A 57,007-nucleotide genomic window follows, 5' to 3' on the forward strand; every position below is an offset into this window, starting at 1 on the left:
GGGCAGGCGTTCTGGGACGCCGAGGTCGCCAAGATGATCAAGGTCTACCGCGCGCCGATCGCGGAGGAGCAGGCCCGGGCCATCGCCGCCTATCTCGGCGCGACCTACTGAGCGCCGAGACCGGGCAGGAGGCCGCGCGATGATCGCCAGAACCGCCGAGCCAGGCCCGTCCGGGGCGGCGCCGTCGCAGCCGCGGCGCGCGGCCGCCTGGGCCGGGACGGCCGGCACCCTGGTCCCGGGCCTGCTCCTGTGCCTGGGCATCACCGTGGTGGCGCAGGGCCTCCAGGCCGGCGAGGAGCATCTGACCGGCCATCCCTACGTCGAGGCCCTGGTGCTCGCCATCCTGCTGGGGACGGCCGTGCGGACCGCCTGGGTGCCGGGCGCGCGCTTCAAGGCCGGGATCGCCTTCTCGGCCAAGCAGGTGCTTGAGGTGGCCGTCACGCTGCTCGGCGCCGCGGTGAGCCTCGGGGCCATCGTCGCCTCGGGCTCGGCGCTGCTGGCCGGCATCGTCGGGGCGGTGGCGCTGACCATCCTGGCGAGCTGCGCCCTGTGCCGCGCGCTGGGCCTGCCGGTGCGCATGGCCCTGCTGATCGCCTGCGGCAACGCGATCTGCGGCAACTCGGCGATCGCGGCCGTGGCGCCGGTGATCGGGGCTGACAGCCGGGACGTGGCGGCCGCCATCGCCTTCACGGCGGTGCTGGGCGTGCTGATGGTGCTGGGCCTGCCCCTGTTCGTGCCGCTCGTCGGCTTCAGCGAGCATCAGTACGGCGTGCTGGCGGGCCTGACCGTCTACGCGGTGCCGCAGGTGCTGGCCGCGACCGTCCCGGTGGGCCCGCTGGCCACGCAGGTGGGCACGCTGGTCAAGCTGGTCCGGGTGCTGATGCTCGGGCCCGTGGTGCTGGCCCTCTCGCTCTACGCTTCGCGCCTGCCGGCTTCGAGGGCGACCGGCAAGGCCACCCCAGGGAGCGCCCAGGGGAGCGCCAAGGGGAGCACCAAGGGGAGCGCAGCGAGCCGGCCCGGCTTCTTCAAGCTGGTGCCGTGGTTCATCCTGGGCTTCCTGGCCCTGGCGAGCCTGCGCTCGCTCGGGCTGATCCCGGACGCCTGGATCGCGCCGATCTCCCGCCTCGCCGGGTTCCTCACAATCGTGTCGATGGCCGCGCTCGGCCTCGGCGTGGACGTGCGCGTGCTGGCCCAGGTCGGCGGCCGGGTCACGGTGGCGGTCACCGCCTCGCTCCTCGTGCTGCTGGCCATCGCGATCCTTCTGATCCGCGGCCTCGGGCTCGGCTGAGCCGGTCGCCGGATACGCCGTGTCGCCGGCCTCGTCCAAGAGGCCTCTGCTCGGGTGTGGGCCGAGACCCGCCCGTCGCGAGCGCCTGTTCCCGGACGCTGCCTGGCTCGTGAGGCGCGCGCCACAGGGGCTGCTGATCGGCCCCCGCTCCTCTCTGGCTGTCCGGATGGAGCACGGTCGTCGGTCGCGCCAGGCAGCGATGTCGGGCGAGTGCAGAGCCCGCCATCAGAGAGGAAAAAGCTCTGGACGGGCCACATCATCGGGTCATCATCGATGCACACATCGAGCGCGAGACCGGACGGTCGCAGTCGCGCTGAGGCTCGAGCAGGTTCACGCGATCGCCCTGCTATTCGCCGAAATGGCCGAGGTCTTTGGATCAGGTCCGGCCGGGCGAGGCGTCAGATCTGGACGTCGACTGTCATCAGCTTAGTGCCCGATGGGCGTGCATGAACCCCTCGCCTCAACCCCGTCCTTACACGCGCGGAACTGAGTTCGAAACGCCCCGATATTCAATTCGTCGAACGACGGGAAGTTCGAGATCTACCCGGACGCGACCCAAATATTCGACGCATGGATACGGGCGTCGAATGTCGTTAACCATGCCCCTCAATATCTCTGAAATCTGAGGGCGTTAATGTGCGGAGATCATCCCGGACCGAACCGTCTCCATGATTACAGCTGCAACAAAAGCGAAGTAGCGAGACGCCGCGTTGGGACTGTATGCCAATCTGCGGACCGCACTCGCTGAAGATGCCCTGCTCGCGCGCGACGTGAAGCGGTCTCTCGTCGACGGCCTGTATCAGCCCTTCGCATCGCTCGCGGTGGGTGCCGTCTCCGGAACGATCGTCGCTACGGCAGCGGCATTCTGGTCCGACGATTGGACGATCACCGCGACCGCGTTCGCGGTCGGCCTGATCGGGCTCACCCGCATCGCGCTCGCCCGGATCTACCTGACGCAGGGGCCGAAGAAGTACGACCGCTACGAAATCTGGGAACGATATTTCTCCCTCGGCGCGTTCGCCTATGCCGCGTCACTCGGCATCCTCTCGTTCCTCATCACGACCCGGTCTTCCAATCTAGCCCTTCAGGTCATCACCCCCACCTTCACGATCGGCTACGCCGCGGGCATCTCGGGCCGCAACGCGGGCCGCCCCTTGCTGGCCATCGCGCAAGTCCTCCTGTCGGCGATGCCGCTGTCGGCGGGGCTGCTCGTGTCCGGTGACGGCGAGAGGGCCTCGCTCGGCATCCTCTCACTGCTTTTCGCCTACGGCATGATCGATATTACGCTCAGCACGCGCGAAATCATCGTGTCGGCGCTGGTGACAACGCGAGAGAAGGAGGCGCTCGCGGAGAAATTCCAGGCGCAGGCCAATCTCTTCGATATCGCGCTCCGCAACATGTCGCATGGCCTGTGCATGTTCGACGCGCGCGGCAGGCTTCAAGTCTGGAACGACCAGTTCGTTACGCTGTCGGGAATTCCGGCAAGTCGGATCCACACGAATTCGACCGCTAAGTCGCTGTACAAACTGAGCCGCGCCATCATCGATGAGAGAACCGCGCGACGCGATTCGGTATTTTCCACCTTCTCGGCGGCATCGAACGCGCTGAGATCGGGAAACTTGGTCTTGATTCTCCCCGACAACCGCGCGGTCTCATTGATGCAGCGGCGGACCGCCGAGCGGGGCTATGTCATCATCTTCGAGGACATCACCGAGCGGCGTCGAAACGAAGCCCGCATTCAGCAGATGGCGAGTTACGACGATCTAACCGGCCTGCTGAATCGGAGCAGCTTCAAAACCAAGGTCTCCCAGGCGCTGAAGGCCAGCGCCAACAACAAGGGGGAATTCGCGGTCCATTTGCTCGATCTGGACCACTTCAAAGTCATCAACGACACGATGGGTCACCCGGCTGGGGACAGATTGCTGCAGCTGGTCGCGGATCGGCTGCGCGGGATCGGGCCGATATCCGGATCGGTCGCCCGCCTTGGCGGCGATGAATTTGTCATCGTCCAGCAATCCGTCACGTCGCCGGCCGTCGCGGAGGATCTTGCGCAGCGCGTGCTGCAGGAACTGGAGCGGCCTTTCGATATCGATGGGCATCAAGTCACCGTCGGCGCCTCGATCGGGATCGCAATCGCTCCGTCCCACGCCAACGACGAAGACAGACTACTCAAATGTGCGGATATCGCGCTCTACGCCATCAAGGGAGCCGGAAGGAGCGGCTACAAGATATTCCAGCATGAGATGGAAGCGGCCACGCGCGCGCGGCACGCCCTCGAATCGGACCTCCGAGCCGCTCTGGCCAACGGCGAACTGGAACTGCACTACCAGCCCATCGTCGACTCGAATTCCGGGACGGTGGTGAGCTGCGAGGCCCTGCTTCGGTGGCGGCATCCCGTCTCCGGATACATTCCTCCTTCGGAATTCATCCCCGTGGCCGAGGACACGGGGCTGATCGTCCAACTCGGTAATTGGGTTCTGAATGAAGCGTGCCGTGAGGCGCGGAGGTGGCCGCAGAGCGTGAGCGTCGCCGTCAACATGTCACCGCGTCAATTCAGCGATCCGCAGCTCGCATTTCACGTCATCGGCGCCCTGACCCGCTCCGGCTTACCGGCGCATCGTCTGGAGCTCGAGATTACCGAGAGCGTGACGCTGGGCGCGACGCACAAAATCGTCGAGACGATCGACAATCTCCGTCAACTGGGGATACGCCTGTCAATCGACGATTTTGGAACAGGTTATTCGTCTCTAAGTTCTTTGAGAAATTTTGCCTTCGATAAATTGAAGATCGACCGATCGTTCGTGTCCGACCTGGACAAGAAGGCCGAGTCGACCGCGATCATCCGGGCGATCGTCGGAATGGGCAGAAGCATCGGAATGGCCATCGTCGTTGAGGGCGTCGAGACCGAGACGCAACTCACCATCCTCAGAGCAGAGGGCTGTGACCTGATCCAGGGCTATATCTTCAGTCGTCCGATCGCCGCACCGCAGATCCGTGCCATGCTGGCAGCCGCCGAGCCTCTGACGAAGCTAGCGAGTTGACGCCGCAAGACCGCGCGCGGGCGTTTTTCCGGGTTGGGCGGCCTGAGCTCTGCCCCTGAGCTTGTCCTGAGCCAGAACGAGCCGCTCCATGATACTCAGATCCCTGTCCGTGAGGTTCATCGCGGCGGCCGCCCAGACCGCGACGATCTTTCTCAATTCTTCCAGGGATATACGGTTCACCTCGCGGGCGGCTTGATAGATGGCCTGCTGCCCGTTGCGGCGGCGATGGTTACCGGCAATGTAGGAGCGTACGGCAGCCTCGCCCTGACCGGGCTCGGCGAGGATATGAACGATCCCGAGCGCGTGCATCTCCTGCGCGGTGTAGGTTCTTCCGTCAAGGATCATTTCCTGAGCCTTGATGGTCCCCAGCCGCCGGGCGAGGAAGCTGTACGCCCCCATCCCGGGGAACAGCCCGAAGAGTATTTCCGGAAAACCGAATTTGGTGCCCTTCTCGGCAACGATGATATCGAACGAGAGCAGGCCCTCGAACCCGCCGCCCAGCGCGTCACCCTCCACGAGGCCGATCGTGATGATGGGCAGGTTGAGCGCGTTCATGTTGCGGTGAAGGACATCGACGCACGCGTTGCCGTAGCTGACCAGCGCGGCCTCGTCGCCCGCGCGGATCTTGCTCGCAAACAGATGCAGATCACCACCGAGACTGAAAACGCCGGGAAATCGCGACCCGAACACGAAGTAGTTCAGGTCAGGGCCGCCGGCACCGAACACTCTCCCGATGTCATCCTGCAGCCGGCTGAAGTCGGCCAGCATTTCGGGATTCTGGCACGGGCGCCCGTGGGGGCGCATGAAGGCCCACAGGGTGTTGTTGTGCGCTTCGAAGTTGACTTCGATCTGAGCGAGCTCGGAGATGCCGTGACCGGGAGGCGAGACGGCCGGAGCAATCCGCTTCTCGCTCGTGCGCCGCGCCGCCGTCGGCCGACGGCGCATCGGCAAGGGACCAGAGTATGGTGCCAAATCCTTGGCGAGGCCTGTAAAAGACGCCATGTCATCTGGATCCGTTAAGTGGTCCTTAACCCTATCGCGGCCGGCGTCGCGGAGCTAGGCAGCCGAAGCCGCCCTCCTCAGATAATTAAGCTTTGGTTAATTTCGGGCCGATTAGCCGCTTTTGCTTGCAGAGCGCCGCTATCGGTTTGAGGCCGGCATCGCCCTCCGGCCGATCGTTCAGCGAATGCGGCGCTGCCGCTGATCCGATGCGTTCAATCCTTCCATTCGCCCGTGGCGGGCTGTTCGCGCCTCGCGATCGGTCTCAGCGTCGGTCGCGCCGGCAGCGGCTCCGCCCGTGCGGACATCCGCGAGGGTCGTCCTGTCGCGGCCGAAGATGACGCTCTCGCGATCCGGTTCTGTGACCGTCTCGCCGCGAGCACGACTGGCGGCCCTGGCCGAGATGCCCGCACCGCCTGCAGATCTTCTCGGAGTCTAGGTGTTTGATCCCGCGATGTGGTGGTACGGTTGACCACAAGGATGCCACGGTCGAGCGCTGCCACTACGAGACCCACGAACAGCTCCGGGCACACTTCAGCTGTTCGTCGACGCCTACAACCATGCCCGTCGGCCGAAGACCCTGCGCGGCCTCACACCCTACGAGCATGTCCTCCAAGTCTGGACCAAAGAGCCCGAACGCTTCAGGCTCAATCCGTCACACCACATCCCGGGACCATACACCTCCTGCTCAGAGGGCTAACGACGCCGCGGTTCAACCGTGACAACCGTTATGGGTTCGCGACCTAATAGGTATTGGCTCTGCGCGGCTCGTCTTATGCGGCCACACGCACATGCCCCGAGTTGTCCGAGTCGGCGGGGTGATCGTGGTAAATCCCGGCAGCATTGGGATGCCCACCTATACGGATAAAAGCCCGGTCCCGCACGCGATTGAGACTGGAACACCGCACGCGCGCTACGCAGTGATAACGCGCGAGCCGAACGGCGGGTGGTCGGCGGACCTGCGCGCTGTCGCCTACGACTGGGATCAGGCAGCATAGCAGGCAGGAGCGAATGGCCAGGCGGTTCTGGCCCGCTGGATAGCGACTGGGCGGGTTTAAAGACACCTCGCCTCGACCGATGCTCGTCGGCATGTACGGGTTGGCGGCGGAGTGGCTGCTCGGGGTGGTTTCCTGTCGATCCGCTTTCGAGCGGCGTAAGCCCTGAAGCGGACATGGCCAAAGGACGGGCCGCGACCCGTTGCAGACGAATGGCCCGTTTGCCGGTAGATCGTCCCTCATGACGGAACACACGGGCATCCGCGTACGGCGCGCCGATCATGTCGGCTTCTCGGTCGCCTTCCTCGACGACGCCCTTCGGTTCTGGGTCGATGGGCTCGGCGCGCGGCTTGTGCGGACGGGCGAGATGAGGGGAGAGTTCATCGGTCAGGTGACCGGGGCACATGGGGCGAAGGTGCGCATGGCAATTGTTTCACTGGCGGACCAGACGGTCGAACTCCTGGAGTATCAGGGTCCGGACCGACCAAGCGCGCCAGCCAGACCGTTCGACCCTGGGTTCGCGCATCTAGCCCTTGTCGTCGATGACATCGACGCACTTCTGGTGCGGATCGCCGCCTACGGCTGGAAGGCACAAGGCATTCCGCAGTCAATCGTAAGCGGCGCGCGGGTTGGAACGCGGGTGATCTACGCCGTTGGCCCTGACGGCGCGACCATTGAGTTCATGCAGCCGCCCGCCACCGCCCAAGATCACTGATTCGGCCGGGCGGCAGACCGCTTGCGAGCCCCAGCCGAAGTTGACAAAGGCCCGGCGAATGACCGCTCCGGAGAAGCCTCGACGGCAGTGCTGGCGACTGTGTTGGGTCGGTAGCAGAATGGCCGCTTGGGGTGGTTTGCGGTCGGTCCGCTGCTGGTCGTAGGGAGGTTCGAAGCGGACAATGCGAATGTCCGGCTGAGGAGCATCCCATGCCGATCGAGCAAGTCACGATCCGGACTCGCGACGGCGATTGCCCTTCACACGTCGTGACCCCCGCAAGCGGCGGACCGTGGCCCGCGGTGGTCTTCTACATGGACGCAGGTGGCATCAGGCCGGCGATGCTCGACATGGCTCAGCAGCTGGCTGAGGCTGGCTACATCGTCCTGCTGCCGGATCTCTTCTACCGCTACGGACCTTACGGGCCATTCGTGCCGAAGGAAGTGTTCGCGGGTGACTTTCGCGCAGTCCTCGGGCCGCTGATGGCCACAACAAGCCCCTTGAAGGCCACTGAAGATGCAGAGGCCATGCTGGCTTACCTCGACACGCGTGACGACGTTGAAGGCCGCAAGATCGGGGTGGTGGGCTTCTGCATGGGTGGCGGCATGGCCTTGGCCACAGCGGGAACCTATCCCGAGCGGTTCGTCGCGGCTGCAAGCTTTCACGGGGGCAATCTTGCGACCGATGCGCCGACGAGCCCCCACCTGTTCGCTGCCAAGCTGAAGGCGGAAGTCTACATCGGCGCAGCGGAGAACGATGGCAGCTACCCGCCTGCAATGGCCGAGCGGCTAGAGGGGGCTCTGACGCAGGCTGGCGTGCGGTTCACAACGCGAACGTATCCGGCCGCGCATGGCTGGATGATGCCGGACTTCCCTGTCTTCGCGCCTGCTGCGGCCGAGCAGGGGTGGAGCGCAATGCTTGCGCTCTTCGGCCGGACCCTGCACGGCGGCGAGTGGCGACGTGAGCGCTGATCCAGCGTCCGCTTACGCGGCAGGCCGTGAAATGGCCTCAACGGCGAGGTCGGGTCGCTACCGCGAGGACCGCTTGGGGTGGAAAACGGCCTGTCCGCTTCTGAGCAGCGAAGGCACGGAAACGGACAGCCTTCGCTGCGGCATTCTACCTCTTCTGATAGAGCATGAGCGCGCTCCGATCGCTGGCCAAGATGCGTTTGGCTTTGTGGCGCCTAGCAAGCCTTCAGGACACCCAGCGCATGCTCGAGACGCATCGTCGAGGTTTCTAGGGCCTCAACCGATACCTTAGAAGCGCGCTGCCATTCTTAGATGGTCGAGGTGCGGTTGATCTACATCTCGCATCCGACCCGGCGGCGACTCACATGGCTGATGGGGGCCGAGGAGAGGCGACCTCGGCCGATCCAGTCCGGGTTAGAGAGGCGCCCTACATCGCACTCATAATCCACATTCGAACGTTCTATGTTTCTACTCAGAAACATTCATGCTCGAGCATATCGTCTTAATATGGATTAGTATGCTACATCGCAGCATAATCAAGCATCTAAACTGTAATGGTTTTTTTATGTGCGCCACTGCGTGCAACCGACCGAGCTAACAATCACACCTCCGGTATAGCCGGCAAACCTAGTGTTGCGAAAATGACCCTGCGTTCGGGTGTGATATATTTCGGGATTAAATGGTATTGCTGTTCGAAACCTTTCCGGCATGATCCGACAGCAGCGGGCCTCACCAGTTTGAGCGCTCGTCGGAGCCAGCCACCAAGACGCGGGCCCAACCAAAAAATCAGCAGGCGTGATCCGGGAAACGGACGTCGCCACGAGATGGGTCTCGATGTTTTGGGGATTTCGATGAGGTTCTTGAAAAGCTCGCTGCTCGGATCTGCTGCTGCGTTCGCGGCGGTAGGCGCAGCCCACGCCGCCGACCTGCCGGTCAAGAAGGCTGTCCCGATCGAGTACGTCCGCGTCTGCGGCGCGTACGGCGCCGGGTTCTTCTACATCCCCGGCACCGACACCTGCCTGCGTCTCTCCGGCCGCGCCCGGTTCGAGGGCGGCTACATGACCAGCTACTCGCGTCAGAACGGCTCGAACGTCGGCGACACGTCGGGCTACCAGGGCCGGATGCGCATCAACCTCGATGCCCGCACCCAGACCGCCTACGGCACGCTGCGCGCCTTCGTGCGCCTCGATGCCGGTGCCCGCACCGGATACTCTGGCGTCGGCCAGTCCGGCACCCAGCAGCGCATCGGCCAGGCCTTCCCGGGACTTGGCATCGACAGCTTCGGCCGTGACTCTCAGTTCGTGAACGTCGACAAGGCGTTCATCCAGTTCGCCGGCATGACCGCCGGTCGCGCCTCGTCGTTCTTCGACTTCTACGCCCACGACTTCGAATTCGCCGGCGCCACCGCCGGTTCGGACCTCGCCTCGACCAACCTGCTCGCCTATACGGCGACCCTCGGCAACGGCCTGTCCGCCACGATCTCGGCCGAAGACCCGGTCTTCCGCCGCAGCCCGATCTTCTCGCAGACCAACAACCCGGCGGGCATCACTAATAACTCGAACATCCAGAACTTCGCTCAAACGAACGCGCCGGCCGAGGTGTTCATCGGCTATACTGGCGGCGTGCCGACCCGCTACAGCTTCGTCGACGTGATCCAGCGCACGCGCATGCCCGACTTCGTCGGCGCTCTGCGCCTCGACCAGGCCTGGGGCTCGGCCCAGCTGTCGGCGGCCGTGCACGAGCTGAACGTCGGCAATGTCGCCAACGGCGCGGGCACCGGCACCGGCTCGAACATCAGCATCCCGCACACCAGCAACTCGTATGGCTGGGCCGTGCAGGGCGGCTTGAAAATCAACACGCCGTTCATCGCGCCGGGCGACGCCCTCTACCTGCAGGGCGCCTACGGTTCCGGCGCGCAGCTCTACACCGGCTACTCTCAGTTCAGCGGTTCCTACGCGCAGAACCCGACGACGATCCAGGGTCAGAAGTTCGCGCAGTACTTCAACGACGCGACGGTCAACCCGTTCACGGGTCAGATGGAGCAGTCGACGAGCTTCTCGGTCGTCGCCTCCTACCTGCACTACTGGACGCCGGAGTGGCGCTCGGCCTTCTTCGGCTCGTACGGTGAGATGAACTACAGCAGCGGTGCCCGTCTGGCCCAGGGCGCGGCCTTCGCGCTCGCCAACCCGGCCGGTGCCAACTCCTTCGGCGTTAACGGCGTCGGCGTGCCGGGCACCCGGTTCTTCCAGCTCAGCGAGGCGCTGCGCGACACCTACCAGTTCGTGGCGGGCGGCAGCATCATCTGGTCGCCGGTCAAGGACCTCGATATCGGCGTCGAGGGCTTCTACACCCAGATCGGCGTCAAGAACGGCCGCGTGATCGACCGCGACAAGAGCCCGACGGCCTACGCGAACGTCGCCGGCATCAACAACGGCACCTTCGTGCCGCGGACCACGACGGCGGACAGCGTGTCCACCTTCCGCTTCCGCGTCCAGCGCGACTTCTAATCCCAGATCGAGACCAGTTGTTCTCCAAAGCTTCCTGGTCTTGATGTCCCCGTGCAAAGGGACCCTACTAAGCCCGGCCTAGCGGCCGGGCTTTTTTGCATTTCGATGGATGGACAACCACCCCTGCGAACCTTGAGCGGAGCAGACCTTCAAGCCGCCGGAATGCACAGCACCAGATCGAACGTCGGCTTTCGGGAACGGCACGGCTCGTATTGAGCGGCAGAGTTGGGTCGGTAGCGGGCCGTCTGCTTTTCCCGCGGACGTTCTCCGAAGCGGACCGGCAGCTTACGGCCAGACTGCGCCACGCCGGATCGCCTACGCCCGCAAAACCGGACGTTCGGCTTCGCGCCCATTTCGGTCACACGGCTAGTTGCAGCGGCATCCCATGACCGGACCTTTTGTGTCTCGCTAGTTCGGTCAGTCCGCACTGGATCCCTAGCCTCCGATGCATACGGACCAACCGGAATGCGAGGGCGATCTCTCTCGGGCTGGGCCGCGGCCTCGTTCCTGCAAGCCTGCGGATTGCCGGGTTTGGTGATCAGACCGGGTTGCTGCGAGCACATGTACGGTAGCCGCACGAGCGGAGCGGGAGTTGTCTAATGAAGCGGCGTACACTGTTGCAGGGAGCCGGGGCTTTCGTGGCCAGCGCGGTTGCAGCGCCATCCCTGGTCCGCGCGGAGGCCGCCAAGACTCTGCGCTTCATCCCGCAGCAAGATCTCGTCACGCTCGATCCGGTGACGACCTTCGCGTACATCACCCGCAACCACGGCTACATGGTCTTCGACACGCTCTACGGCATGGACGGCGCCTTCCGCGCCACGCCGCAGATGGTCGAGGGTCACCGGATTGAGGCGGACGGGCGCCGCTGGGACCTGACCCTGCGCGAGGGCCTGCGCTTCCACGACTGCACCCCCGTACTGGCCCGCGACTGCGTGGCTTCCCTGCGGCGCTGGGCCAAGCGCGACCCATTCGGCGGCTCCCTCATGGAGGCCACCGACGAGCTGTCGGCGCCCGACGACCGCACGATCCGGTTCCGCCTCAAGCAGCCGTTCCCGCTTCTGCCGGTCGCGTTGGGCAAGGCCTCGGTGCCGGTCTGCGCGATGATGCCGGAGCGCCTCGCCGTCACGGACCCGTTCCAGCAGGTGCCGGAACTCATCGGTTCGGGGCCGTTCCGCTTTAAGGCTGACGAGCGCGTGCCGGGCGACCGCACGGTCTACACCCGCTTCGAGGGCTACGTGCCCCGCAGGGACAGCACGCCCACCTGGACCTCGGGTCCGAAGGTTGTCCACTACGACCGGGTCGAGTGGCGCGTCATCGGCGACACCTCGACGGCGACCTCCGCGCTGGTCGCCGGCGAGGCGGACTGGCAGGAATACGCCTCGCACGACCAGCTCGGCCTGCTGAAGGCCGCCAAGGGCGTGACCACCCGCACCCTCGACCCGACGGGTTTCGTGACGATGCTGAGGGTCAATCACCTCCAGCCGCCCTTCAACAACCCGGCGATCCGGCGGGCGCTCTGGGGCGCGATCGACCAGACGTCCTGCATGCAGGGCGTGGTGGGCGCCGACGATCCGAGCCTGTTCCATGTGCCCCTCGGCTTCTTCTGTCCGGGCACGCCGATGGCCTCGACGGACGGACTCGGGCCGCTCACGACGCCACGGGATCCGACGAAGGTGCGTGCCGACCTGAAGGCGGCTGGCTACGCCGGCGAGACCGTGCTGCTGATGGTGCCGTCGAACTCGGCCCCCCTCCTGGCGCTCGGCCAGGTCGCCGCCGACCTGCTCCAGCGCGTCGGCATGAATGTCGAGGTCTACGCGGTCGAGTTCAACGCGATGCTGCAGCGGCGCAACCGCAAGAGCCCGGTCTCGGAGGGCGGCTGGAGCGCCTTCGTCACCAACTGGTCCGGCATGGATTGGCTGAACCCCGCGGGCTACATCGCCCTGCGCGGCACCGGCGAGACCGGCTATGCCGGCTGGGCCACGACCCCGCGGATCGAGTCCTTACGCGACGCGTGGTTCACCGCCCCGGATGAGGTGGCCCGCGCCGCGCTCTGCCAGGACATCCAGCTTCAGGCGATGCAGGACGTCCCGTACTATCCCCTCGGGCAGTACCTGCAGCCGACCGCCTACCGCACCGGCCTCACCGGCATCCTCGACGGGTTCCCGACCTTCTGGAACGTCCGGCCCGCCTGAGGATCACGGCGCCGGGGCCTCACAGCCCTGGGAAGGTCGGCGGCGCGATGGCGTCGGGGCCGCGGCCGGCCCAGTCGAGCTGCCGGATCTGGGCCAGCGCGCGGCCCTGCGCCTCCTCCAGGGCCGCGGCGGCCGCCGCGTAGTCGACCGTCAGGGCGCGGCCGTCGCGCACGATCTCGTTGCCACCGACGAAGACCTGCCGGACCGCGCGGTCGCCGGCCGAGTAGATCAGCGACTGCACGGGATCGCGGCACGGCCGCATGGCCGGATGCGCGCAGTCGACGAGGACGAAGTCAGCCTTGCAGCCCGGCGCGAGCCGGCCGATGTCGGTGCGCCCGAGCGCCTTGGCGCCCCCCACCGTGGCCGCGTGGAACACGTCCGCCGCGCGGGTGTCGCGCGGGTTCTCGGCGACGACCCGGGCGAGATATGAGACGAGGCGCATCTCGTCGAGCATGTTGTGCGGGTAGACGTCGGTGCCGATGCCCATGTTGACCCCGGCCTGGACGTAGCGGCCGAAATGGTGGAGCGCGATGCCGCGGCGGGCGAACACCGTCGGGCAATGGGCGACCGTGGCGCCGCGCTCGGCGAGGCGCCGCATGTCCGAGCCCGGGCTGTGCCAGTGGGTCCAGGGATGGTCGTCGAGGAAGATCCCGTGGCCCACGATCGTGCGCTCGGTGAGCACACCGAGATCGTCGAGCCACTCGATCGGCGTCATCCCGGTGCGGCGGGTGATCTCGTGGAATTCCGACAGGGACTGCGCCGCATGAGTGTGGAAGCGCAGGTCGCGCGCGACCGCCTCGGCGTGGGAGTCCCGCAGCAGCTCCGTCGTGCAGGTGTCGACCTGCGCGGGGCACAGCATGCCGAACAGCCGACCGCTCGGATGGCGCTGCGCCGCCTCGATCTCGGCGAGCGCCTGCTCCAGGCCGCGCTGGCCCGCCTCCGCGTCCCACTCGTACTCGACGCTGTGGCCATTCCGGGTCAGCCAACGCCCGGAACGGAACATCGGGGCGATGCAGACTCGCAGGCCCGAGGCGCCCAGGAGGTCGAGCCAGCCTTCGCTGGGCAACGCGAGATCGCAGACGGTGGTGACGCCCGAGAGCGCCAGCTCGGCGAGCGCCACCCCGTAGGCGGCCCGCGTCCCTTCGGCGTCGGGTCGCAGGATCGGGAGATACTCGTAGAGCGAGGTGTTGTAGAGACGTTGGCTGCCGACCTCGTCCCACATGCCCTTGTTCATCGGTTCCGAGAACAGATGGGTGTGGATGTCGACGAGCCCCGGCATAATCAAGCAGCCGGCGGCGTCGATGGTTCGGGCGGGCGGCGGCCCTGCGTAGCACGGACCGACATGGGTGAGAACGCCGTCAGCGAAAACCACGTCCGCGCCGGTCTGGTAGACGTGTCCGCCCTTCTCGGGGTCCCAGGCGACGACCCACCGGGCCCCTGTCACCCGCGTGACGCTCGTCGTCCCGTTCGCAGCTTCGCCGTGCATCGATCACCTCTTCCTTGGGCCGAGTTGGTGGGCAAGATCGGTGCCTCCTGAGTTGCACCGCCGGTTGCGCGGCCCGGGTTTCGCTTCGCGCAGGCCTCTGCCGTGAGCGGCAGGCTATCGCGTTGGCTCCGCAGGAGGCGGCATGCAAGATCCCGGCGCCGTCAGGTCGGCGCGCATCCTGGTCATCAACCCAAACTCCTCTCCGAGCGTGACCGCCGCCATCGACGCGGCACTGGATCCGCTGCGCCTGGCCGGCGGCCCCGTCATCGCGGTGACGGACCTGCCCGAGGGGCCGGCAAGCATCGCGTCGCAGCAGGACGCCGATTCGGTGGTGATACCGCTCGCCCGGCGCATCGCGGCCGATGCGGCAGACGCCTTCGTCATCGCCTGCTTCAGCGACCCCGGCCTGCATGCGGCCCGCGAGGTCGCCGGCGGCAGGCCCGTGATGGGGATCGCCGAGTGTGGCCTCCTCCGGTCGCTCACCCTCGGCGAGCGCTTCGGCATCGTCGCCCTGTCGGAGGGCAGCGTGCGGCGCCAGCGCCGGATGGTCCGCCAGATGGGCCTCGGCGAACGCTATGCCGGCAGCCGGCCGGTGGAGGCCCGGGCCGACGAGACTGCAGGGGAGGCCATTCGCGACCGGCTGATCGCGGCGGCCCGGACCCTGGTCGCGCGCGACGGCGCCGACGTCATCGTGCTCGGCTGCGCCGGCATGGCGCCGCACCGGGCCGCTGTCGAGCGGGCGGCCGGGTGTCCGGTCGTCGAGCCCTGCCAGCAGGCGGTGGCGGCGGCCCTCGGGGCGGTCCTGCTCCGGGCGGACCTGTAGGGAGACACCGGCGATGCACTACGACCTGCTGATCCGCGGCGGCGCCTGCGTGACGCCCTGGGGCACCGAGGCGATCGATCTCGGCATCCGCGACGGGCGCATCGCGGCCCTCGCGACGCCGGCCGGCGCGACCGCGGACGCGGTGATCGACGCCGCGGGCCTGCATGTCCTGCCCGGCCTGATCGACAGCCACGTCCACCTGCGCGACCCCGGCGACCCGGCGGTGGAGACGATCGAGACCGGCACGCGGGCCGCGGTGGTCGGAGGGATCGCCACCCTGTTCGACATGCCCAACACCGTCCCGCCGATCGCCGATACCGAGCGCCTCGCATGGAAGCGCGACTACGTTGCGGGCCGGAGCTGGTGCGATATCGGCCTCTACGTAGCTGGCACGAAGGCCAACATCGACGCGCTCGCCACGCTGGAGCGCGCGCCGGGCGTCTGCGCCGTCAAGGTCTTCGCCGGCAGCTCCACGGCGGCGCTGATGATCGAGGACGACACGAATCTCGAGCTCGCCATGCGCGCCGGCCACCGGCGCATGGCCTTCCACAGCGAGGACGAGGACCGGCTCCAGGCCCGCAAGCCGCTGTTCAGCCGGGGCCAGCCGTACCGGACCCACATGGAATGGCGCGATCCGGAATGCGCCTTCCTGGGCACGCGGCGCCTCATGGCGCTGGCCCGGAAGACCGGCCGGGCGACCCATATCCTGCACGTCTCCACCGCCGAGGAACTCGCCTACCTGCGCGATTTCCGCGACGTCGCCACCGTGGAGGTGCTGGTCAATCACCTCACGCAGGTGGCCCCGGACTGCTACGACACGCTGGGCGGCTTCGGCGTCATGAACCCGCCGATCCGCGACGAGCGCCACCGGGCAGCCGCCTGGGCGGCCGTGCGCGACGGGACCGTCGACACGATCGGCAGCGATCACGCGCCCCATGCGCGGGCCGCCAAGGAACGGCCCTGGCCGGACTGCCCGGCCGGCCTCACTGGGGTCCAGACCCTGGTGCCGATCATGCTCGACCACGTCGCGGCCGGGCGCCTGCCGCTCGCCCGCCTCGTCGACCTGATGGCGGCCGGGCCAGCCCGCGTCTACGGGCTCCGCGGCAAGGGCCGGATCGCCGTCGGATACGACGCCGACTTCACCCTCGTAGACCTGAAGGCGCGCCGCAGGATCGAGGAAGCCTGGATCGTCTCGCCCTGCGGCTGGACGCCCTTCGCCGGCACCGAGGTCACCGGCTGGCCCGTCGCCACGCTCGTGCGCGGCCACCTCGTGATGCGCGACGACACCGTCCTGGGCGCGCCGGTCGGCCGCTGCGCGCGCTTTTCCGCCTGACGGGCGCCCGCCCTCAGCCGGCGCAGGTCTCCGCCACCAGCCAGGCGGTGAGGATCGCGACGGCGTCGAGGAGGTCATCGGTCGCCATGGCCTCATCGGGGTTGTGGCTGCCATTGGCGTTGCGCACGAACAGCATGGCCATCGGCACGCCGGCCTTGGCGAAGGCGGCGGCGTCGTGGGAGGCGGGGCTGCCGAGGGGCCGGGTGGCGATGCCGAGCGCCTCAGCCGCCGCCGCGAGGCCGTCGCGGATCCGGGGCGAGACCGCGCCGACACCGGCCTCGGCGCGGGGCCCGAGCGCCACCGCGACGCCCCGGCGCTCCGACACGTCCCTCACGGCCGCCAGGAACGCGGCCTCCAACGCCGCCAGCACCTCGGCCGCGTAGGCCCGCATGTCGAGGCTGAACCGGAATTCACCCGCGACCGTCGTCAGGCCGTGCGCCGCGGCGTCGGTGTGGAACCGGCCGAAGGTAACGGCCATCGGGCAGCCGGCCGCCTCGCGCTCGGCCCAGACCCGGTCCAGGGCCAGGGCGATCTCGGCCCCGGCCATGGCCGCGTCGCGCCGGAAGCGGCGCGGCGTCCCGACATGGTCGTAGCGGCCGGCGATGCGGACGTCGGGATAGCGGACGTTGCCCGGGATCCCGGTGCACAAGCCGACCGGGATCCCGGCCTCTTCGAGGCTCGGCGCCTGCTCGATATGCACNAACCGGAATTCACCCGCGACCGTCGTCAGGCCGTGCGCCGCGGCGTCGGTGTGGAACCGGCCGAAGGTAACGGCCATCGGGCAGCCGGCCGCCTCGCGCTCGGCCCAGACCCGGTCCAGGGCCAGGGCGATCTCGGCCCCGGCCATGGCCGCGTCGCGCCGGAAGCGGCGCGGCGTCCCGACATGGTCGTAGCGGCCGGCGATGCGGACGTCGGGATAGCGGACGTTGCCCGGGATCCCGGTGCACAAGCCGACCGGGATCCCGGCCTCTTCGAGGCTCGGCGCCTGCTCGATATGCACCTCTAGGAAGGCGTGGATCGCGGCGGCCGCGAGGGCGGGCGGGCCGCTTCGCAGCGCTTCCGGGTCGCCGCCCTCCCGGGCGATGTGGGCGGCGAGGCTGAGGCCGCTGTCGATCCGGGCAGCGTCCAGCGCCCCCTCCGGCAGGGTTCCGAGGGCCGCCCGGCTGCCGATGTAGGAGACCTGGAACCAGACGCTCTCCTCGGCGCGGATGCCCATGACGGTGATGTCGCGCGCCGGGGTCAACCCCATCGCGCGGAGCGCCGCCACGGCGGCGAGGCCGGCCACCACCCCGGCCGCCCCGTCGAAATTGCCGCCGTGGGCGACCGTATCGAGGTGGGAGCCGATCAGGATCGGCGGCAGGCTCCGGTCCCGCCCCGGCAGCGTCATGGTGGTGTTGGCCGCCGCATCCCTCCGGATCGCGAGGCCGAGATCGACGGCGCAGCGCGCCACCACCGCGTGCGCCGCACTCTCCTCCGGGCTGTAGGAGGCCCGGGTGAAACCGGGATCGGTCCGGCCGCACCGGGCGAGGTCGTCGAACAGCGCCTCCACCCGGCCGCGCTGCGCGCGAACCGCCGTCCCGACCGCCGCTACCGTGTCCATCCCGCCGCTCCCGGTGCGCGGGTCCGGGGCGGACCGCGACGGCGCCACCCTGCCACTTCCGTGCCGGCGCGGCATCGGCTGGAGGCGCCCCGGCCGGCGCGGCCGCCCGCGCGGTCCGACACGGCATCCGAAGGAGGCCGCCGCAGGAGGCAGGCCTCCCGTCATCACGCTCCGGGCGGCACAGGTTTGGGCCTCAATACGAGAATTTTGACGTTCTCGGCACGGGGCCGCCCGCGGCGCGCACAAGTGCTGCCAATATGCGCAAGGCCCGCGCCGACCTGCAGCCTCTTTGACCTTCCCGTCTCCCGGCCCCCGGCCGACAATCGGGCGGTCCATCCAGGGGAGCTTCGGGGTCGATGACGCATCTCACGCGACGCGGCGTCTTGGGCACAGGCATCTCGGGCACGGCGGCGCTGCTCGCGGCCCCGGCCCTCATCCGCCCGGCCTCCGCGGCCGACACCGTCAAGCTCGGCTGCCTGTTCTCGTCGTCGGGCACCATGGCCAATCTCGAGGGCCGGCTGAACCACGTGGTCCGCATGGCCGCCGACGCCATCAACGGCCGCGGCGGCGTCAACGGCCGCCAGATCGAGGTGCTGACCTCCGATCCCGCCTCGGACTGGCCGCTCTACGCGCAGATCGGCCGGCAGATGCTCCAGCAGGAGAAGGTTGCGGCCCTGTTCGGCTGCTGGACCTCCGTGTCGCGCAAGTCGGTCCTGCCGGTGGTCGAGCAGAATGACGGGCTGCTGTTCTACCCGCTCCACTTCGAGGGCGACGAGAATTCCAAGAACGTCGTCTACGTGAACTCGCCGCCCGCGAGCTCCGTGCTGCCGGCGGTCGACTACCTGATGGGCCCGGACGGAGTCGGGGCGAAGCGGTTCTTCATGATCGGCTCGGACTACGTCTGGCCGCGCACGATCAACAAGCAGCTCAAGGGCTACTGGACCAGCAAGGGCATCTCAGAGAGCGCGTGGCGCGAGGAATACGTGCCCTTCGGCTTCTCGAACTTCCAGACGCTGGTGAACCAGGTGCGCAGCTTCGCCAGCCAGCCCGGCGGCCAGCCGATCGTGGTGCTCACCGTGGTCGGCTCCTCGATCCCCGACTTCCTGCGCGAATTCGCCAACCAGGGCATCAGCGCCACCGACGTGCCGATCCTCGGCCTCGACATGGTCGAGGCGGATCTCGAAGGGCTCGATACGGCCAAGCTCGTCGGCCACCTGAACTGCTGGGCCTATCTCCAGGCCGCCAAGGGCGCGCGCAACCAGAAATTCCTCGCCGACTGGGCCGCCTACGTGAAGGCCAAGAACGTCCCGTTCAGCGCCGACACGGTGATCGACCCGATGGTGTCGGCCTACGACAGCGTCAACCTCTGGGCGCTCGCCGCCGCCAAGGCCGGGTCCTTCGCGGTGCCGGAGGTGCGCAAGGCCTTCGCGGGGCTCAGCTTCGATGATCCCTCGGGCTACACGCTGACCATGACGGGGGAGAACAACTACGTCTCCCGCGGCGTGTTCATCGGCTCCGTCAACGAGAAGCGCGGCTTCGACGTGCTCTGGCAATCCCCGGACGCCCCGAAGCCGGTCCCGTTCAGCCCCTATGGCTGAGCCGAGGCGGTCCCCGCTCCGCGCCCTCCTGGCGCTCTGGTGCCTCGCCCTCGGGGCACTCCCGGCCTCCGCCGCGCCCCTCGACCGGGCGGCCTTCGCGGCGGACCTGTGCGGTGACGGCGCCGCGCAGGTCCGCGGGGCCGAGGGCCTCGTCCAGGCCGGCGCAGACCTGCCGGCGGACGACCTCGCCTTCGCCGGCGGCCTTCNCGGCTCCGAGGCCGTGGCGATGGAGCCCCTGGTCGCGTCGGGCCCGCGCAGCGGTCTGCCGCACATGACCTGGCGGTGGCGCCGGCTGGAGACGGGCGACGCGGTCTTCCTGGAACTCGCCGGCAGCCACGCCCGCTACCACGCGGCGCTGATGCGCAGCGTCTGGATCGGCCCGCCGCCGGTTGAGGCGCAGCGGATGATGGACTGCGCCCTGCGCGCCCTCGACGCGGCGCTCGCCGCGATCCGGCCCGGCCATCCCTGCGCCGCCCCGCACGCGGCGGCGCAGGCCGTCATCGACGCGGCGGGCTACGGCCCGGCCTTCCGCAAGCGGATCGGCTACTCGATGGGCGTCGCCTTCGCCCCGGACTGGGGGGAGGGCGCTCTGCTCTCGCTCTTCACTGGGGAGAACCGGCCGATCGAGCCCGGCATGGTCTTCCACCTGCCGGCAACCCTGCGCCGCTACGGCGCCTGGACGGTCGGCGCCTCCGAGACCGTCATCGTCACGGCGAACGGGGTCGAGCCCCTGTCCGACCTGCCGCGCAGCCTGACGCTGCGATGAGGCGCCGCGAAACGTCGCGGCCAGCAGGGGCGATCCGAAGGGCGGGACCGTCTTCGGAGACAGCGCTTGCCGGCCCGGAAACCGGGTCCGCCGTCTTCCCGCGCTGCGCGCGAGTCGTCCCGCCGCATACGATCCGAGATCTGCGCCCCGCCCCGCGACGCAAGACCGGTAGGCGGACATGGCGCTGAACGGGGGCGTTGGATGACGCCGGAGGTGACCGGCGCTCCAGCCACGCCTCGCCCTGCGCCGCAGCCACGATCATCCTCTTCAGAGGCCGTCAGGCCGTTCTCGACGCCGGCGATCGATCCGGAGAATGATCGGCTTCCGGGACGCCTTGAGCAGGCGGGTGAGATAGGCGCGTACCGGCCGGTCGTAGAAGCGCAGCGCGAGGTAGCTCAAGATCAACGTCGCCGCGAAGAGCGTTGCGGCCTCGATCCCGGCCGATTTCCCGCCGCTCAGCTTCTGGTACAGGCCGTTGATCCAGGAGAAGATCGGAAAATGCAGGGCGTAGATCGGATACGATAGGTCTCCGACGAGGATCGAGAGGTCCTTCATCGGGGCCGACAGGGTGATGGAAGATCCGCCGACGACGAGCAGGGGGGCCAGCAGCAGCTTCCAGAGCATCCGCTGCGCGTGATCGAGTTCGTACGGCATAGTGAAGATGATCACCATCACGACGAGCAGAACGTAGAAGACCGGCGTCAGGTTGACCCGCCGGGCGAGCAGGTCTTTGATCTGATAGCAGAAGACACCGACGAAGAAGGACGACCCGACGTGGTCGAACCCGCGCATGAAATTATCCGTCTGATCGCCTCCGATTCCCACGGTCAGGACGAGGCAAGCGGACACGATGTAGAGAGTTGCCGACGAGTAAAGCGGGTTGAGGTGCCGAATCGACCACCAGAACGCGTTGGCCACGATCTCGAAGAACAACGAGAACTGTGGGCCGTTCAGTGGAAAGACCTGAGGACCGCCGATCTGCGGCGGCGCATGGAAGTAGGGGATGTTGAGGAGACCGAGAAGGACGGCGGCGGCGATCTGGCTGGCGTAGGTGGCGCCGGACGTCATGGAATTTCGCAGCGCCACATACGGCGCGCTGATGAAGAGCGAGAGCGCGATGACGGGCATCAACCGGACGAGACGCTGCAGCAGAAAGTCCACGTTGGACAGCCGGTCCTTTCGATCCTTGTAAGCGCGGGCCAGGACGAAGCCGCTCAACGTGAAGAACGTATCGACGGAAAGTCCTCCATTGACGGCGAGCCACGGCACATCCAGCCAGTGTCCGGTGTGAAAGAGGAGCACGTAGAGAGCGGACAGGCCGCGTATGCCGTCCAGAGCCGCGTAGTGTCCGACCTTGTCAGTGGGGGATGGCGCGGTCGAGCCCGGAAGCGCATTCTCTGCCGTCGCGCAGGCTCGAAGGCGCAGCCACGGCGGTAGCAATACTTTCCTCATTACTCGATGATACTGATTTTCTTTCCGGGTTGGAAGGGCATCATGCGATACGAGCACGGTATATCGGTCGTCATCGCAACACATAATGGTTCCGCGTTCATCCGTGAGCAGCTGCACAGCCTCGTCGCGCAGACCGTGCGCCCGGTCGAAATCATCGTCTCCGACGACGAATCGACCGATAATACCCTTGAAATCGTTCGGGAGTTTGTGTCCTTAAGCAATATTCCGATTATAATATTCCGGAATTCGCCAGCACTCGGCTTTCGCGACAATTTCTTGCGGGGAGCTCTGCGCGCCCGCGGGCACTTCGTCGCCTTCTGCGATCAGGACGACATCTGGGACCCGAGGAAGATCGAGCTTTGCTCGCGCCACATCGATGATCGCGCCGTGTCCATGATTGCCCATACGGCCGTGAGCGTCGACGCGGGCAACCGCGCGCTCCGGTTATTCTCGCAGGGGATCCAGCGCGATGGCGTGAAGCCGCCGCTGAGCTACGATCCCTGGCTGACGTTCTTCGGCTTCTCGATCGTCTTCCGCCGCGATCTCCTCGACCTATGGGATATCGAGGACCGCTTCACCGATTTCATCGTGCCGAGCGCGATGATCGCGCACGACCGGTGGGTGACGTTCCTCGCGCAAGTCGTCGGGCAAGTCGTGGAGATCGATGTCCCGCTCGTCCGCTATCGCCAACACGGCAACAACCTGTTCGGCGACGGGACGCGCGCGCGACATCCCAGGCCCAGGACCGCGGCCGGCGGATCGGATCCCTACCGGGACGCGACCGCCGCGATGATCCGGATCGTCACACGTCTGCCGGACGCGACCGCGGGGGCCTTCCCGCTCTTCGATCGGGCCCGCGCGGTCGGGTTCCTGCAGCGCGCGCTGCACCAGCTCGACGAGCGGGAAGCCGTCTACCGGTCGGCCTCGCGCCTCGACGCGCTCAAGCGCCTCTGGGCTCTGGTGACCTCCGGGACCTACCGGGCCGTCCACGACGGCAACATCCGTTGGCGGTCGATCGCCAAGGACCTCAAGTTCACGCTCGTTCGACGCTGACGGCGCGCGGCGGCCGCGTGGCAGGCCTGGCGGGCGTCATCGCTGGCCCGGCCAGGCGACCGGGCCCGCATCGGACGGCCCGCCGCGTACAGCGCGGCGCTTCCCGGCGCTCCGCGAACGTCCTGCCGAGCCTCGGAATCGTCCGTGCCGCGGCGGACCGGACGAGCGCTTCGCCGGCCGACGCGGATCCCGTCAGCCGCCGCAGGTCTCGGCGACCAGCCAGACGGTGAGGATCGCCACGGCGTCGAGCAGATCGTCGATCGCCATGGCCTCGTCGGGATTGTGACTGCCGTTGGCGTTGCGCACGAACAGCATCGCCATCGGCACGCCGGCCTTGGCGAAGGCGGCGGCGTCGTGGGAGGCCGGGCTGCCCAGGGGCAGCGTCGCGATGCAGAGCGCGTCCGCTGCAGCCGCGAACCCGTCGCGAATCCGGGGCGAGACGGCGCCNTGCCCAGGGGCAGCGTCGCGATGCCGAGCGCGTCCGCGGCCGCCGCGAACCCGTCGCGAATCCGGGGCGAGACGGCGCCGACGCCCGCCTCGGCGCGGGGGCCCAGCGCCACCGTCACGCCGCGGCGCTCCGACACCTCCGCCACGGCCGCCAGGAACGCCGCCTCCAGCTCCGCCAGCACCCCGGCCGCGTAGGCCCGCATGTCGAGGCTGAACCGGAATTCACCCGCGACCGTCGTCAGGCCGTGCGCCGCGGCGTCGGTGTGGAACCGGCCGAAGGTAACGGCCATCGGGCAGCCGGCCGCCTCGCGCTCGGCCCAGACCCGGTCCAGGGCCAGGGCGATCTCGGCCCCGGCCATGGCCGCGTCGCGCCGGAAGCGGCGCGGCGTCCCGACATGGTCGTAGCGGCCGGCGATGCGGACGTCGGGATAGCGGACGTTGCCCGGGATCCCGGTGCACAAGCCGACCGGGATCCCGGCCTCTTCGAGGCTCGGCGCCTGCTCGATATGCACTTCCAGGAAGGCGTGGATCGCGGCGGCGTCGAGGGCCGGCGGGCCGCGGCGCAGCGCGTCCGGATCGCCGCCCTCCCAGGCGATGTGGGCGGCGAGGCTGAGGCCCGTGTCGATCCGGGCGGCGTCGAGCGCCCCGTCCGGCAGGGCTCCGAGGGCCGCGCGGCTTCCGATATAGGAGACCTGGAACCAGACGCTCTCCTCGGCGCGGATGCCCATGACGGTGATGTCCCGCTCCGGCTCCAGACCGAGCGCGCGGATGGCCGCGACGGCGGCGAGCCCGGCCACCACGCCGGCGGCGCCGTCGAAGTTGCCGCCCTGGGCCACGGTGTCGAGGTGGGAGCCGATCAGGATCGGCGGCAGGGTCCGGTCGCGCCCGGGCAGCGTCATCGCGGTGTTGGCGGCGGCATCCCGGCCATTCGCGAGGCCGAGATCCGACGCGCAGCGCGCCACCACGGCGTGCGCCTCGGTCTCCTCCGGGCTGTAGGAGGGTCGGGTGAACCCGGGCTGCGTCCGGCCGCACTGGGCCAACCCGGTGAACAGGGCCTCGATCCGGCCGCGCTGCGCGCGCACGGCGGCCATGATGGCGGACACGCTGTCCATCGCTACGCCTCCTGGGTTACGGGTCCGGAACAGACCCTGCGGCGCCGCTCTGCCACTTTCGTGCCGGCGTACCGGCCCGCCCCCCTGACCGGTCGGCAGCCGGAGCGCCGAGCCCGTCGCGCCGATCGAGTCTGCCGCATCGCTCGCCGCGCCGCCACCGCGCGGATCAGCCTCGCGGCCCGGGATCGTTGCCCGACCGGACCCCGACGGCTATCGCGGTTTCGGCAGGCGGGCGGGCAGGGGTTCTGTGGATGAAGAAGATCGGGTTCCTGTCCTTCGGGCACTGGTCGCCGGCCGGCGGGTCGGAGACGCGCACCGCGGGCGACACGCTCCTGCAGTCGATCGACCTCGCGGTCGCCGCGGAGGAGCTCGGGGCGGACGGCGCCTATTTCCGGGTCCATCATTTCGCGCGCCAGCTGGCCTCGCCCTTCCCGCTCCTGGCGGCGGTGGGCGCCCGGACGAAGCGCATCGAGATCGGCACCGGCGTCATCGACATGCGCTACGAGAACCCGTTCTACATGGTCGAGGATGCCGGCGCGGCGGACCTCATCGCGGGGGGGCGCCTGCAACTCGGCATCAGCCGAGGCTCACCCGAGCAGGTCATCGATGGCTGGCGCCACTTCGGCTTCGCCCCGGCCGAGGGCGAGACGGATGCCGACATGGGGCGCCGCCACGCCGAGGTCTTCCTCGACCTGCTGAAGGGGACCGGGTTCGCCCAACCCAACCCGCGGCCGATGTTCGCCAACCCGCCGGGGCTCCTGCGCCTGGAGCCGCATTCCGAGGGGCTCCGGGACCGGATCTGGTGGGGATCGGCCTCCGACGCGACCGCCGTCTGGGCGGCGCGACAGGGCATGAACCTGCAGAGCTCGACCCTGAAGGCGGACGAGACCGGGGAGTCGTTCCACGTCCAGCAGGCCAGGCAGATCCGCCGCTACCGGCAGGCGTGGCAGGACGCGGGGCACGCCCGCGCGCCGCGAGTCTCGGTCTCGCGATCGATCTTCGCGCTCGTGAACGACCGCGACCGGGCCTATTTCGGGCGCGGCGCCAGCAGCGATCAGGTCGGCATCATCGACAACATGCGGGCGGTGTTCGGCCGCTCCTACGCGGCGGAGCCCGAGCGGCTGATCGACGAACTCCGCGCCGACGAGGCGATCGCGGAGGCCGACACCCTGCTGCTGACGGTCCCGAACCAGCTGGGCGTGGCCTACAACACCCACCTCATCGAGAGCCTCCTCAAGCACGTGGCACCCGCGCTCGGTTGGCGATGACCGGCCCTGACGGCGGGAACGGGGAGGGCGGCCGCGCGCGGCGATCTGCTGCGGGTGAAGATCCAGGACCGGCGCGCCGCGCGGGCCGCCAGAGGGATCCGGCGGCGGGGCGCGGGCGCTGTCAGGATGTCCAGACATCCCGAGGTCACCGTGACGTTCCTCGACACCCTCTTCGGCACCCTCTTCGGCACCGGCCGCGACCTGACCCTCTGGCAGGAATGTGCCCGGGCCGTGCTCATCTTCACCTACGGGCTGCTGCTGATGCGCCTGTCGGGCCGGCGGACCTTCGGCAAGTGGTCGGCCCTCGACATCGTCGTGTCGATCATGCTCGGCTCCTCCCTCAGCCGGGCTCTGACCGGTAGCGCGCCGCTGTTCGGCACGATGGCGGCGAGCGCCGTCCTCGTGCTGCTCCACTGGCTGCTGGCGCAGGGCGCGGCCCGGTACCCGGGTCTGGCGCGGCTCGTGGAGGGCGCGGCGATCGACCTGGGCCAGGCCGGACGGCTCGACGAGGCCGCGCGGCTGCGCCAGTCGGTGAGCGCGGCGGACCTCGACGAGGCCCTGCGGCAGACAGGAGTCGACAGCGTCGGCGAGACCGCCCGGATCACCCTGGAGCCCAGCGGCAAGATCACGGTGAGGCGGGCGAGCTGAGACGTCGTCAGGTCCGCGTGAGGCGGCTCAGCACGTCGGCAAGGGTCAGCGTGAACAGGATCGCCGACCAGAACAGGCCGCAGGCCGCCGTCAGGCGGATCAGGGCCGGGGCCCGAACGAGGCGCATGAACAGGAGGGCGACGAGGCCAGCCTGCGTGGCGGCGAGGGCGAAGCTCAGCGGGGCGTTCCAGTCGCCCAGCGGCGCGTAGGCGAGCGCGCAGCCGACCGCCAGCAGCGCCATCAGGCCGAGCCAGACCGGCAGCACCCGGCGCCAGACCGCCCCCGCGGAGACCGGGGCGCTCATCCCGCGCGCCCCACGAGGTAGAGGGCCGGGTAGAGGAACAGCCAGACCATGTCGACGAACCCCCAGTAGAGCATCGCGACCTCGACCTGCGGGTTCCCGGGCAGGCGCGCGGGGTCCCGCCAGCCGATCCAGATCAGCCGCGCGACGAGGCCGATGCCGATCATCAGGTGGAGGCCGTGGATGCCGGTCGACAGCCAGTAGAAGCCGAAGAACAGCTGCGTGGCGGGCTCCGGGAGCTTGAAGGCGGCCCCCGGCACGAGGTGCTCGGCGATGTCCTCGCGGTACTCCAGGCCCTTCACGATCAGGAAGGCGAGGCCGAGGAACGCGGTCGCCGCGAGGCACCAGAGGGTCAGGCGGCGCAGGGGCGCGTGCTCGGAGGCGCGCGAGGCGACGGCGGCGGTCAGGCCGCTGGTGAGCAGGATCGCGGTGTTGAGGGTGCCGTAGACGATGTTCGTCTCGCGGGCGGCCCTTGCGAAGGCCTCGGCGTGCTCAAGCCGCACGGCGGCGTAGAACAGGAACAGGGCCCCGAAGAACAGCACCTCGCTGGCGATGAAGATCCAGATGCCGAAGGTCGCGCCGAAGCGCTGGGCGGACAGCGCCGCGTCCTCGGGCAGCTTCAGCCCCTCCCAGGGTTCTCGGAGAAGGGCGTCCGGGGCGATCGCGGGGTCGCTCATGTCAGCGAGCCCTGCGACGGGATGCGCGGCTGGTCCCTCAGCGGGACCGCGCCCTCCGGATGGTAGTTGTACGGCTTGCCGAGCACGGCCGGGCGCCCGACGAAGTTGTCCCGCGGGGGCGGCGAGGTGGTGCGCCACTCGAGTCCCGCAGCGTTCCACGGATCGTTCACCGCCCGCGCGCCGAAGAACAGCGACCAGGTGAGATAGCCGAGCGGCATCAGGTAGGCCGCCGCCAGCACCGCCGCGCCCGAGGAGGAGAGCACGTTCCAGACCTGGAACTCCGGCGGGTAGACATGGTAGCGCCGCGGCATGCCGAGATAGCCCGCGATGAATTGCGGGAAGAAGGTCAGGTTGAAGCCGAAAAACATCAGCACGGCGGCGAATTTCGCCCAGGTCTCCGGGTACATCCGACCGGTGAATTTCGGCCACCAGAAGTGCAGCCCGGCGAAGTAGGCCGAGACGGTCGCGCCGACCATGATGTAGTGGAAATGCGCGACGACGAAGTACGTGTCCTGCACGTGCACATCGATCGGGATCGAGGCAAGGAACAGCCCGGTCAGCCCGCCGACCGTGAACAGGCCGATATACCCCAGCACGTAGAGCATCGGCGACTCGAACCCGATCTGGCCGCGGTAGAGCGTGGCGGTCCAGTTGAACACCTTGATCGCCGAGGGCACGGCGACCACGAAGGACAGGAACGAGAAGATCAGGGCCGCGTAGGGCGACATGCCCGAGGTGAACATGTGATGGCCCCAGGTGAAGAAGCCGATCACCGCGATGGCCACGAGCGCGTAGACCATGAACTCGTAGCCGAAGATCCTCCGCCGCGCGAAGCAGGTGATCACCTCCGAGACGATCCCCATGCCGGGCAGGAGCATGATGTAGACGGCCGGGTGCGAGTAGAACCAGAACAGGTGCTGGAACAGGATCGGGTCTCCGCCCTTGGCGGGGTCGAAGATCGGCAGGCCGAGGCTGCGCTCCGCCACCACGAGGAGGATCGTGAGGGCCAGCACGGGCGTGGCGAGCACGAAGATCAGGCTCGTCGTGTACATGGCCCAGACGAAGAGCGGCAGGCGGAACCACGTCATCCCCGGCGCCCGCAGCAGGTGCGTGGTCGCGATGAAGTTCACCCCCGTGGCGATGGTCGAGAAGCCGGAGACGAACACGCCGAGCACGCCGACCGTGACGGCTGTGTTGGAGAAGGTGGTGGAATAGGGGACGTAGAAGGTCCAGCCGGTGTCGATGCCTCCCGCCAGGACGGCGGTGGCGGTGATCAGCCCGCCGATGACGTTGAGGTACCAGCTCACGAGGTTGAGCTTGGGGAAGGCGAGATCCCGCGCGCCGATCATGAGGGGCAGCAGGAAGTTGCCGAACGTGGTGGGGATCGACGGGATCAGGAAGAACCACACCATGATCACGCCGTGGAGCGTGAACAGCTTGTTGTAGGTGTCGGCGCCGACGAGGTCGGCCTGGGGCGTGAACAGCTCCAGCCGCACCATCGTGGCGGCCGCGCCCCCGATGAAGAAGAACAGGGTCACCGACAGCGCGTAGAGGATCGCGATCCGCTTGTGGTCGGTGGTGGTGAGCCACGATCCGAGCGTGCTCCCGGCCGCGAGGTAGCTCTCGGGCAGGCCGAGGGCCAGCTCGTCCGGGTCGGCGAGGCTGAGGGGGCTCTGCGCGACGCGGCTGCTCATGCGCGCTCTCCTGGTCGCTGGGGCGGGGTCACGGCCGAACCGCCGGTCCGGCGGGGGCCGGGGTGTCGGAGACGGGGGCGCCCGGCACCATGGCGGGGCTGCGCTCCGTCGCGTTGCCGGGCACCCGAGAGGACAGGGGCGGCACGCCGGGCGTCCGGATCACCCGCGGGCCCGCGCCCAGCGAGCGGATATAGGCGGTGAGTTCCTGGATCTCCCCGTCCGAGAGCAGGCCGGCGTAGCTCGGCATGATCGGCGCGTAGCCCGCCACGATGTCCCGGGCGGGCTGGAGGATCGAGTCGCGGATATAGGCCGCGTCGACCGTGGCGCGCTTGTCCCCGTCGAGCTGCACCGCCTGCCCCCAGATGCCGGCGAGGCTCGGGGCATGGACCGACGAGCCCGGCGCGTGGCAGCCGGAGCAGCCCCGGGCCGAGAACAGCCGCTCGCCCTGATGGGCGAGGTCGTCGCCCTCCGGCTGGGCCGCGAGCCAGGACGCGTAATCCTGCGGTTCCATCACGATCACCCGGCCGAGCATCCGGGCGTGGTCGGTGCCGCAATACTCCGTGCACATCAGCTGGAACGTGCCGGTCTTGGTGGCCTGGAACCACGTCTCGGTCGTCTGATCGGGCACCGCGTCCCGCTTCAGCCGCAAGGCCGGGATGTAGAAGGCGTGGATCACGTCCTGCGAGGTCAGGACGAGGCGCACCGGCGCGTTGACCGGCACGTGCAGCTCGTTGATCTCGCGGGCGCCGTTGGAGCTCTGAGCCTTCCACATCCACTGCTTGCCGACGATATGAACCTCGAGGGCGTCCTTGGGCGGCGAGAAGGCGGTGATCTCGGCCGACGCCGCCCACCAGAAGATGAAGACGAACACGAACAGGGTGGCGGCGGTCCAGCCGATCTCGAACTCGCGGGAGACCACCTCCGGCAGCGGCCCCCGGTCGGCCTTCGAGCCGCGCCGGTAGCGGATCGAGAAGGTCACCACGAGGCCGACCACGAGGAGCACGATCAGCGCGGAGATGATCGTGAGGCCGATGAAGATCCGGTCGACCTTGGCGGCCTGCACCGAGGCGGCGACGGGCATCAACCAGGCGGGCAGGAGCGATTCCATCAGCGATCCCCCCCGGAGGCGGCGCGCTGCGCGCTGCCGGGCTGCCCGTCGGGGGACGGCAGGGCGCTCGAGGCGCCGCCCCGGCTGCCGAGCGGGGGCACCTCCCCGGCTGCCGAGCGGGGGCACCTGCTCGGGCTGGAGGGGCGCGGCGAAGCCGGCATCGCCCTGCGCCGCGAGGCGGGCCATCGCCGCGTCGATCGGCATGCGGGCGATGCCCTTCTCCCGGTCGACCCAGGCATAGCCCGTGAGCCGCGCCTTCTGCTCCCTCAGGAAGGCGTCGAGGTCGCGCGCCGGGGCCCGCTGGAGGCGGGGTTCGGGGACATCGCGCGGCGGCCGCATCAGCGGCAGGCTCACGGTGCGCGTGTAGTAGACGCGCAGGCCCGCCAACGTCGCGCCCACGAACACCACGATGAACAGGCCGGTCAGCAGGACCGGGCGCAGGGCCAGGACCGGCGCCTCCGTACCGGGGCGGGCATGGCCGACCACGTCGTCGTGGACGCCCGTATGCAGCTGGCCCTCGGCCGGAGGCGCCGGTCGGTCGCGCGCTTGGTCGGGCGCCCGGTCAGACATGGCGCGGCCTCCCGGCGCGGCGGATCCGGGCGAGGCGGCGGCCGACCGGCCGCGAGGGGAGGGCGAGCAGGGCGAGACCCGGCAGGGCGGAGAGGGCGGCAGGCCCCGCATCCGCGCCGTAGGCCGGCAGCACGTACCACGCGAGGTGCAGGGCGATCCCGACCAGCACGAGGAGCCCGACGACCCGCAGGGCGGCGGCGCTCCTGCGCAGCTTCGCGAAGAGCAGGGCCGCGAAGGGAAGGATCCCGCCGACCGCGACGGCGGTGCCGAGCACCGCGACCCAGGCCTCGGTGCCGCGCTTCAGGTACCAATCCGCCTTGGCGGGCAGGTCGCCGTACCACGCGACGATGTAGGACATCAGGCCGATGTAGAGGACGCCGAGCAGGGTCGCGAGGATCAGCCCGGCGAGGTCGGCGGCGCGGGCCTCGTCGAGGCCCGGCGGGCTCGCGACGGCGGCCCAGGCGAGGGCCGCCAGGATCTGGTGCAGGGCGATCCCCGCCGCGAAGGCGGAGGAGGTGAAATGCGGCTCGACCGAGAGGATCCAGTCCACGGCCACGAGGCTGATCGTGAGCCCGTAGAAGCACAGGCCCAGAGCCGCCGTCAGCGGCCCGCAGCGCCCGGCGAGGCAGAGGAGGGCGAGAACCGACCAGCCGCCGAGCGCGAGCCCCGCCCGCAGGTCGAACAGGGCCGGGTCGAGATAGAGCGCGGCGACGTCCGGCTTCACCGCGCGCGCGTCGGCCGCCCAGGGGTAGAGGGCGGGCAGGGTCAGCGCCACGCCGAGGAAGGCCAGGGTGGCGAGCGGGACCAGGGCGGCGGCCGGGCGCAGGGCAGGGGCCAGGGCCTCGCCCCAGCGCCCGCCGGTCACGCGGTGGATCAGCATCAGGACGAGGCTGCCCACCGGCACCGCGCTCCAGACGAGCCACGCGACGAGCCAGCCTCGGGCGAGGGCGTCGATCATGGCAAGTGCTCCGCGAGGCCCGGCACCTCCGCGACGCGGGCCCCCTGGGAGAGCTGCAGCGCGCGGATATAGGCGGCGATCGCCCAGCGGTCGCGGGGCTCCACGCGGTTGGCGTAGGGGTACATCACCCCGTAGCCCCTGGTGATCACGTCCACGAAGTAGCGGGCGGGGGCCGCGCGCAGGCGGTCCTCCTGGTAGGAGGGCGGCGGCGGAAAGCCCCGTTGCACGACCATGCCGTCGCCCGCGCCGGTATAGCCGTGGCAGGGGGTGCAGATCGCCTCGTAGCGCGCCTTGCCCCGGGCCAGCAGGGCCGCGTCGAGACGCGGCGGCGTGGCGAGGTCCTCCGCCCCGGCAAGGTCGCCCTGGGCCACCGTGCCGTCGGGCGGCGCCTGCGCCTCGGCGCCCCCGGGAAAGAGCGGCGCCTTGCCGTAGACCTCGTAGCGGTTCTGCACCCGCATCGACTGGTCGTCGCAGGCCGCGAGGCACAGGGCCGGCAGGGCGGCGAGGAAGAGGGCGCGCCTCATGCCCGCAACTCGGACACGAGAAGCGCGCCGGCCTCTTCCAGCCGCCGCCGGAGCGGAGCGGGCTCGGCCTTCGGCGCGACGAGGAGCAGGAAGCGGTCCTGGCTCGCCCGCTCGAACTGCGGCATGTCGTGGACCGGGTGGTTGAGCCGCGGCAGGCCGCAGGCCCAGAGCATCGCGGCGAAGCCCGCGACCGCGGCCGCCAGCACCCCGAACTCGAACGGCACCAGGGTGAAGACCGGCCAGGAATGGAGCGGCCGGCCGCCGGAATTCAGCGGGTAATCGACGACCGCGCTGTACCATTGCAGCCCGTACATCGCGGCGGCCGCGCCGAAGCCCGCCGCGGCCATCGCAAGTCGCACCGGGTTGCGCGCGGGTGGAAACGCGCCGGACAGCGCCTCCAGCGGGAATGGCGTGTAGGCGTCCAGCGGCCGGTGACCGTCGCCGCGCACGAGGCGCAGCGCCCGCACCAGGGCGTCGGGGGTCTCGAACTCGGCAAGGAGCGGCGCGCGGGTGGGTGCGCTCATACGGCGGCCCCCGCGTCGTGGCTGAGCTGCCGGACCTCGTGCATCGAGACCACGGGGAAGACCCGCACCAGCACCAGGAAACCGAGCACGAACAGGCCGAGCGGCGCGAACAGGATCGCGAGGTCGTAGAGGCTAGTATGGTAGGTCCGCCACAGGCTCATCGCGTGGCCGTGCGAGAGCGTGTTCCAGACGATCAGGATGCGCTCGAGCCACATCCCGATATTGATGATCACCGAGATCCCGGCGAGCACCCAGAGGTTGCGCCGGGCGAACGGGAACCACAGGGCCTGCGGAACGACGCAGTTGCAGGCGATCAGGGCGTAGTACAGCCAGCGATAGTCGCCCGCGAAGAAGTAGCGCACGACGTCCCGGTCGGGATGCTCGCCGCCGTACCAGGCGGTGAACCATTCGGTGGCGTACGACAGGGTCATCACCACACTCGCGAAGAGCATGACCTTGCCCATGACGTCGAAATGCGCCGGCGTGATCACCGCCTGGAGGTTCAGGCCCCAGCGGATGAAGATCGCGATCATCACGACCATCGCGAAGCCGGAATACATCGCGCCGACGACGAAGTAGGGCGGGAAGATGCTCTCCTGCCAGCCGGGCATGAGGCTCGCGGCGAAGTCGAGGCCGACGATCGAGTGCACCGAGCAGACCAGCGGCACGGCGAGCGCCGCCATGGTCTTGTGAAAGGTCTCGTAGACCTGCCAGTGCCGGGCGGAGTTGCGCCAGCCGAGTGCCAGGGCGCCGTAGATCACCTGACCGCGCCGGGTCGTCGCCCGGTCGCGCATCGTGGCGAGGTCGGGCAGCAGGCCGGTGAACCAGAACAGGGCCGAGAACAGGATGTAGCTGAGGATCGCCCAGAAATCCCACACCAGGGCCGAGCGCCATTGCGGCCAGAGATTCATGGTGTTCGGGTAGGGGGCCAGCCAGTAGGCGTAGAGCGGCCGCCCGAGATGGATGATCGGGAAGATCCCGGCGATCCCGGCGGCGAACAGGGTCATCGCCTCGGCGAAGCGGTTGATCGAGGCGCGCCAGCGCTGGCGCGTGAGCAGCAGCATCGACGAGATCAGCGTGCCGGCATTGCCGATGCCGATCCACCAGACGTAATTGGCGATCGAGAAGCCCCAGACGACGGTGGTGTTCACCCCCGACAGGCCGATCCCGACCGTGAGCACCGCGACGACGGCGCCGAGCGTCACCAGCACGAACGGCAGGGTCGCCAGCAGGGCGTAGACCCAGAGCCTGCCGGGCCCGCGCTTCTGGATCGGGTCGGCGATCGCCGCCGAGATCGCGCCGTGGCTGAGCTGGGCCGGGGCGATCCAGCGATGGGCCTGCGCGCCGCCGCTCATGTCCGCCCCCCGAGGTCGGGATTCGGGGCGCGGAGATCCGCGAGGTACGTGGTGCGAGGGCGCGTGTTCAGCTCCTCCATCAGGGCGTAGTGCCGGGGATCCCGGCGCAGCGCCAGGACCGGGTCGCCGGGCCTGGCGAGGTCGCCAAACTGGATCGCCCGGGTCGGGCAGGCGGACTGGCAGGCGGTGGCGACGGCCCCCATCGGCCGCCCGTCGCGCTCGGCCTCCTGCCGCGCGTTGGCGATCCGCTGGATGCAGTAGGTGCATTTCTCCATCACGCCGCGGGCGCGGACCGTCACGTTCGGGTTGTGCTGCGCCTTGACGCTCTCGGCGCCCATGGTCGCGTAGGGCTGGCCGTCCGCGTAGCCGAAGAAGTTGAAGCGCCTGACCTTGTAGGGGCAGTTCGCCTCGCAGAAGCGCGTTCCGACGCAGCGGTTGTAGACTTGGAGGTTCAGCCCCTCGCCGTCATGGACCGAGGCGGCCACCGGGCAGACCGGCTCGCAGGGCGCGTGCTCGCAATGCATGCACGGCACCGGCTGGAAGCCGGCATTCACCGAATCCGGCGTGCCGGAATCGTACAGGTCGACCCTGAGCCAGTGCATCATCCGCCCCCGGGCGATCTCCTCCGGCCCGACCACCGGCACGTTGTTCTCGGACTGGCAGGCGACGACGCAGGCGTTGCAGCCGATGCAGGCCTGGGTGTCGATCACCATCGCCCAGGCATGGCCGTCGGCGTCGCCGCTCCAGGGGGCGAGGAGGGTCGGCCGTTCGCCGCCGATGCCCTCGGGCTTCGCGTCCTGCAGGTCGGCGAGGGCGATCTGACGGAAGAGCTTCCGCGTCTCGCCCTCGATCTGCGTGTAGTTCTGGGTGCGCAGCACCTCGTCCCGGCGGTCGAGCTGCTCGACGCTGACGCCCGCCAGCAGGCGCGGTGACGCCGCCGTGGCGAGGCGGTAGCCGTCCGCGCCGATGCCGTTGCCGATCGCTCCGGCGCGGGGGCGGCCGTAGCCGAGCGTCAGGGCGCCGGCCCGGTCGGCGACGCCGGATTCGATCGCGACCACGGCCTCGATGGCCCGGCCGTCCATCCCGAGGCGCACGACGTCGCCGGAAGCGAGGCCGCGCCGGGCGGCCTCCGTCGCCGAGAGGGCGAGCGCGTTGCCCCAGACCTGCTTCGAGACCGGCTTCGGGCATTCCTGCAGCCACGCATTGTTGGCGTAGCGGCCATCGTAGAGGCAGGGATCCGGCCGCAATTCCACGGCGAGGCCGGTGACGGGCGCGCGACCCGGCAGCGTCGGGATCCGCGCCGGGCCGGGATCGACGGGGGCGGTCGCGCTGTCGGGGATCACGCCGTCATGCAGCGCCCTGCGCCACCAGCCCTCGAAATCGTCGCCGCCGCGGTCGCGCCACGTCGCCCGCACGATGTCGTGGCCGGCGCTGGCGGGCTCTCCGGCCAGGAGCGCCAGGATCTCGTGGACCGAACGTCCGCCGTAGAGGGGCCGCACCAGCGGCTGGACGAGGCTCGCGGTACCGTCCGGCGCGCGCAGGTCCGACCAGCTCTCGAGCTCGTGCGCCAGGGGCAAGTGCCAGTGGGTGACGCCGGCCGTCTCGTCGCCGTGCGTCCCGGCATGGATCGAGAAGCCGGCCCGGCCGATCCGCTCCGCGAGGGCGAGGTCGGCGGGCGCCGTGTGGACCGGGTTGCAGCCGAGGATCGCGAGGCAGGAGACCGCGCCCCGGTCGAGATCCGCCGCCAGCGCGGCGAGATCGGCGGGCGCGGGATCGTCGGGCGGACGATAGGCGACCGGAGCCTTGAGCCGGTCGTTGATCCAGTGGCCGAGCGCGTGAAGCTCCGGCGCGTGGGCCTCGCCTACGAGGACCAGGGCGCGGCCGTCCGCCCGCGTCAGGTCCGCCGCCGCCGCGTGGGCGAACCGGGCCGTCTCCGCCGGCAGGTCGGGCACGGGCAGCCCCGCGCCCAGACCGTTGGCGATGGCGGCGAGGAGGCCCGCGGCGTCGCGCGGGGCCAGGGCGTGGCGGGCATCGGCCTTGACGCCGCTCTGGGTCAGCGCGGTCTCGGCCACGTAGAGCCGCCCGAACTGCGCCGGATCCCGGCGGCGCTCCATGAAGGCGCGGCTGAAGCGGATCTGGTCCGGCCCCGGCCCGAGCGGGTCGGCGCCGACGCAGAGGATCGTCTCGGCCCGGCCCGGGTCGGGCAGCGCCCGGTAGCGGCGGCCGAAGGCGAGGTCGGCGCCGCGCAGGGCGTTCGCGTCGTCCAGGGGCTCGTGGACGTGCCAGCGCGCCTCCGGCAGCGCCGTCAGCAGGGCCGCGATCTGGCGGATCTGGGTCGGCGAGGTGACGCGCCCGGTGAGCAGGCGCAGGCCGCTGCCGTGCTCCCGGCGCGCCTGCGCCAGGGGCGCGGCCAGGGCCCGCTCGGCCATGGCCCACGCGGCGATGCCGGTCGCCCGCTCGGTGGCCGTGCGGGAGCGGTCGGGATCGTAGAGGTCGAGGATCGCGGCTTCCGCGAAGACGTCGGTGGCGCCGAGGCTGGCGGGATGGAGCGGGTTGCCCTCGATCTTGATCGGCCGCCCGTCCACCGCGATGGCGTGGACGCCACGCGCCCAGCCGCCGAGGGATAGGGCAGTGGCGTAGCGCACCGGCACGCCCGGCAGCAGCCGCTCCGGCTGCACCACGTAGGGTACCAGCTCCTCGGCGGGCTTCGCGCAGGCACCGAGTCCCGCCGCGATGCCGGCGGAGAGGAGGCCTAGGGCCGTGCGACGGGTCGGTGGGGTCAGCGGTGGCATATGGAGCACTCGCTGAGCCGGTCCGGCGATTTGACGTGATAGGCCTGGGCGAGCCGGGCGCCCGCCGCCCTCTGGTCGGGCGGCGGGGTCCAGGTCACGTCGAACACCGCCTCGCGGGGGCGCAGGTTCGGGGCGGGGTCCCGGTGGCAGTCGAGGCACCAGCCCATGGTGAGCGGCGCCACCTGACGCACCAGCTTCATGGTCTGGATCGGGCCGTGGCAGGTGGTGCAGCCGACGCCCTTCGCCACGTGGACGGCGTGGTTGAAGTAGACGTAGTGCGGCAGGGTGTGGACCTTGCGCCATTCGAGGGGGCGCCCCTCGGCGAGGCTTGTCCGGACGGGCGCGAGCATCGGCGCGTTGGTCCAGATCTGCGAGTGGCAACTCATGCAGGTCTCGGTGGGCGGGATGCCCGGGAAGGCGGCCTTCTCCACGGCGGTGTGGCAGTAGCGGCAATCGATCCCGAGGCCGCCGACATGGTGTTCGTGGCTGAACGGCACCGGCTGCTCGCGGGTCACGTCCTGCTGGGTGGCATAGGGCGAGCGCCAGTAGGCGTAGGCGAGCCCCACGCCGAAGACCGGGGCCGCGGCGAGGGACGCGAGGACCAAACGGGCGACCGTGTCGGCGCCCGGCCGGAAGATCTGCACCATTCCGCGCGTCCGCCTCCGCGAGACATCGGATCCGTCGGTCCGGTCGAGGTCTAGGGGAGGTCGGCGGGTCCGGCCTCGATCTATGTTTGTCCCGTCGAAGAACGTTGTCCCATTTCCCGGCGGGCAGGGGATCGGGCCGGACGAGCGGGAGCACGGCTCGGTCCTGTCGCGTCCGGTGATCGGGTCGGCGCATACCTGGGCCGAGCGAACGACATCGGCCGACGACGATTGGTTTCTCGAAAGCCGCCGGAATCCGGTCGTCGGACAGGCCACTCGCCGAGGTGTCATGATCGCCGAAGCCGCATCGAACCTGCTGCGCCGACCCGGTCCGCCCGAGCCTGTGCCGCATGTCGATCCGCCGCGGGCCTCTGACCCGCGCTTCTCCGCTGCGGTGCCGCACCAGGCCCGCCTCGTCGCCCTCTACGATCAGGCGACGTTCAGCGAGGGCCCGACCTGGTGGCCGGCGCGGGACATCCTCGTCTGGTCGGACATCGAGGGCCGCCGGGTGCTGGGCTGGCATCCGGACGGCTGCGTCCGCGTGGTGATCGACGCCACACCGTTCATCAACGGCAACACCGTCGACCGGGACGGCAACCTGATCCATTGCGAGCACGGCAACCGCCGGCTGTCCCGGACCACGCCGGACGGGCAGTATGGGCCGGTGGTCGAGACCTACGTGGGCCGCCGCTTCAACGCCCCGAACGACGTGGTCTGCGCCGCCGACGGCGCCCTGTGGTTCACCGATCCCGCCTACGGCCTGCGGCAGCCCAAGCAGGGCGTGCTCGGTGAGTCGGACCTCGGCCATCACAGCGTCTATCGGTTCGACCCCGCCGACGGCAGCCTGCGGCGCATGGCCGATCTCGGCCAGCCGAACGGACTGGCCTTCGCGCCGGACGGGCGCACGCTCTACGTCAGCGACACGTCGCGGACGGAGGGGGGCGACGGGCACACGATCTACGCCTATCCCCTGCGGGACGACGGCGGCCTCGACGCGCGGCGCGTCTTCGCCGAAATCGAGCCCGGCGTGCCGGACGGGTTCCGCGTCGATCACCGCGGCTGGGTTTGGACGAGCTCGGAGGCTGGGGTGCAGGTCTTCTCGGCGGAGGGCCATCGGCTCGGGCTGATCCCGACGCCGCAGCTCTGCTCGAACTGCTGTTTCGGGCCGGGCGAGCGGCGCCTGTTCATCACCGCGACGACGCATCTCTACGCCATCGACCTCGCGGACGGGTGACGGCGCAGCGCGCACCTCACGGAAACGTCAGAATGCGCGGACTTCCGCCAGGAACGCCCCGGGCAACCGTCGGTTAGCCCCACGACACAGGGCGCCGCGCAAGGCGCCGGATCAGGAATTCCGTCGCAGGGTTCGAGGCGCGTCCCCGCCGGGGGCTGCGCGGCCGCGCGGGTTCAAGGAGCTGCCCATGGCCGAAGCAGTCGCCGACTTCTTCTGGAAGCGCCTCGCCGAATGGGGTGTGCGGACGATCTTCGGCTACCCTGGGGACGGGATCAACGGCCTGCTCGGCGCGCTCCAGCGCAACGACCTGCCCTTCGAGTTCATCCAGGTCCGCCACGAGGAGATGGCGGCCTTCATGGCCACCGCCTACGCCAAGTTCACCGGCGAGGTCGGCGTGTGCCTCGCCACGTCGGGCCCCGGCGCGACGCACCTGCTCACCGGCATGTACGACGCCTATTCGGACCACGTGCCCCTGCTCGCCATCGCCGGTCAGCAGGCCCGCAACGTCAACGGGGCGCATTACCAGCAGGAACTCGACCTCACGAGCGTCTACAAGGACGTCGCCGCCTACGTGCAGCAGGCAGCGAGCCCGGCCTCGGTCCGCCACATCGTCGACCGCGCCATGCGCATCGCCAAGGCCGAGCGGAAGGTCGCGGCGATCATCCTGCCCAACGACCTGCAGGACGTCCCCTACGAGGCGCCGGTACGCAAGCACGGCAACACCTTCTCGGGCGTGGGCTACACCGCCCCGAAGGTCGTGCCCTTCGACGCCGACCTGCGCCGGGCCGCGGACGTGCTCAACGCCGGCAAGAAGGTCGCGATCCTGGTCGGCGCCGGCGCGCTCCACGCCACCGACGAGGTGATCGCGGTGGCCAACAAGCTCCAGGCCGGCGTCGCCAAGGCGCTGCTCGGCAAGGCGGCGCTGCCCGACGACCTGCCCTTCGTCACCGGCACGATCGGGCTCCTCGGCTCCAAGCCCTCGTCCGACATGATGGCCGGGTGCGACACCCTGCTGATGATCGGCTCCGGCTTTCCCTGGGCCGAATTCCTGCCCGAGGAGGGACAGGCCCGCGGCGTGCAGATCGACATCGCCCCCGAGATGCTGTCGCTGCGCTACCCCATGGAGGTGCCGCTCTGCGGCGAGTCGGCCGAGACCCTCACCGCCCTGCTGCCGCTCCTCGAGCAGAAGAAGGAGGGCGGATCCTGGCGCACCGGCATCGAGAAGGGCGTCGCCGCCTGGTGGAAGGAAGCCGAGGACCGGGCCATGGCCAAGGCCAACCCGGTCAACCCGCAGCGCGTGACCTGGGAGCTGTCGCCGCGCATGCCCGAGCGGGCGATCGTCACCTCGGATTCCGGCTCCTGCGCCAACTGGTACGCCCGCGACCTGAAGATGCGCCGCGGCCAGATGTGCTCGCTTTCGGGCGGCCTCGCCTCGATGGGCGCTGCGGTGCCCTACGCGATCGCCGCCAAGGTCGCCCATCCCGACCGGCCGGTGATCGCGCTGGTCGGCGACGGTGCCATGCAGATGAACAACATGGCCGAGCTGATCACGGTGGCGAAATACATGCACCGCTGGTCCAACAAGACCTGGATCTGCTGTGTGTTCAACAACGAGGACCTGAACCAGGTCACCTGGGAGCAGCGGGTGATGGAGGGCAACCCGAAGTTCGAGGCGAGCCAGACCATCCCGAACGTGCCCTACCACAAGTTCGCCGAGCTGATCGGCCTGAAGGGCATCTACGTCGATGATCCCGCCCGTATGGGCGCGGCCTGGGACGAGGCGCTGGCGAGCCCGGTGCCGGTGGTGCTGGAGGTCAAGACCGATCCCGAGGTGCCGCCCCTGCCGCCGTTCTTCACCCTGGAGCAGGTCAAGAACTTCATGACGATGCTCGGCAAGGGCGATCCGAAGGAGCGCCACCTCCTGGCCGACACCGCCCGGCAGGTGCTGAGTTCCGTCCTGCCCGGCGACAGGACGTAAGCCGGGATCCGGCTCCGATGATGCGTGAGGACCCGACGATCGGGGCGGTGCGGGCCCGGGCCTTCACCGTTCCCACCGACGCGCCCGAGGCCGATGGCACCTTTGCCTGGGACAAGACGACCCTCGTGGTCGCCGAGGTCGAGGCGGGGGGCGAGACCGGCCTCGGCTACAGCTATACCGACGCCAGCGTCGCGCCGCTCATCACGAAAAACTTGGCGGCACGCCTCTCCGGGCTCCCGGCCCTCGACATCCCGCGGGCGAACGCGGTGCTGTGGGGCGCGGTGCGCAACCTCGGCCGCTCCGGGCTCGCCGCCAGCGCGATCTCGGCCCTCGACACGGCCCTGTGGGACCTGAAGGCGCGCCTCCTCGGCCTGCCGCTCGCGAGCCTGTTCGGGCGGGCGCGGGAGCGTGCGGAGATCTACGGCAGCGGCGGCTTCACGAGCTACGACGACCGGCAGTTGCGCGAGCAGCTCGCCGGCTGGGTCGAGCAGGACGGCTGCCGCGCCGTGAAGATGAAGATCGGCAGCCAGCCCGAGCGGGATCCGGCCCGCATGGCGACCGCCAAGGCGGCGATCGGCGCCGCGCACCTGTTCATCGATGCGAACGGTGCTTTCACCCCGAAGCGCGCCGTCGCGGTCGCACGGGCGGCGGAGCCGTTCGGCGTGGCGTGGTTCGAGGAGCCGGTGACGAGCGACGATCCCGCCGGGATGGCCTCCGTTCGCGCCACGGCGCCCGCCGGCATGGAGATCGCGGCGGGCGAATACGCCTACACTCTGGACGACCTGCGCGGCCTGCTCGCGGCCGGCGCGGTCGACGTCGCTCAGGCGGACGTGACCCGCTGCGGCGGCTACAGCGGCTTCCTGAAGATCGCGGCCCTCTGCGAGGCGGCGCATCTCGACCTCTCCGGCCACTGCGCCCCGGCGCTGCACCTGCCCGTGGCGGTCGCGGCGCCGCGCTTCCGGCACCTCGAATGGTTCCACGACCACGTCCGCATCGAGCGGATGCTGTTCGATGGCGCGCCCGTGGCCCGGGACGGGGCGATCGCCCCGGACCTGGCCCGGCCGGGCCACGGCCTCATCCTCAAGACCCGGGACGCCGATGCCTACGCTGTCTGACCGTGGCCGCCATACGCCGGAGCACCACCGCGGCGCGCCGGGATCGTCCCGCCACGCCCTGAGGCGGCGCGTCGCTCCCGTGCGGGTGGAGGCTGCGGTGCATCCGGTGGTAGTCCTCGCCGCGACCGCTGTCGGCGCTGGCCTGCTGACGTGGTTCGCCTCAGGACGCTCGAAGCGCCTGGATCCGGCCGCCTCCGGGGGGCGCAGCTACCCGCCGCGCGGGAGCGCGGTGACGGCGAGCGCCGCGCAGCGCCTGAACCACGCCTCGACGATGCTCGCCGCCTCGGTGCTGTTCGATTCCGGCCTGGAGCATTACCGCGGCCAGTTCTTCAACCGGGCGATGTACACGCCGATCGTCGTGTCCAGCGTCACCCTGGCGGCGTCCCTGCACGGGGCCGGCGATACCGATCCCGGCAGCTCGCGCGTCCGGCACGGGGTGCAGGTGCTGGCCGGGCTGACCGGGCTGATCGGCTTCGGCTTCCACGCCTACAACGTCGGCAAGCGCGAGGGTGGCTACTCTTTCCAGAACCTGTTCTACTCCGCCCCCATCGGCGCGCCGATGGCCCTGACGCTTGCCGGCATCCTCGGCGTCGTGGCCGAGCATGTGCGCGACGCCGATCCCGATGCGCCCCGGCTCGGCGGCCTGTCGGCCGGGCCGACGCTGGCGCTGGCCACGGCGGGCATGCTCGCCGGCACGACCCTGGAGGCCGGGCTGCTGCATTTCCGCGGCGCCTTCCAGAACCCGGCCATGTACATCCCCGTCTCCCTGCCGCCCCTCGCCGCAGCCCTGCTCGCCCGCGCCGCCGCCAAGCCGGCGGGGGCGAGCCAAGCCACCGCCAAATGGGGAATGTGGGCGGTCTCCGCGATGGGAATCGGCGGCGTCGCCTTCCACGCCTACGGCGTCGCCCGGATGATGGGTGGCTGGGGCAACTGGCGCCAGAACCTCATCGACGGGCCGCCGCTGCCGGCCCCGCCGTCCTTCTCCGGCGTCGCGCTCGGAGGGCTCGCCGCCCTCGAACTGCTCGAACACCGATCCTTCCGCTTCTGAGCCGGGTGCCCCATGCTGCCGAGACGTGACCTCTATCCGGGCTACGACGTGCTGGCGAAGCGCGACAGCCCCTCCTGGAACGCCAAGACCCGCGCGGTTCTGGACGAGCGGCTGGCGATCGGCCCCGAGACGCGCCGCTTCTTCGACGAATCCGAGTGGCCGACGATGAAGGCCGTCGCCGATCGGATCGTGCCGCAGCCGGCGGACCGGGCGGATCCGGTCCCGGTGGCGGCCCTCGTGGACCACAAGCTCGCCACCGATACCCGCGACGGCTACCGCAACCCCGAACTGCTGGAGCAGCGCGCGGCGTGGCGCCGGGGGCTGAAGGCCCTCGACGCCGAGGCGCGGGCGCGGTTCGGCGCGCGCTTCCACGAACTCGGCGCCTGCGCGCAGGACACGCTGCTGAAGCTCGCCGAGGCCGGCGAGCTCACCGACGCGGCCTGGGCCGGCATGCCGTCCAAGCTGTTCTTCCACAAGCGGATCCTCGCCGACGTGGTGAAGGCCTACTACGCCCATCCCACGGCCTGGAACGAGATCGGCTGGGGCGGACCGGCGAGCCCGCGCGGCTACGTGCGCATGGACTTCGACCGCCGCGACCCCTGGGAGGCCGCCGAGGCCAAGCCCGGCCGCGCGGACGAAGCCTACGAAGAGAATCTCCTGGTCGGTCGGTAAGGATCTCTCGCCCATGCGAATCCCCGGCCTCGGCAACGCCGCCGACAACCCGAAGCACGCCGTTCCCGGCGACGACCCCGAACACCATCCCCGGGCCCGCGACGGCCGCGCTCCCAACGTCATGCGGATCGGTGAATGGGTGCCGATGCGCCAGCACCGGGACGAGGAGGAGGTCGACTTCGCCATCGTCGGCACCGGCGCGGGCGGCGGGACCCTGGCCTGCCGGCTCGCCGAGCGCGGCTTCTCGGTGGTGGCCCTCGATGCCGGCCCGTACTTCCGGCCGCTGGAGGATTTCGCCTCCGACGAGAGCCATCAGTCCAAGCTCTACTGGACGGACGAACGCATCGTCGACGGCGACAACCCCTTGCAGATGGGCTCGAACAATTCCGGCAAGGCGGTCGGCGGCTCGACCGTCCATTACGCCATGGTGGCCCTGCGCTTCCGGCCGGAATGGTTCAAGGCGCGCACCCTGATGGGCTACGGCGCCGACTGGCCGATCGACTGGCGGGAGATGTGGCACTACTACGATCAGGTCGAGGATGACCTGAAGATTTCCGGCCCGGTCTCCTACCCCTGGGGACCGCACCGGCCCCGCTATCGCCGCCGCGCGCACGAGATCAACGCCGCCGCCAAGGTTCTGGCCCGCGGCGCCGAGGCGATGGGCGTCGGCTGGACGCCGACGCCGCTCGCGACGGTCTCGGCACCCCACGGCGACGCGCCACCCTGCGTCTACCGCGGCTTCTGCACGCTGGGCTGCTCGACCAACGCCAAGCAGAGCGTGCTCGTGAGCTACCTGCCGCGCGCCCTGAAGGCCGGCGCCGAGATCCGCGACCTCGCCATGGTCGGCCGGATCGAGACGCGGAACGGGCGCGCCACCGGCGTCCATTACCACCGCGAGGGCCGGTGGCGGTTCCAGCGGGCGAAGAACGTCGTGGTGGCGGGCTACGCGATCGAGACGCCGCGCCTGCTCCTCAACTCGGCGAACCAGGAATTCCCGGACGGGCTCGCCAATTCCTCGGGCCTCGTCGGCCGGAATCTGATGGTCCAGGGCAACCAGGCGGTCTGGGGCATCTTCGACGAGGAGATCCGCAGCTACAAGGGCCCGCCCTCGCTGGCGATCAGCGAGCACTGGAACTACGACGACAAGGGCCACGGCCCCTTCGCCAAGGACTTCTTCGGCGGCTATTCCTACATGAGCCAGGGCCCGCTGCCGCAGCTCTGGGCCAATACGCAGGCCTCAGCGCGCGGCCTGTGGGGCGAGGCTCTCGTCGCCGAGATGCAGCGCTACAACCACGTGGCCGGTCTGAAAGTGGTCTCCGAGTACATGCCGCAGGCGCGCAACCGCGTGACGCTCTCCGACGTGACAGATCAGTACGGCCTGCCGGTGGCCCGCATCACCTACTCGTGGTGCGACAACGACAAGGCCATGAACCGGCACGCGCTGAAATTCCTGCGCGAGGCGCTGGTCGCCGCGGGCGGGCGCGAGGTCTGGGACCAGGGCGACGACACCTGCCACCTCAACGGCACCGCCCGGATGGGAGACGACCCGCGCTCCTCGGTCGTCAACGCCGATTGTCGGTCCTGGGACATCCCGAACCTCTGGATCTGCGACGGGTCCGTGTTCCCGACCGTCGGCGGGGTGAACCCCTCCCTCACCATCCAGGCCATCGCCCTGCGCACGGCCGACCGGATCTCCGCGTCGCGGCGATGACCGACGGCGGGCGCCGCGCCCGGGTGGGACCGGCATCGGCAGCCTGCCGACCGGCTGTGCGCGACCGGCCAGGACTTCGTCGGCGGCGAGAGGTAGCCTCGGCGCTGTCGAGACATCGGATGACGGCCTGAGCACCGAGCAGGCCGCTCCTCGCTGGACCCGCCGGACTCCCGGCTGTCATGACGGGCATCACGAGGTGGAGGCCAGCATGATCGCGCTCAGGATCGTCCAGAGCGGCAACGCGCCCAGCCTGACCCGAGCGAAGGAGGCCTCCGGACACCCCGCAGTGGCGAAGGGCGATATCGTGTACCGCGCCGAAAGCCGCGACGCGGGCCCGATAACCCGCGCACATTCGCCGGGATCGGCGGCGCCGCCTGCATCGCAACGGGGTCCGTCCGCGTTTGCCCGCGTCGTAGGGCGGCGGGCTCGTGCCCGCCGCCGGAAGCCGGAGACGAAGCATGAGTGATGGCTACCCCTCGATGACGGCGCTCCTGGGCCTCCTCGCCCTGGCCGGATACCAGAATCGCGACAAACTCGCGGAATTGCTCGGCGGCGGCGGTCAGACCGCCCCCGCACCCACGGGCCGGGCTCCGGCTCCCGGCGGCAGCGGCTCCGGCAGCGGCTCGGGCGGGCTTCTCGGCGGCCTGCTGGGTGACCGCCGCGGCGAGGCCCCCGGCGGCTTCCTGCACAGCGGCCTGGGCGAGATGCTGGAGCGCTTCCAGCAGGCCGGCCACGGGGCGACCGTCCAGTCGTGGGTCGGCCGGGGACCGAACCAGGACATCGCGCCGCAACACCTGGAGCAGGCGATCGGACCCGACGTCCTCGCGGCGCTCACGCAGCGCACGGGGTTGTCCCGCGCGGAACTGCTCTCCCGGCTGTCCCGGGAGCTGCCCCAGGCCGTCGACCGCTACACGCCCGACGGGCGGCTTCCGGCCTAGCCCGAGGCCGGGAAATCGAGCTCGGCCCGGCCCCAGGCTGCCGCCGCCCCGGGCGGCCGTCGCGGGCGCCCGCCTACCAGCGACCCGCCGCCTGGCGCTGGCGGAGCGCGCGCTCGTCCGCGCTCGGGGGTTTGGTGGCGAAACTGCCAGTCCGAACCGCTCCGCCCCGCGCGAGCACCGCGACGTGGACGCCCTTCGGCGAGTGGGTCTGCTCGACCAGCGTCCAAGTGCGGGCCGCCGACGGGTCGTCCGCGTACCAGCGCTTGCCGCGACCGAGCATGACCGGGAAGGTGATCAAGACCATCCGGTCGACGAGACCCGCCGGGAGCAGGGCCCGGTAGAGCATGCTGCTGCCCTGGATGAGGAGGTCGGGCCCGTCGCTCTCCTTGAGGCGGGTGATCGCCGCGACAGGATCGCCGGCGAGCCGCCGGCTGTTGTTCCAGGCGAGCAACCCGTCGGACGCAGTCACGACATGTTTGCGGATCGCGTTGAAGGTCGCCCCGATCGGCTGATCGGCGTTGTGCGGCCAGTACGCGGCGAAGATCTCGTAGGTTCGTCGACCGAGGAGCAGCTCATAGTCGCCGCCGAGCAGCTTGCCCATCGGCGCGGCGAGGGATGCGTCGAAGTACGGGAAGGTCCAGCCGCCCTGCGTGAAGCCGGTCTGATCCTCCTCCGGACCGCCCGGCGCCTGGATCACACCGTCGAGAGACTGGAAGAGCGAGCCGGTGATCCTACGCATGGGCGGAATCTCCGCGGACGGCCGCCTCGATCCGAGCGATGTCGATCTTGCGCATGGTCATCATGGCCTCGAACGCGCGCCGGGCCGCTTCCCTGTCGGGATGGCTGTTGGCGCGCAGGAGCGCGCGCGGCGTGATCTGCCAGGAGAAGCCCCAGCGGTCCGTGCACCAGCCGCACTGGCTCTCCGCGCCGCCGTGGCCCACGATGGCGTCCCAGTACCGGTCGGTCTCCGCCTGATCCTCGGTCAGCACCATGAAGCTGACCGCCTGGTTGGGCCTGAAGGCGGGGCCACCGTTCAGGCCGACGAACGGCCGACCGAGAACGGTGAACGCGACCGTGAGTTCGGCGCCCGCGGACCCGCCCGGGAAGTCCGACGGGGCGTTCATGGGAGCGCCGACATGGCTGTCGGGGAAGGTCGCGGCGTAGAATTCCGCGGCCCTGCGGGCTTCGCCGTGGTCGAACCACAGGCAGGTCGTCAGCGTGTCGCGCGCCATCGCCGCCCCCTCACGACGAGTGGCGCGGGCCGGCCAGCCCGAGCCGGTGGCCCGCCGGATCGGCGATGTTGGCCGAGTAGCTGCCTCCGGGAATCGGGTCGGGCCCCTGGAGGACCGTGCCGCCACTGGCCCGGACCGTCGCGAGCGCGGCATCGATGTCGGCGACGTGGATGTACCAGTTCCATCGGGCCGGCGCGCCGGTGGCCGCGCTCGACATCACCGCGCCAGGGCGCAGGTCGCCCCGACCGATGAAGGCGTACTCGCCCCCGTCGCCCATCGGCATGGCCCCGAGCTTCTCCCAGCCGAAGAGCGCGCCGTAGAAGGCGAGGGCCGCCTCCGGCTCGGGGGTCGCGAGCTCGATCCAGACGCCGTGGCCGCGGGTCCGCTCCGCTCCGAGGGGCACCGGCCCGAAGGCCCGGCTTTCTGCGGGATTTGCCGGAGCCATCAGCGCGAAGACCACCCCCTGCGGGTCGCTCACCAGGGCGAAGCGGCCGACATGGGGGATGTCGACAGGTCCGAACCGGATCCGGCCGCCGAGATCCACCGCGCGCGACGCCAGGGCGTCGACGTCCCGCGTCGCGAGGTAGACCGTCCAGCCGGGCAGGCCGGGCGCCTCGGGCATCGACCGCCGGATCCCCGCCACGGGCGCCCCATCGGCCTCCGCGATCCGGTAGCCGCCATGCTCGGGCATCGGCGACGGCGCGACGCGCCAGTCGGCGACCGCCTCGTAGAAGGACTGCGCGGCGTCCGGGTCGGCCGCGTCCAGCTCGAACCAGATTGGGGTCCCCTCGACGGGTGGCATCGCGCGCTCCTCCGTGACAATCGGCGCTTCGGCCGCTTCGCGGCGCCCCTTACGGCCCCGCTTTGCCCAGGCTCGCACTCTCGGTTACACAAAGCAACGATGAAGTCAGAAAAAATAACCGCTATGGCGTCAGGGTCGCGCGAGCGCCGGTACGACGACGCCTGCGGCACGGCGCTGGCCCTGGAGTTCATCGGCGAGCGCTGGTCGCTGCTGATCATGCGCGAGCTGGTCTACGGCCCCCGGCGCTTCGGCGAGATCCGGGCCAACCTGCCGGGGATCAGCGCGAACGTGCTGACGCAGCGGCTGGAGAGCCTGGAGGCGGTGGGGATCGTCCTGCGCTACCGGCTGCCGTCGCCGGCCAACGTGCAGGTCTACGATCTCACCGAATGGGGCCGCGAGGCCCGGCCCCTGATGCGCGACCTGGGCCGCTGGGCCGCCCGCTCGCCGCGGCACGACCCGAGCCTGTTCATGTCGGCCGCCTCGGCCATGATGTCGCTCGAGGCCCTCATCGACCGCGACCGGGCGGCCGCGCTGTCCGCGTCGGTCGAATTTCACTTCCCCGGCGAGGACTTCGTCGCGACGGTGACCGGCGGCGGCATCCGCGTGCGCCGGGGCGTCGCGGCGGCGCCCGATCTCGCCTTCACCGGCGACACGCTGGCGATGCGCCGCACGATCTACGGCAAGGCGCCCCTAGCCCGGGACGGTGCCGGCGGCACGCTCGCCTTCGCGGGGGCGGTCGACCTAGCGCGGTCCTTCATCGACCTCTTCGCCCTGCCGGCCAAAGCGGGCTGAGACGCCGGCCGAGGGCCCCGGGCTCCGCCTGCTGCGGACCGAAGACGCGCCGCGTCGGGTTCCGCGACGACGCGCAGATCCCGGCGCGCCGATCGGGGCGCGCCAGGACAATTCGGGCCTCGCTCACGGGGCCACCCGCCCGGATCGCGCCCGGTGGGGCGTTCCTGAGGTCCCGACGCGCCGGACCGTCACTTGCGCAGCGGCACGCCCTTCGTGGTGAAGCGCTGGCCGCCGCCCGGACGGTACACGGGTCGTGGCTGGCCGCCTGATCTGCCCGCGCCTGCCGCGGTTCCCGGCGGCTGCGAGAACGGCACGAGCTGGTCCGGCCGCGGCCCGATGAGATCGGCGCGGCCCATCTCCCGCAAAGCCTCGCGCAGCAGGGGCCAGTTCTCGGGATCGTGGTAGCGCAGGAACGCCTTGTGCAGCCGCCGCTGGCGCAGCCCCTTGATCGCCTCGACCGGCTCGCTGTCGCCGCGGCGCACGCCCCGCAGGGTGTTGATCTCGGTGTGGTACATCGCGGTGGCCGTCGCCATGGGCGAGGGCAGGAACGTCTGGACCTGGTCGGCGCGGTAGTTGTTCGCCTTGAGCCAGAGCGCGAGGTGCATCATGTCCTCGTCGGTCGTGCCCGGATGCGCCGCGATGAAGTACGGGATCAGGTAGTACTTCTTGCCCGCCTCCTTGGCGGCGGCGTCGAACATCTCCTTGAAGCGGTCGTAAGTGCCGATCCCCGGCTTCATCATCTTGTCGAGGGGGCCGCGCTCGGTGTGCTCGGGCGCGATCTTCAGGCGGCCGCCGACATGGTGGGTCACGAGCTCCTTGATGTATTCGGGGCTCTTGACCGCGAGGTCGTAGCGGACGCCGGAGGCGACCATCACCTTCTTGACGCCCTTCACCTCGCGGACCTTGCGGTAGAGCCGGATCAGGTCGTCGTGCGAGGTGTTCAGGTTCGGACAGACGTCCGGGAAGACGCAGGAGGGCAGCCGGCAGGCCGCCTCGATCTTCGGGTCCTTGCAGGCCATCCGGTACATGTTCGCCGTCGGCCCGCCGACATCCGAGATCACGCCCGTGAAGCCGGGGGTCTTGTCGCGGATCCGCTCGATCTCGCGCAGGATCGAGCCCTCCGAGCGGTTCTGAATGACGCGGCCCTCGTGCTCGGTGATCGAGCAGAAGGTGCAGCCGCCGAAGCAGCCGCGCATGATCGTCACCGAGAACTTGATCATGTCCCAGGCGGGGATCTTCGCGTCGCCGTAGGACGGGTGCGGGGCGCGGGCGTAGGGCAGGTCGTAGACCGCGTCCATCTCGTCGCTCGTCAGCGGGATCGGCGGCGGGTTGAGCCACAGGTCGCGGTCGCCGTGGCGCTGGACGAGGGGGCGCGCGTTGCCGGGATTGGCCTCCCGGTGCAGCACGCGCGAGGCGCGGGCATAGGCCTCCTTGTCGTCCTTGACCTGCTCGTAGGCGGGCAGCCGGATCACGGTCTCGCCGGGCCGGCGGGTGGCGGCCTCGTCCGTCGAGTCGAGGTCGTCGGCGGGCAGCTCGGTGTAGTGGGCGGGCACGCGGCGGAACAGGGCGACGCCCCGGATCGCGTCGAGCTGGTGCGGCGCCTCGCCGGCCGCGAGGCGGTTGGCCACCTCGACCACGGCGCGCTCGGCGTTGCCGTAGATCAGCAGGTCCGCCTTGGCGTCCGCCAGGATCGAGCGGCGCACCTTGTCGGACCAGTAATCGTAGTGGGCGATGCGGCGCAGCGACGCCTCGATGCCGCCGAGCACGATCGGCACGTCCTTGAAGGCCTCGCGGCAGCGCTGCGTGTAGACGATGGTGCAGCGGTCCGGGCGCCGGCCGCCCTCGCCGCCGGCCGTGTAGGCGTCGTCGTGGCGCAGCCGCCGGTCCGCCGTGTAGCGGTTCACCATCGAATCGAGGTTGCCGCCGGTGACGCCGAAGAACAGGTTCGGCTTGCCGAGCGCTTTGAACGGCTCCGCCGACTGCCAGTCGGGCTGGGCGATGATGCCGACCCGGAAGCCCTGCGCCTCGAGCAGCCGGCCGATGATGGCCATGCCGAAGCTCGGATGGTCCACGTAGGCGTCACCCGTCACCAGCACGATGTCGCAGGCATCCCACCCGAGGGCCGCCATCTCGGCGCGGCTCATGGGCAGGAACGGCGCCGCAGGTCCGCGCGGCGACGGCGTGCGGACGGGGGGCGCCAGGGGGCGGTCGGTGGTCGCTTGCAGGTCCATGGTGTCCCTGCATAGGCCTCCGGGGCCGCGATCTCAACGAACGGCAGGGCGGCGGCGGCCGCGGCCGTGCCGATCACCCCTGCGTCATCGCGTTGCGGGCCGGCGCTCCGCCGCGCGCCGGCTCAGCGCGCGATCATCTCGCGGATGCGGGCGGCCAGCGCCTCGACCGCGAAGGGCTTGGTGAGAACCGCCATGCCGGGTTCGAGACGCCCGTCGCCCAGCACCGAGGTCTCGGCGAAGCCGGTGATGAACAGCACCTTCAGCTCCGGCCGACCGACCCGCGCGGCGTCCGCCATCTGGCGCCCGTTCATGCCGCCGGGCAGGCCGACATCCGTGACGAGCAGGTCGACTCGCGCGCCCGATTGCAGCACGCTGAGCCCGCCCGCGCCGTCCGCGGCCTCGATCGCCGTGTAGCCGAGGTCGCTCAGCACGTCCGTCACCAGCATGCGCACGGTCGGCTCGTCGTCCACGATCAACACGGTCTCGCCCGCCTCGGCCTGCGGCATCCGGCCTCGCGCCGGGGCGGGCCCGACCGCATCCGCCTCGCCGCTGTGCCGTGGCAGGTAGATGCACACGGTCGTCCCCTGGCCGACCGTGGAGTTGATCCGGACCTGACCGCCCGACTGCTTGGCGAAGCCGTAGATCATCGACAGGCCGAGGCCGGTGCCTTCGCCCATCGGCTTGGTGGTGAAGAACGGGTCGAACGCCCGGGCCACGGTCTCCGGCGGCATGCCGGTGCCGGTATCGGACACGCACAGCGACAGGTACGGCCCCTCCGGCATGTCCTGCGCCTCGGCCTGCGGCCGGTCGATCCAGCGGTTGTCCGTCGCGATGGTGATCCGGCCGCCCCCCGGCATCGCGTCCCGCGCGTTGATGCAGAGGTTCAGGAGCGCGTTCTCCAGCTGGGACGGGTCCGCAAGGGCCGGCCAGAGGCCGTCCGCACCCGCGTGCCGCACCTCCACGCTCGGCCCGACCGTGCGCTGGATCAGGTCGAGCATCCCGCGGACCAGCCGGTCGGCGTCGATGGCCTTGGGCGCCAGGGTCTGGCGGCGCGAGAACGCCAGCAGGCGGTGGGTCAGGGCGGCAGCGCGCCGCGAGGCCCCCTGGGCGGCGGCGATGTACTTGCCGACATCCTTGGACCGGCCCTGGGCGATGCGGGCCTCGATCAGCTCCAGCGAGCCCGAGATGCCGGCCAGCAGATTGTTGAAGTCGTGCGCCAGCCCGCCGGTGAGCTGGCCCACCGCCTCCATCTTCTGCGACTGGCGCAGCGCCTCCTCCATGCGCGCCCGCTCCTCTCCGGCCTGCCGCAGCCGGTCGGCCGCCGACTGGAGATCGCGCGTCCGCTCCTCGACGCGGACCTCAAGCGACGCGTTGAGCTGGCGGATCTCGTCCTGCGTGCGGCGCTGCCGGTAGGCCGCGAAGGCCAGGAGGGCGGTGGCGAACAGGCTGCCGCCGCAGACGAGCCAGATCTCCGGCAGCGCCGAGCCGCGCCGGGGCGAGACGCGCTGCGCGAACGCGACGGTCCAGGTGCGGCCGCCGAGCTCGAGATGCGCCTCGCGGGTGAGACGCCCGGCCCCCGCCGCGGAGGCCCGCGCCGAGCGGTGCAGCAGGGTCGCCTCGCTCGGTGCGCCGTCGTAGATGGCGAAGGCCGCGTCCTCCTCGGCCTCGGCCGCCACGATGCTGTTGAACAGGTCGTCCGCCCGGAAGGCGCCGAAGACGAAGCCCAGGAAGCGCCGCCGCCGCGCCTCGAGGTCCGGCGGGACGGCGCCGCCGGCATAGACCGGCATGGCCACGAGGAAGCCCGCCTGCTTGTTCGCGTCGATCTCCTGGACGAGCTGGATCCGCGCCGAGGCGGCCGGTTGGCCCGTGTCGCGGGCCCGCTCCACCATGTCACGCCGCACCGGGTCCGACATCACGTCGTAGCCGATGGCGGCGAGGTTGCGCGGGTTCGGCGGCTCGGCGAACAGGACCGGGCTGATCATCGGGTTGTCGGTCGGCGGGCGCACCCGGGCATTCTCGACGCCCAGGGCCGCGGCCCGCGCGGCGAACGACTCGCGCGCGGCGGCGGGCAGGGTCGGGGTGAAGCCGATGCCGAGGAAGCCGGGATAGAGGCGCTGCAGCTCGATCCGCTGCACGTACGCCCGGAACTGGGCCAGCGTGACCGTGTCGTCCTCGGCGGCGAACAGGCCGGCGGCGCCGCGCAGCAGGGCCGTGTAGGTGCGGAACTGGTCCTCGACCGTGCGCAGCTCGATCTCGGTGGCGTGCTCGAAGGTCAGGCGGTCGCGCAGCGCCGCCGCCTGCCACGTGAGGGCGGTGCTCAGCCCGGTCGCCAGCAGGCCGGCGGCCAGGATCGCGGGCGCGATCCACCGCGCCGCGCCCGCCCCGCGGCGGGCCGCGGTCGCGACAGGACCCTGCGATGAGGAGAAGTGGGGCAAAGGGCGAGACCGGACTTCGACAGCGGCCCAGCGACGCGGGCCTGCCCCGGGATGCAAGGCTATGGTGGCGTCACCGGGGCAGTTCTGCGCGGCGCGCTCAGGGCGCGCGGCACTCCATCGCCGCCGCGGCCTCGATCACGCTCAGCGCCCGGCGCCGCACTTCCAACGCCGCGTCCGGGCTGTCCGAGACGGCGGAGGCCTCGCGCTTCAGCGCCGCGTCGCAGCCGCACGAACGGTATCCCGCCGCGACGTAGCAGGCGTCGTGGCGCATGCACGCCGCGTCGAGGGCGTCGGTCGGCGGCAGCCCCTCACCGCGCTGACCCTTGCCGCAGTAATTGCCGTGGAACAGCTCCTTGCCGGCGATGACCCGGCCCAGGTCGCCCTTCGGCGGTGCCGGGGCCTCGGCCTTCCCGCTCGGGTTCAGATCGTTGGCCGGCCCGCCCGCCTTCGATCCGGAGGAGCGCAGGGCCTTCGGGATGCCGGAGCGCTCGCCGGGCTCGTTCAGGGCCTCGCCGGCCCGGCCGTTCGGGTCGGAGATGTCCGGGAGCGGCGGGGGCGGTCCCGGGCGAGGCTCGCCCGGCTCGACGGTCGCGGCCGGAAGGTCTCGGACATCCTGCACGTCTTGGACGCTCTGGACGCCTCGCGAGTCCGGAACGCCCTGCGCCCCGGACGCGTGCGGGTAGGCGACGAGCAGCAGTCCGAGCGTGGCAAGGAGAAACGGTCTCACGGATGGCCCCTGATTCAGCGGCCCCTCAACTCGAAGCTCGGCTTCTCCGTTCCGGACTTTCGCCCGCCACGGTCACGGAGCCCTGCGGGGCGGACGCGGGCCGCGGGGCGGCACCGTCCGGGCGGCGCGGCACGCGGCGCCGTGCGCGGGCGCACGGTGGCTCGTCCCGCGTGTTGGACCCCAGGGTCGCGGATCCCACNGCCCCGTGCGCGCAGGCCCGGCCGTAGCCGCGCCCGGCCTCGATCACCCGGGCGCCCGCGGCCCGGGCGATGTCCTGCGTCCCGTCGGTCGAGCCGCTGTCGGCGACGATGATGTCGCCGGCGTAGGCCGGCGGGATCTCGCGGATCACCGCGCCGATCGCCTCGGCCTCGTTCAGGGTCGGGATGACGATGCTGACCGGGTGCATCGCTCAGAGACTCCAGCGCAGGCCGCAGTTCCGGCACGGGGCGGGCGGCGCGTCGGACAGGAGCGACGTGCGGAAGTCGCGATAGGCCGCGCCGTTCCAGATCTCCCGGAGCGTGGACTGGGTCGCGTCGCCCAGCGTGTAGTTGGAATAGCCGCGCACCGAGAACGGCGCGATGCAGCAGGGCAGCGCCCGTCCGTGGGCGGTGACGTACATCAGGGACCAGGGTCGCCGACAGGTGGCCCAGGCGCGGTCCTCCTGCCGCTTCAGGCTGATCCCGGGCTCGGTCGCGCCCGAGGCGTCGAGCGTCACTCCCAGCGAGCGGCCCAGAGCCTCGGCCTCGGCGATCGCCGCCGCCTCCTCGGCCCGCGCGCTCTCGAACAGCGACAGGTCGGCGCGGGCCATGCCGTACCCGGCCTCGTCGAAGACGAGGCGCTGCAGGTGAACCTCGGTCACGCCCATCTCGGCCGCCAGCCGGACGAAGGCCGGGAGCTGGTCCACGGTCTCCTTGAGGCCCGTCAGCCAGAGCGAGACCCGGGGCGTCGTGGCGCCGGATGCCTTCTGGAACGCGACGAACTTGCCGACGTCGCGCACGATGCGGTCGAAGAAATCCTTGCCGCGCACCCTGCGGTACGAGGCCCGGTCGGCGGCGTCGAGGGAGACGCGCAGCTCGTCGAGACCGGTGTCGATCAGCTCCCGGAAGCGCTTCGGCTGCATCAGGGTGCCGTTGGTGTTGAAGAGGACATAGGTGCCGCGATCCTTGAGGTAGCGGACCATCCGCGGCAGGTCCTTGACCAGCATCGGCTCGCCGACCCCGTGGAGCACGACCCGGGCGACGTTCGGCACCTGATCGACGATCCGCGTGAACAGCGCCCAGCTCATGTCGGCCGGGGGCTCCAGGGTCTCGAAGGTGCGCGGGCAGGTCTCGCACAGCAGGTTGCAGCGGTTCGTGACCTCCAGATAGAGGCAGACCGGCGGCGCTACGGCCTCGGAGGCGCGGTCGGTACCGATCGCCTCGAAGTAGCGGCGCGGGTCCGTCAGGGCGGCTGAGGCCGTCATCGGGCGGTTCCTTCCGGAAGGGCGGCCTGGGGCGCGGTGCGGCCCTGCCACAGGGAGCGGGCGGCCAGGACCAGGGCCGGGACGAAGACCAGCGACGGCCAGAGGAAGCGGTCGTTGAGCGGGTCGATCAGGAACAGGATCGGCGCCGAGCCGAGCCAGATCAGGGCTTGGGCCGGCGCGACCACGGCGGGCAGCGTCAGCCAGGGATAGTACCAAGCGTAGTGCGGGCTCGCCGCGCAGGTGGTGAGGGCTGCGAGGGTCCCGGCATCGCGGCACAGCGCGACCGCGTCGGGCGCGGGTCCTCGGTCCCGGCCGAAAGCGATCCGGAGCGCGAGCGCGGCGAGCGTCAGGCCGGCGCAGACCAGATAGGTCCGCAGCAGGCCCGGGGGGGCGAGGCCGAGATGCCCGAGGCCGGCGAGCAGCCAGTAGCCCGCGCCGGTCTCGTACCCCTCCTCGGCCCCGTAGCCCCCGGCGAAGCCGAGCACGTTCGCGCCGGCCCCGAGATAGGGCAGGTAGAGGACGACGATCACGGCCGCCCCGACGAGCATCGGCAGCCACAGCCGGCCACGGCGCACGAAAGCGGGCGCCACCGCGACGGGCAGCAGCTTCACCAGTGTGGCCGCGCCGAGCAGCGCGCCCGCGAGCCCGTACCGACGGCGGGTGCGAGCCAGCAGCGCGAGGCCGAGGAGGCCGATGGCGACCGCATCGACGTGCCCGTCGCAGGCGAAGGACCACAGGGCGAGCGGATTCCAGGCGTAGATCAGGATGCGGGCCGACGGCAGGCCGGCGTCGCGCAGGATCGCGAGCATCGCCAGCATGCCCAGGGCCTCGAAGCCCAGCATCGCCAGCTTCATCCCGGTGACGCCGTGCGAGACCTGCCCGACGGCGGCGAAGACCAGCTGCGCCGCGGGCGGGTAGATCGTGCGGGCGTAGTCCTTCCGGTTGATCAGCGGGTAGACCGCCGCGTCGCGCAGCCGTTCGAGGGCCGGGTCGGCCGGGACGTAGCGGTAGGGGTTGATCCCGGCGGCCTGCACCTGCCCGTCCCAGACGTAGCGGTAGATGTCGCTCGACAGGAACGGCGGCGCCGGCAGCAGCGCGGCCCGCATCAGCACGGCGATGCCGAGGATCGTCCACAGGGCCGCGCGCGGCAGCCGCTGCCGCAGCACCAGACGCACGGCGAGGAGGTAGGGCACCA

46 protein-coding genes and 3 pseudogenes (1 of these 49 cut by a window edge) are annotated in these 57,007 nt (G+C 70.3%); 24 read left to right on the forward strand and 25 right to left on the reverse strand.

Going from position 1 to position 57,007, the window contains the following annotated elements; all coding sequences use genetic code 11:
- The 3 genes and pseudogenes from MOTC310_RS16050 to MOTC310_RS16060 all read left to right on the forward strand — a co-directional run.
- A pseudogene (locus MOTC310_RS16050) lies at positions 1-111 on the forward strand (cytochrome c); the annotation flags it as partial.
- Between the two features lie 28 nt (positions 112-139).
- Complete coding sequence (locus tag MOTC310_RS16055; RefSeq protein ID WP_331302498.1) at positions 140-1,288, forward strand: YeiH family protein; 1,149 nt, start codon at positions 140-142, stop codon at positions 1,286-1,288.
- Positions 1,289-1,998: 710 nt separating this feature from the next.
- Positions 1,999-4,329, forward strand: coding sequence for a putative bifunctional diguanylate cyclase/phosphodiesterase (locus MOTC310_RS16060; protein WP_331302499.1), 2,331 nt, complete (start codon positions 1,999-2,001; stop codon positions 4,327-4,329).
- Here the strand turns inward: MOTC310_RS16060 and MOTC310_RS16065 are convergent.
- Entirely contained in the window at positions 4,318-5,331 is a 1,014-nt protein-coding gene (locus MOTC310_RS16065; protein ID WP_331302500.1) for a crotonase/enoyl-CoA hydratase family protein, read from the reverse strand. The genes MOTC310_RS16060 and MOTC310_RS16065 overlap by 12 nt on opposite strands.
- 473 nt (positions 5,332-5,804) lie before the next feature.
- Here MOTC310_RS16065 and MOTC310_RS16070 point away from each other — a divergent pair.
- From MOTC310_RS16070 to MOTC310_RS16095, 6 genes and pseudogenes are all read left to right on the forward strand, one after another.
- Positions 5,805-6,028, forward strand: a pseudogene (locus tag MOTC310_RS16070) (IS3 family transposase); the annotation flags it as partial.
- Between the two features lie 52 nt (positions 6,029-6,080).
- Positions 6,081-6,326, forward strand: coding sequence for a metallophosphoesterase family protein (locus MOTC310_RS16075; RefSeq protein ID WP_331302730.1), 246 nt, complete (start codon positions 6,081-6,083; stop codon positions 6,324-6,326).
- Between the two features lie 238 nt (positions 6,327-6,564).
- On the forward strand, positions 6,565-7,038 hold the full coding sequence (locus tag MOTC310_RS16080; protein ID WP_331289573.1) for a VOC family protein: 474 nt from the start codon (positions 6,565-6,567) through the stop codon (positions 7,036-7,038).
- A 209-nt stretch (positions 7,039-7,247) separates the two neighbouring features.
- A complete protein-coding gene (locus MOTC310_RS16085) occupies positions 7,248-8,006 on the forward strand; it encodes a dienelactone hydrolase family protein (protein ID WP_331302501.1) in 759 nt (252 codons plus the stop codon).
- Positions 8,007-8,854: 848 nt separating this feature from the next.
- Positions 8,855-10,510 (forward strand): porin, encoded by a 1,656-nt coding sequence (locus MOTC310_RS16090; protein WP_331302502.1) that lies wholly within the window; start codon positions 8,855-8,857, stop codon positions 10,508-10,510.
- A gap of 599 nt (positions 10,511-11,109) precedes the next feature.
- A complete protein-coding gene (locus tag MOTC310_RS16095; protein WP_331302503.1) occupies positions 11,110-12,702 on the forward strand; it encodes an ABC transporter substrate-binding protein in 1,593 nt (530 codons plus the stop codon).
- A gap of 19 nt (positions 12,703-12,721) precedes the next feature.
- On the opposite strand, the gene MOTC310_RS16100 is transcribed toward MOTC310_RS16095, so the two are convergent.
- On the reverse strand, positions 12,722-14,188 hold the full coding sequence (locus MOTC310_RS16100; protein WP_331302504.1) for an amidohydrolase family protein: 1,467 nt from the start codon (positions 14,186-14,188) through the stop codon (positions 12,722-12,724).
- A gap of 142 nt (positions 14,189-14,330) precedes the next feature.
- Between MOTC310_RS16100 and MOTC310_RS16105 the strand changes: the two genes are divergently transcribed.
- Both MOTC310_RS16105 and MOTC310_RS16110 read left to right on the forward strand, forming a co-directional pair.
- Positions 14,331-15,011: an aspartate/glutamate racemase family protein gene (locus MOTC310_RS16105; protein ID WP_331302505.1), complete on the forward strand. Its 681-nt coding sequence runs from the start codon at positions 14,331-14,333 to the stop codon at positions 15,009-15,011.
- Between the two features lie 13 nt (positions 15,012-15,024).
- Positions 15,025-16,344: a dihydroorotase gene (locus MOTC310_RS16110; RefSeq protein WP_331302506.1), complete on the forward strand. Its 1,320-nt coding sequence runs from the start codon at positions 15,025-15,027 to the stop codon at positions 16,342-16,344.
- Between the two features lie 13 nt (positions 16,345-16,357).
- On the opposite strand, the gene MOTC310_RS16115 is transcribed toward MOTC310_RS16110, so the two are convergent.
- Positions 16,358-18,280, reverse strand: coding sequence for a M20/M25/M40 family metallo-hydrolase (locus MOTC310_RS16115; protein ID WP_473753918.1), 1,923 nt, complete (start codon positions 18,278-18,280; stop codon positions 16,358-16,360).
- Positions 18,281-18,300: 20 nt separating this feature from the next.
- Here MOTC310_RS16115 and MOTC310_RS16120 point away from each other — a divergent pair, with 20 nt between their 5' ends.
- Positions 18,301-19,542, forward strand: a complete 1,242-nt coding sequence (locus tag MOTC310_RS16120) for a transporter substrate-binding protein (RefSeq protein ID WP_331302508.1) — start codon at positions 18,301-18,303, stop codon at positions 19,540-19,542.
- Entirely contained in the window at positions 19,535-20,308 is a 774-nt protein-coding gene (locus tag MOTC310_RS16125) for a M24 family metallopeptidase (protein WP_419539920.1), read from the forward strand. Before MOTC310_RS16120 ends, MOTC310_RS16125 begins: the two co-directional genes overlap by 8 nt.
- Before the next feature lie 267 nt (positions 20,309-20,575).
- Here the strand turns inward: MOTC310_RS16125 and MOTC310_RS16130 are convergent, their stop codons facing one another.
- Complete coding sequence (locus tag MOTC310_RS16130) at positions 20,576-21,760, reverse strand: acyltransferase family protein (protein ID WP_331302509.1); 1,185 nt, start codon at positions 21,758-21,760, stop codon at positions 20,576-20,578.
- 42 nt (positions 21,761-21,802) lie between these two features.
- Between MOTC310_RS16130 and MOTC310_RS16135 the strand changes: the two genes are divergently transcribed.
- A complete protein-coding gene (locus MOTC310_RS16135) occupies positions 21,803-22,813 on the forward strand; it encodes a glycosyltransferase (protein WP_331302510.1) in 1,011 nt (336 codons plus the stop codon).
- Between the two features lie 192 nt (positions 22,814-23,005).
- On the opposite strand, the gene MOTC310_RS32835 is transcribed toward MOTC310_RS16135, so the two are convergent.
- Positions 23,006-23,134, reverse strand: coding sequence for a hypothetical protein (locus tag MOTC310_RS32835; protein ID WP_419539929.1), 129 nt, complete (start codon positions 23,132-23,134; stop codon positions 23,006-23,008).
- 299 nt (positions 23,135-23,433) lie between these two features.
- Positions 23,434-24,372, reverse strand: a pseudogene (locus tag MOTC310_RS16145) (M20/M25/M40 family metallo-hydrolase); the annotation flags it as partial.
- A 251-nt stretch (positions 24,373-24,623) separates the two neighbouring features.
- Here MOTC310_RS16145 and MOTC310_RS16150 point away from each other — a divergent pair.
- Positions 24,624-25,640, forward strand: a complete 1,017-nt coding sequence (locus tag MOTC310_RS16150) for an LLM class flavin-dependent oxidoreductase (protein ID WP_331291514.1) — start codon at positions 24,624-24,626, stop codon at positions 25,638-25,640.
- A 126-nt stretch (positions 25,641-25,766) separates the two neighbouring features.
- The gene (locus MOTC310_RS16155; protein WP_331291515.1) at positions 25,767-26,288 is read left to right on the forward strand and encodes a DUF421 domain-containing protein; all 522 of its coding nucleotides are present in this window, start codon (positions 25,767-25,769) and stop codon (positions 26,286-26,288) included.
- A 7-nt stretch (positions 26,289-26,295) separates the two neighbouring features.
- Here MOTC310_RS16155 and MOTC310_RS16160 read toward each other — a convergent pair whose 3' ends face one another.
- The 10 genes from MOTC310_RS16160 to MOTC310_RS16205 all read right to left on the reverse strand — a co-directional run bounded on the left by MOTC310_RS16160 (position 26,296) and on the right by MOTC310_RS16205 (position 37,438).
- Positions 26,296-26,592, reverse strand: a complete 297-nt coding sequence (locus MOTC310_RS16160) for a cytochrome C oxidase subunit IV family protein (protein WP_331291516.1) — start codon at positions 26,590-26,592, stop codon at positions 26,296-26,298.
- Positions 26,589-27,266 (reverse strand): cytochrome c oxidase subunit 3, encoded by a 678-nt coding sequence (locus tag MOTC310_RS16165; protein ID WP_331291517.1) that lies wholly within the window; start codon positions 27,264-27,266, stop codon positions 26,589-26,591. The genes MOTC310_RS16160 and MOTC310_RS16165 overlap by 4 nt, the downstream gene beginning before the upstream one ends.
- Positions 27,263-28,960 (reverse strand): cytochrome c oxidase subunit I, encoded by a 1,698-nt coding sequence (ctaD, locus tag MOTC310_RS16170; protein ID WP_331291518.1) that lies wholly within the window; start codon positions 28,958-28,960, stop codon positions 27,263-27,265. The genes MOTC310_RS16165 and ctaD overlap by 4 nt, the downstream gene beginning before the upstream one ends.
- 28 nt (positions 28,961-28,988) lie before the next feature.
- Entirely contained in the window at positions 28,989-30,068 is a 1,080-nt protein-coding gene (gene coxB, locus MOTC310_RS16175) for a cytochrome c oxidase subunit II (protein WP_419539136.1), read from the reverse strand.
- 562 nt (positions 30,069-30,630) lie between these two features.
- On the reverse strand, positions 30,631-31,596 hold the full coding sequence (locus tag MOTC310_RS16180; RefSeq protein ID WP_331291520.1) for a hypothetical protein: 966 nt from the start codon (positions 31,594-31,596) through the stop codon (positions 30,631-30,633).
- Positions 31,593-32,120, reverse strand: a complete 528-nt coding sequence (locus tag MOTC310_RS16185; RefSeq protein ID WP_331291521.1) for a c-type cytochrome — start codon at positions 32,118-32,120, stop codon at positions 31,593-31,595. The genes MOTC310_RS16180 and MOTC310_RS16185 overlap by 4 nt, the downstream gene beginning before the upstream one ends.
- A complete protein-coding gene (locus tag MOTC310_RS16190; protein WP_331291522.1) occupies positions 32,117-32,644 on the reverse strand; it encodes a DUF3341 domain-containing protein in 528 nt (175 codons plus the stop codon). The genes MOTC310_RS16185 and MOTC310_RS16190 overlap by 4 nt, the downstream gene beginning before the upstream one ends.
- Positions 32,641-33,999 carry an NrfD/PsrC family molybdoenzyme membrane anchor subunit gene (gene nrfD, locus MOTC310_RS16195; RefSeq protein WP_331291523.1) on the reverse strand — a complete coding sequence of 453 codons (1,359 nt, stop codon included), beginning with the start codon at positions 33,997-33,999 and terminating at the stop codon, positions 32,641-32,643. Before nrfD ends, MOTC310_RS16190 begins: the two co-directional genes overlap by 4 nt.
- Complete coding sequence (locus tag MOTC310_RS16200; RefSeq protein WP_331302511.1) at positions 33,996-36,791, reverse strand: 4Fe-4S dicluster domain-containing protein; 2,796 nt, start codon at positions 36,789-36,791, stop codon at positions 33,996-33,998. The genes nrfD and MOTC310_RS16200 overlap by 4 nt, the downstream gene beginning before the upstream one ends.
- A complete protein-coding gene (locus tag MOTC310_RS16205; protein ID WP_331291495.1) occupies positions 36,779-37,438 on the reverse strand; it encodes a cytochrome c3 family protein in 660 nt (219 codons plus the stop codon). Before MOTC310_RS16205 ends, MOTC310_RS16200 begins: the two co-directional genes overlap by 13 nt.
- A 286-nt stretch (positions 37,439-37,724) precedes the next feature.
- Between MOTC310_RS16205 and MOTC310_RS16210 the strand changes: the two genes are divergently transcribed.
- The 7 genes from MOTC310_RS16210 to MOTC310_RS16240 all read left to right on the forward strand — a co-directional run bounded on the left by MOTC310_RS16210 (position 37,725) and on the right by MOTC310_RS16240 (position 46,131).
- Positions 37,725-38,669, forward strand: coding sequence for an SMP-30/gluconolactonase/LRE family protein (locus MOTC310_RS16210; protein ID WP_331291496.1), 945 nt, complete (start codon positions 37,725-37,727; stop codon positions 38,667-38,669).
- 187 nt (positions 38,670-38,856) lie between these two features.
- Positions 38,857-40,647 carry a thiamine pyrophosphate-requiring protein gene (locus MOTC310_RS16215; RefSeq protein WP_331291497.1) on the forward strand — a complete coding sequence of 597 codons (1,791 nt, stop codon included), beginning with the start codon at positions 38,857-38,859 and terminating at the stop codon, positions 40,645-40,647.
- A gap of 20 nt (positions 40,648-40,667) precedes the next feature.
- Positions 40,668-41,762, forward strand: a complete 1,095-nt coding sequence (locus MOTC310_RS16220; RefSeq protein WP_331291585.1) for an enolase C-terminal domain-like protein — start codon at positions 40,668-40,670, stop codon at positions 41,760-41,762.
- A 97-nt stretch (positions 41,763-41,859) separates the two neighbouring features.
- Positions 41,860-42,810, forward strand: coding sequence for a hypothetical protein (locus MOTC310_RS16225; RefSeq protein ID WP_331291498.1), 951 nt, complete (start codon positions 41,860-41,862; stop codon positions 42,808-42,810).
- Positions 42,811-42,822: 12 nt separating this feature from the next.
- Positions 42,823-43,482 carry a gluconate 2-dehydrogenase subunit 3 family protein gene (locus MOTC310_RS16230; protein ID WP_331302512.1) on the forward strand — a complete coding sequence of 220 codons (660 nt, stop codon included), beginning with the start codon at positions 42,823-42,825 and terminating at the stop codon, positions 43,480-43,482.
- A gap of 13 nt (positions 43,483-43,495) precedes the next feature.
- Positions 43,496-45,193, forward strand: coding sequence for a GMC family oxidoreductase (locus tag MOTC310_RS16235; protein ID WP_331291500.1), 1,698 nt, complete (start codon positions 43,496-43,498; stop codon positions 45,191-45,193).
- 458 nt (positions 45,194-45,651) lie between these two features.
- On the forward strand, positions 45,652-46,131 hold the full coding sequence (locus MOTC310_RS16240) for a YidB family protein (RefSeq protein WP_331302513.1): 480 nt from the start codon (positions 45,652-45,654) through the stop codon (positions 46,129-46,131).
- A 73-nt stretch (positions 46,132-46,204) separates the two neighbouring features.
- Here MOTC310_RS16240 and MOTC310_RS16245 read toward each other — a convergent pair whose 3' ends face one another.
- From MOTC310_RS16245 to MOTC310_RS16255, 3 genes are read right to left on the reverse strand one after another with little or no spacing between them, the layout of a single operon-like run.
- Positions 46,205-46,870: a dihydrofolate reductase family protein gene (locus tag MOTC310_RS16245; RefSeq protein WP_331302514.1), complete on the reverse strand. Its 666-nt coding sequence runs from the start codon at positions 46,868-46,870 to the stop codon at positions 46,205-46,207.
- Positions 46,863-47,363 carry a VOC family protein gene (locus MOTC310_RS16250; protein ID WP_331294559.1) on the reverse strand — a complete coding sequence of 167 codons (501 nt, stop codon included), beginning with the start codon at positions 47,361-47,363 and terminating at the stop codon, positions 46,863-46,865. The genes MOTC310_RS16245 and MOTC310_RS16250 overlap by 8 nt, the downstream gene beginning before the upstream one ends.
- A gap of 10 nt (positions 47,364-47,373) precedes the next feature.
- On the reverse strand, positions 47,374-48,165 hold the full coding sequence (locus MOTC310_RS16255; RefSeq protein ID WP_331294558.1) for a VOC family protein: 792 nt from the start codon (positions 48,163-48,165) through the stop codon (positions 47,374-47,376).
- Positions 48,166-48,264: 99 nt separating this feature from the next.
- Between MOTC310_RS16255 and MOTC310_RS16260 the strand changes: the two genes are divergently transcribed.
- Positions 48,265-48,957 (forward strand): winged helix-turn-helix transcriptional regulator, encoded by a 693-nt coding sequence (locus MOTC310_RS16260; protein WP_331294557.1) that lies wholly within the window; start codon positions 48,265-48,267, stop codon positions 48,955-48,957.
- 188 nt (positions 48,958-49,145) lie between these two features.
- Here MOTC310_RS16260 and MOTC310_RS16265 read toward each other — a convergent pair whose 3' ends face one another.
- The 6 genes from MOTC310_RS16265 to MOTC310_RS16290 all read right to left on the reverse strand — a co-directional run.
- Positions 49,146-51,188 carry a YgiQ family radical SAM protein gene (locus tag MOTC310_RS16265; protein WP_331294556.1) on the reverse strand — a complete coding sequence of 681 codons (2,043 nt, stop codon included), beginning with the start codon at positions 51,186-51,188 and terminating at the stop codon, positions 49,146-49,148.
- A gap of 122 nt (positions 51,189-51,310) precedes the next feature.
- Complete coding sequence (locus MOTC310_RS16270) at positions 51,311-53,623, reverse strand: CHASE domain-containing protein (RefSeq protein WP_331294555.1); 2,313 nt, start codon at positions 53,621-53,623, stop codon at positions 51,311-51,313.
- Between the two features lie 97 nt (positions 53,624-53,720).
- Positions 53,721-54,350 carry a phospholipase A2 family protein gene (locus MOTC310_RS16275; protein WP_331302515.1) on the reverse strand — a complete coding sequence of 210 codons (630 nt, stop codon included), beginning with the start codon at positions 54,348-54,350 and terminating at the stop codon, positions 53,721-53,723.
- A 25-nt stretch (positions 54,351-54,375) separates the two neighbouring features.
- Positions 54,376-54,756, reverse strand: a complete 381-nt coding sequence (locus MOTC310_RS16280) for a glycosyltransferase (protein WP_331302516.1) — start codon at positions 54,754-54,756, stop codon at positions 54,376-54,378.
- A 3-nt stretch (positions 54,757-54,759) separates the two neighbouring features.
- Entirely contained in the window at positions 54,760-55,812 is a 1,053-nt protein-coding gene (locus MOTC310_RS16285; RefSeq protein WP_331302517.1) for a radical SAM protein, read from the reverse strand.
- Positions 55,809-57,007, reverse strand: partial view of an MptA/MptB family glycosyltransferase gene (locus MOTC310_RS16290; protein WP_331302518.1) — the 3' portion only. 160 nt of this gene lie beyond the right edge of the window; only the last 1,199 of its 1,359 coding nucleotides appear in the window; the start codon falls outside the window, past its right edge — the gene reads right to left on this strand; it ends in the stop codon at positions 55,809-55,811. Before MOTC310_RS16290 ends, MOTC310_RS16285 begins: the two co-directional genes overlap by 4 nt.

Source organism: Methylobacterium oryzae (genome assembly GCF_036441375.1).
Lineage (GTDB): Bacteria > Pseudomonadota > Alphaproteobacteria > Rhizobiales > Beijerinckiaceae > Methylobacterium > Methylobacterium oryzae_A.

Coding starts and splice junctions, on each gene's coding strand:
- MOTC310_RS16055 (WP_331302498.1), top strand. CDS start 140: ATGATCGCCAGAACCGCCGAGCCAGGCCCGTCCGGGGCGGCGCCGTCG.
- MOTC310_RS16065 (WP_331302500.1), bottom strand. CDS start 5,331: ATGGCGTCTTTTACAGGCCTCGCCAAGGATTTGGCACCATACTCTGGT.
- MOTC310_RS16080 (WP_331289573.1), top strand. CDS start 6,565: ATGACGGAACACACGGGCATCCGCGTACGGCGCGCCGATCATGTCGGC.
- MOTC310_RS16085 (WP_331302501.1), top strand. CDS start 7,248: ATGCCGATCGAGCAAGTCACGATCCGGACTCGCGACGGCGATTGCCCT.
- MOTC310_RS16090 (WP_331302502.1), top strand. CDS start 8,855: ATGAGGTTCTTGAAAAGCTCGCTGCTCGGATCTGCTGCTGCGTTCGCG.
- MOTC310_RS16095 (WP_331302503.1), top strand. CDS start 11,110: ATGAAGCGGCGTACACTGTTGCAGGGAGCCGGGGCTTTCGTGGCCAGC.
- MOTC310_RS16100 (WP_331302504.1), bottom strand. CDS start 14,188: ATGCACGGCGAAGCTGCGAACGGGACGACGAGCGTCACGCGGGTGACA.
- MOTC310_RS16105 (WP_331302505.1), top strand. CDS start 14,331: ATGCAAGATCCCGGCGCCGTCAGGTCGGCGCGCATCCTGGTCATCAAC.
- MOTC310_RS16110 (WP_331302506.1), top strand. CDS start 15,025: ATGCACTACGACCTGCTGATCCGCGGCGGCGCCTGCGTGACGCCCTGG.
- MOTC310_RS16120 (WP_331302508.1), top strand. CDS start 18,301: ATGACGCATCTCACGCGACGCGGCGTCTTGGGCACAGGCATCTCGGGC.
- MOTC310_RS16130 (WP_331302509.1), bottom strand. CDS start 21,760: ATGAGGAAAGTATTGCTACCGCCGTGGCTGCGCCTTCGAGCCTGCGCG.
- MOTC310_RS16135 (WP_331302510.1), top strand. CDS start 21,803: ATGCGATACGAGCACGGTATATCGGTCGTCATCGCAACACATAATGGT.
- MOTC310_RS32835 (WP_419539929.1), bottom strand. CDS start 23,134: ATGGCGATGCTGTTCGTGCGCAACGCCAACGGCAGTCACAATCCCGAC.
- MOTC310_RS16150 (WP_331291514.1), top strand. CDS start 24,624: ATGAAGAAGATCGGGTTCCTGTCCTTCGGGCACTGGTCGCCGGCCGGC.
- MOTC310_RS16155 (WP_331291515.1), top strand. CDS start 25,767: ATGTCCAGACATCCCGAGGTCACCGTGACGTTCCTCGACACCCTCTTC.
- MOTC310_RS16160 (WP_331291516.1), bottom strand. CDS start 26,592: ATGAGCGCCCCGGTCTCCGCGGGGGCGGTCTGGCGCCGGGTGCTGCCG.
- MOTC310_RS16165 (WP_331291517.1), bottom strand. CDS start 27,266: ATGAGCGACCCCGCGATCGCCCCGGACGCCCTTCTCCGAGAACCCTGG.
- ctaD (WP_331291518.1), bottom strand. CDS start 28,960: ATGAGCAGCCGCGTCGCGCAGAGCCCCCTCAGCCTCGCCGACCCGGAC.
- coxB (WP_419539136.1), bottom strand. CDS start 30,068: ATGGAATCGCTCCTGCCCGCCTGGTTGATGCCCGTCGCCGCCTCGGTG.
- MOTC310_RS16180 (WP_331291520.1), bottom strand. CDS start 31,596: ATGATCGACGCCCTCGCCCGAGGCTGGCTCGTCGCGTGGCTCGTCTGG.
- MOTC310_RS16185 (WP_331291521.1), bottom strand. CDS start 32,120: ATGAGGCGCGCCCTCTTCCTCGCCGCCCTGCCGGCCCTGTGCCTCGCG.
- MOTC310_RS16190 (WP_331291522.1), bottom strand. CDS start 32,644: ATGAGCGCACCCACCCGCGCGCCGCTCCTTGCCGAGTTCGAGACCCCC.
- nrfD (WP_331291523.1), bottom strand. CDS start 33,999: ATGAGCGGCGGCGCGCAGGCCCATCGCTGGATCGCCCCGGCCCAGCTC.
- MOTC310_RS16200 (WP_331302511.1), bottom strand. CDS start 36,791: ATGCCACCGCTGACCCCACCGACCCGTCGCACGGCCCTAGGCCTCCTC.
- MOTC310_RS16205 (WP_331291495.1), bottom strand. CDS start 37,438: ATGGTGCAGATCTTCCGGCCGGGCGCCGACACGGTCGCCCGTTTGGTC.
- MOTC310_RS16210 (WP_331291496.1), top strand. CDS start 37,725: ATGATCGCCGAAGCCGCATCGAACCTGCTGCGCCGACCCGGTCCGCCC.
- MOTC310_RS16215 (WP_331291497.1), top strand. CDS start 38,857: ATGGCCGAAGCAGTCGCCGACTTCTTCTGGAAGCGCCTCGCCGAATGG.
- MOTC310_RS16220 (WP_331291585.1), top strand. CDS start 40,668: ATGCGTGAGGACCCGACGATCGGGGCGGTGCGGGCCCGGGCCTTCACC.
- MOTC310_RS16230 (WP_331302512.1), top strand. CDS start 42,823: ATGCTGCCGAGACGTGACCTCTATCCGGGCTACGACGTGCTGGCGAAG.
- MOTC310_RS16235 (WP_331291500.1), top strand. CDS start 43,496: ATGCGAATCCCCGGCCTCGGCAACGCCGCCGACAACCCGAAGCACGCC.
- MOTC310_RS16240 (WP_331302513.1), top strand. CDS start 45,652: ATGAGTGATGGCTACCCCTCGATGACGGCGCTCCTGGGCCTCCTCGCC.
- MOTC310_RS16245 (WP_331302514.1), bottom strand. CDS start 46,870: ATGCGTAGGATCACCGGCTCGCTCTTCCAGTCTCTCGACGGTGTGATC.
- MOTC310_RS16250 (WP_331294559.1), bottom strand. CDS start 47,363: ATGGCGCGCGACACGCTGACGACCTGCCTGTGGTTCGACCACGGCGAA.
- MOTC310_RS16255 (WP_331294558.1), bottom strand. CDS start 48,165: ATGCCACCCGTCGAGGGGACCCCAATCTGGTTCGAGCTGGACGCGGCC.
- MOTC310_RS16260 (WP_331294557.1), top strand. CDS start 48,265: ATGAAGTCAGAAAAAATAACCGCTATGGCGTCAGGGTCGCGCGAGCGC.
- MOTC310_RS16265 (WP_331294556.1), bottom strand. CDS start 51,188: ATGGACCTGCAAGCGACCACCGACCGCCCCCTGGCGCCCCCCGTCCGC.
- MOTC310_RS16285 (WP_331302517.1), bottom strand. CDS start 55,812: ATGACGGCCTCAGCCGCCCTGACGGACCCGCGCCGCTACTTCGAGGCG.